Origin of the sequence: Micromonospora sp. NPDC002389 (genome assembly GCF_040296095.1) — a bacterium.
GTDB lineage: Bacteria > Actinomycetota > Actinomycetes > Mycobacteriales > Micromonosporaceae > Micromonospora.
This window is the reverse complement of the sequence record NZ_JBEOWP010000002.1, coordinates 401,719-459,389: the sequence shown is the minus strand read 5'-3', so window position 1 is coordinate 459,389 and position 57,671 is coordinate 401,719. Positions and strand designations below refer to the sequence as shown.

Here is a 57,671-nt window from a genome sequence, read left to right as displayed (position 1 = left end):
TCGGTGCGGCCGATCACGGTCCCGGCCAGCAGGCCGAGCCGCTCGGGCACCTTGTTGATCGGCGTCGCGGTCACCACCAGCAACCCGAACACCAGCAGCAGAAGCAGCAGCGGCACGGCCACCCAGGCGGTGACCGCGCGCTCCAGCAGACTGCCCACGCCCGCGCCGATCAGGCCACCGGCGAAGTCCCGCTCGGTCGGGTCGGCCGGCTGCTGGCCGATGTGCAGCATCGCGGCGGTGGCGACCACCATGGAGCCCCAGCCGATCAGGCCGCGGCCCCGGTGCTCGGGGTCGCCGGGTTGCCGCATCAGCCGCCACGCGCCGATGCCGAGCAGGACCGGCACCACGATGGAGATGGCGCCGAGGAACAGCCGGATCGTGTCGGCGAGCTGGGCGCCCAGCGGACCGGCCCCGGAGAACCACAGTGCACCGGCGGTGAGCAGGGCGAAACCGATCACCAGCAGCCCGGCGCCGTCGCGGCGGTGCTCCGGGTCGATGTCGGCGGCGGAGGCGGCCTGCCGGCCGGTGGCGCGTACCGCCCACCCGACGCTGTGCGCCAGGCCCATCCACACCGCACGGACCGCACGGCCGACGTACGCCGCTGGGCCCGGTCCCCGGGCCGTGGTGCGACGCCGGACCGGCGCCCGGGTCTTCTTCGCCGGTTGGCGGGCACGACTGTTGTTCGTGCCACCGCGCGGCGACGCGCCGCGTCGGCGGCTCGCCTGAGAGGTACGGCCCGCCATAGCATCACCGTAACGGCGGGCCCCGGGATACGCCGGTCTTACTGGTCGCGTCCGCGTGTCGCAGCGCGGCCACCGCCGCATGCCGTGATATTCGCCCCACAGAAGGGTGCCCGATGGGGTCGCCGGAGTTCGAGGACGGACCGTTGGCCGGCCATCCGTCGGCGCTGCGGCCGTTGACGCACGACCTCGTCTCGGCCGTGCTGGCGCGCCGAGGGCACCCCGTCAGCGCCGACGGGGCCGCGCTGGTCGGCCGGTGGGCCGAGGGCCACATCTGGTTCCTGCGCGCCGGGGACGACGGCGAGATCCTCCAGGTACGCACCGTCGCCACGCCCGCGTTCGGCGTCGACCAGGTGCCCCGGCTGCACGAGTTCTGCAACACCTGGAACCACGACCTGTTCTGGCCCAAGGCGTTCGTGCACGTCGACGACGCCGGCCGGGCCCGGGTCTGCGGCGAGGTGATCACCGACCTGGAACGCGGCGTCACCCCGCACCAGCTCGACCGGCTGCTCGACCGGGGCATCTCCACCGGTCGCCGGCTGGCCGCCGAGGTCGGCCGGCTCGTCGGGTCGGAGCGGTCGTGACCGGCTGGCCGACCGGTCCCGGACGTGGCCGCCAGCGCAGCCGGACCACCACCGGGCCGTTCACCGGCGAACGGCCCGCCGACGCGCTGCACGACGCCCGGGACAGGCCGGACGGCGAGGCGCGGATCGCCGAACTGGAACGCGTCGCCGCCCTGGCCGAGGCCGCCGGTGACACCGCCACCGCCCGGGCCGCCTGGTCCGAACTGGTCGAGACGCACCTGCGCGGCGGCGAGCGGTGGCGGCTCTTCGAGCCCGTCCGGCGCTGCCTCGACGCCGCCGCCCGCGCCCGGCCGATCCCCGGCGACCCCGACGACGAGACGCTGCGCCGCTACCGCCGGTACGCCGCCGAAGCCCTGCTCGGCACCCCCCGCATCGGCCTGGACCAGGCCGCCCACCTGCTCGACACCAGCACGGACCCCGGGATGCTGGCGGCGGGCGGGGACGACGTGGACGCGGTGGTGGCGCAGGTGCGCTGCCGGATCGCCGACCACCTCGGCGACGAGCCCGCCGCCCGGCACTGGCTGCGCCGGTGGCAGGCCGCGCCCGCCGACCCGGCCGCCGGATGTCCCGACTGCCTGCCGGTACGCCGGGCCGAACTGCTCGCCGGCTGGGGCGACTGGACCGAGGCACTCGCCGCCGTCGCGTCCGTCCTGGACGGTCCGGGCGGCTGCACCGCCCAGCCGGAAGCGGCCCTGACCGGGGCACTGCTGCCCTGGCTGCGGGCCGGTGAGACGCACCGGGCCGCCCGCGCCCACGTGCGCGCGTACCGGCGGCACCGGGTCGAGCCCGACGGGTTCGGCCACCTCGCCACCCACCTGCGCTTCTGTGCCCTCGGCGGGCACCTCGGGCGCGGGCTGGCGATCCTGGTCGAGCAGTTGCCCCGGCTGGACCAGCCGCACGACGACCGGTCGGTGATGGAGTTCACCGCCGCCGGTGCGCTGGTCTGCGTCCGCGCCGCCGACGACGGCGACCGCCCGGTGCACCGACCGGGCTACCGGGGACGGCCGGCGGCGCAGGTCACGGTGAGCGCGCTCGGCGCCGAACTGCTCGCCGTCGCCACCGCCCTGGCCGGCAGCTTCGACGCCCGCAACGGCACCGGGCACCAGTCCGGCCGGATCGCCGCCTGGCTGTCCGAACGCCCGCTGGCCGAGCCGGTGCCGCTGCCCGGCGAGGACGGGATCGAGCCGGACGACGAGCCGTGGCCCGGCGATCCGGCTCCGACCGGATCCACCGACGGCGGGACCGGGGCCGAGGCCAGAACGGTCGACGGGACCGGGACCGAGGTCAGAACGGTCGACGGGACCGGGACCGAGATCACGTCGGGCGGCGCAGCCGGTCGGGCGGTGGACGAGATCGGCGCGCTGACGGTACGGATGATCACCGAGGCGCTGGACCGGCGGGGTGACGGGTACGCCCTGGATCCGACCGGCACCGTGCTCGGGCGTTGGGGCGACGCGGTGATCCAGTTCCGGCGGGCCGGGGAACGCGGGGAGATCCTGCACGCCCGGGTGGTCGCCGGTCGGCGGTTGCCGGCCGCCCGGCGCGCCGAGGCGTACGCGTTCTGCAACGGGTGGAACCGCGACCGGCTGCTGCCCAGCGCGTACGTGCACGATCCGGGCGAGGGCGAACTGGTGCTGGCCGGCGAGGTGACCACCGACCTGGCGTACGGGGTCGCCCCGGCACAGGTCACGGTGCTGGTCGACGCGGCGGTCCGCACCGGGGTCGCGTACGCGGAGGCGGTCGCCGCCCTGCCCTGAGCGGACATGCGACGGCCCGGCCGGACGTGGCGCGTCCGACCGGGCCGAAGGAGGAGATCAGCGTCGAGCGCCCAACGTGGCGAAGTTCTGCGTGGTGAGCAGCGTCAGGTTGTTGCGTTGCAGGATCTCGTTGACCGGCTGGTAGAACGTCGTGCCACCGCGTACGCAGTCGCCCGAGCCACCGGAGGTGACGCCCTGCGCCTGGTTGCCCGAGATCCACGAACCGCCCGAGTCACCGGGCTCGGCGCAGACGTTCGTCCGGACCAGACCGCTGACCAGACCCTCCGGGTAGCGGACGGTGGCGTTGCGCGCCTGCACGGTGCCGCAGCGCACGCCGGTGGTGGAGCCGGACCGGCAGATCGACGATCCGGCCGGCACCTCCTGCGAACCGGCGACCCGGGCGATGCCGCCCCGGAAGTCGGTCACCTCGGGCAGCACTCGGGTGTTCTGGTTGACCTGCACGAAGGCCCAGTCGTCGCCGGGGAAGGACGAGGCCCGGAACACGCCCTGCAACTCGCCGTCGGCGCCGGAGGTCCGGGCACCGACCCGGCCGCAGTGTCCGGCGGTCACGTAGCCGCCGACCACCGCGAAACCGACCGAGCAGCGGCCGGCGCCGACGAAGAACGGTTCCCCGCCACGGACGTCGGCGAAGAGGCGCGGCTGCTCCTCGGTGGCCATCCGGACCGCCTGGCGGGGTACGCCGGCACGGGCCACGAACTGCCAGCCGGCCGCTTCGGCACCCGGAGCGGCGAGCACCACCACGCTGTTGGTGGCGACGTCGACGTACCAGCCGGAGACGTTCTCGGCCCGCGCGGCGGTCCGGTCCATCCGGGTCTTGATCGCGTCGAGCTGCCCGACGCCGCGCTCCACGACCTTCGGCACCGCGCCGGTGGCGCGTACCCGCTGCGCCTGTGCCGCGTCGGCGACCGCGACGTTGAGCTGGCCGCCGTCGGCGCTCAGCCAGCTACCGGCGTAGTCCCCGCCGAGGTCCGACCGGAGCTGGTCGACGACCCCGCTCGCCCAGCGTTCGGTCTTCAGCCGCGCCGCGACCTGAGCCTGGTCCAGCCCCAGGTCGCGTCGCATGGCCTCGACCACCTCGGCGTCGGCGCCCGCCACGGCCTGGCCGGTCGGCGCGGCGCTCGGCGCGCTGCCGTCACCGGCGAAGGACGGCAGGGCCACCGCCGCCGCCGCGCCCACCGCCGCCACCACGACACCGATGGCTGTCAATCGTCTGCGGTCCATCCGCCATGCTCCTCCCGGCCGGCGCGGGGCACGCCTGCCGGATCGGAGTACGGGCGGATGGACCGAACGGTTCAGACTTCGACGACAGTGGGCACGATCATCGGCCGACGCCGGTAGGCGTCGTTGACCCACCGACCCACGGTGCGACGAACGATCTGCTGGAGCTGGTGCGGGTCGGTGATGCCGTCCGCGGCGGCCCTGTTCAGGGCCTCGGTCACCAGCGGGATCACCGCGTTGAACGCCTGCTGGTCCTCGGAGAAACCCTTGGCGGACACGGTCGGCCCGGCGACCACCTTGCCGGTCACCGAGTCCACCACCACCGTCGCGGCGATGAACCCACCGTCACCGAGGATGCGACGCTCGGTGAGCAGCGACTCGCTGACGTCACCGACGGCCAGGCCGTCGACGTAGACGTACCGGCTCTTGACCCGACCGACCAGACTGGCCCGGCCCTCCACCAGGTCGACCACGTCGCCGTCCTCGCAGAGCACCACCCGGTCGGCCGCCACGCCGGACTCGATGCCGAGCCGGGCGTGCGCCCGCAGGTGCCGCCACTCCCCGTGCACCGGCATCAGGTTGCTGGGCCGGACCACGTTGAGCAGATAGAGCAGCTCACCGGCGGGCGCGTGACCGGAGACGTGCACCTTGGCGACGTCCTTGTGCACCACCACGGCACCCGCCCGGGCCAGCCGGTTGATCACCCGGTAGACCGAGGTCTCGTTGCCCGGCACCAGCGACGAGGCCAGCACCACGGTGTCGCCCGGGGCGATGGTGATGTGCCGGTGGTCGCCGCTGGCCATCCGGCCCAGGGCGCTCATCGGCTCGCCCTGCGACCCGGTGGACATCAGCACGATCTGCTCGGGCGGCATCGACGTGGCCTCGTCCAGACCGACCACCAGGCCGGCCGGGATGTTGAGCAGCCCCAGGTCGCGGGCGATGCCCATGTTGCGGACCATGGACCGGCCGATCAGCGCGACCTTGCGGCCGTGCTCCAGCGCCGAGTCGAAGACCTGCTGCACCCGATGCACGTGCGAGGCGAACGAGGCGACGATGATCCGGCCGCGCGCCTTGGCGAAGATCGAGTCGAGGACCGGGCCGATCTCCCGCTCCGGGGTGACGAAGCCGGGGATCTCCGCGTTGGTGGAGTCCGACAGCAGCAGGTCCACGCCCTCGGCGCCGAGCCGGGCGAACCCGGCCAGGTCGGTGATCCGGCCGTCCAGCGGAAGCTGGTCCATCTTGAAGTCGCCGGTGTGCAGCACCAGGCCCGCCGGCGTACGGATGGCCACCGCCAGCGCGTCCGGGATCGAGTGGTTGACGGCGAAGAACTCGCACTCGAACGGGCCGAGCCGCTCCCGGCCGCCCTCGCGCACCGTCAACGTGTACGGCTGGATCCGCCGCTCCGCCAGCTTCGCCTCGACCAGCGCGAGGGTGAACTGGGAACCCACCAGCGGGATGTCCGGCTTGTGGGCGAGCAGGTACGGCACCGCGCCGATGTGGTCCTCGTGCCCGTGGGTCAGCACGATCGCCTGGATGTCGTCGAGCCGGTCGAGGATCGGACCGAAGTCCGGCAGGATCAGGTCGACACCGGGCTGCTCCACGTCGGGGAAGAGCACGCCGCAGTCGACGACCAGCAGCTTGCCGTCGTACTCGAAGACGGTCATGTTCCGGCCGATGGCGCCGAGCCCGCCGAGCGGGGTTATCCGCAGTCCGCCCTCCGGCAGCGGCGGGGGAAGTTGGGCCTCCTCGTTGTGCGCCTCGGTCACGCGTTCACCTCATTCTGCGACGCCGTCACCCGGCGTCCGTCGTGTCGTTTGATCATTCGGGCAGCGGTAGCCCCGCCGCCGCGCAGTCGGCGCGGAGCTGGGCGAGCTGGTCTTCGGTGGCGTCCACCAGCGGCGACCGGACCGGACCGGCCGGCAGCTTCGACGCGTTCAGGCCCGCCTTGACCAGGATCGTGCCCTGGGTGCGGAAGATCCCGGTGAACAGCGGCAGCAGCCGGCGGTGCAGGGCGAGCGCGGTCGCGTGGTCCCCCGCGTCGTACGCCTCGATCATGCGCTGGGTGTCGGCCCCGGTGAAGTGCGTCGAGGTGCCGACCACGCCGACGCATCCGACCGCGAGCGCGGGCAGCGTGAAGGCGTCGTCGCCGCTGTAGAACGCCAGGTCCGTACGGCTGGTCACCCAGCTCGTCGCGGTCAGGTCGTTCTTGGCGTCCTTGACCGCGACGATGCGGCCGTGCTCGGCGAGCCGGACCAGCGTCTCGGTCTCGATCGGCACCCCGGCGCGGTGCGGGATGTCGTAGACCATCACCGGCAGGCCACTGGCGTCGGCGACCTCGGTGAAGTGACGCAGCAACCCGGCCTGCGGCGGCTTGTTGTAGTACGGGGTCACCACCAGCAGCCCGTGCGCACCGGCCTTCTCCGCCGCGGCGGCCAGCTCGATGGTGTGCCGGGTGTCGTTGGTGCCGACTCCCGCCACCACTCGGGCCCGCTCACCGACGGTCTCCACCACGGTCCGGATCAGTCGTTCCTTCTCCGCGTCCGTGGTGGTCGGCGACTCGCCGGTGGTGCCGTTGACCACCAGCGCGTCGTTCCCCTGCTCGGTGACGAGGTGCTCCGCGAGCCGCGCGGCGCCGTCGAGGTCGAGCGCACCGTCGGCGGTGAACGGGGTCACCATCGCGGTGAGCACTCGTCCGAAGGGGCGGGAGGCCGCCCGGACCGGTGTGTCAAGGTGGTCGTGCGTCATGGTGACAACCTAGCGGACGGCCGGCGGTCGGCCGCCGGGGAAGGCCTCAGGACCCCTCGGTGTGCGGAGGGCTCTCCCGCTCAGGATGCCGCGATGTGCGGGCTCGCCGCCACCTCGGTGCCATCGGCGAGAGTCGAGACGACGAAATCGGCGAAGACGTTCGGCGCCACCCGCTGCAACTGCCGCAGGCACTCCACCGCCAGCTCACGGATCTCCACGTCGGCGTGCTCGGTGGCCCGCATCCCGATGAAGTGCCGCCAGGCGCGGTAGTTGCCGGTCACCACGATCCGCGTCTCGGTGGCGTTCGGCAGCACCGCCCGCGCCGCCTGCCGGGCCTGCTTGCGCCGCAACGTCGGGTTGGGCTCGTCGGCGAAGTGCCGCTCCAACCCCTCCAACAACTCGGTGTACGCCCGCACGCTCGCCTCGGCCGCCTCGACGAACCGCTTGTGCAGCTCCGGGTCCTCGGCGATCACCCTCGGCTCCACCATCGCCGCGTCCCGCTCCGGCACGTACCGCTGGGACAACTGCGAGTACGAGAAGTGTCGGTGCCGGATCAGCTCGTGCGTGAACGACCGGGAGACCCCGCTGAAGTAGAAGCTCACCGACCCGTGCTCCAGTACCGAGAGGTGCCCGACCTCCAGGATGTGCGCGAGGTAGCCAGCGTTGGTGGCGGTCGCCGGATTCGGCTTCTTCCAGCTCTGGTAGCAGGCCCGCCCGGCGAACTCCGCGAGCGCCTGCCCCCCGTCCGCGTCAGTCGACCACGGCACGTCCTCCGGCGGGTCGAAGTGGGTCCACGCGATCAGCTTGACCTGGGGCTGCACCATCTCCGGCATTCCTGCGACTGTAGCGGCCCCACCCACCAACCCCCACCCCACCCCCACCCAACCGCTACCCCACCCCGCCGCCCCCGCCGCCGCCCCCGCCGCCGCGTTGATCAAGAGGTTTTGGTCACGAACGAGGTGGCCGGAAGACGCAAAGCTCTTGATCAACCACTTCAGGGGGGCGGCCTGGGGCGGCGGGGGGTGGCGGGGGTGGGGTGGGGGTTAGACGTAGAGGGCGGTGAAGGGGGCCCAGGGGAGGTTGCGGATCACCGTGAAGGCCAGCCAGGCGGCGAGGAAGCCGCCGACCAGCTTCGGGCCGACGCGCAACTCGGGCAGTCGCCAGCCGAACGCCTGCTTGCCGGCCCAGGCGACGAAGAAGTACGCCAGGAAGGGCAACGCGAAGACGAAGAGGAAGTGGTGCCGCGCGGCGGCCGGCAGGTCGGCGTGCAGGACGTACCAGAGTGCGCGGGTGCCGCCGCAGCCGGGACAGTCCAGCCCGGTGGTGAGTTTGAGCAGGCAACTGGGGATCGCGTCCGGCGCGGAGCGGGTGGGATCGCTGAGCAGCGCGTAGCCCATGCCGGCGGCGACGCACCCGACGGCGGCCAGCGGCACCACCCAGCGTGGGGTGCGCGCGTGCAGGCGCGTCACGAAGCGGGTGAGCCGGTCGGGCTCGGCGATCGGCGGGTAGTAGCCCGCCGGATAGCCGCCGGGATAGCCCTCCGGGTAGCCGGACGCCGGATAACCAGCCGGGTGGGTGCCCGGGTGTCCAGCGGGCGCGGGCGAGGTGGCGACCGATCCCGGTTCGCCCGCGACGGCGGCCGGATCGGGGTGGGCCGGGGTGGCGGGCGCGTGGGGATCGGGGGCGGGCAGAGGTGGCTGGGCGCCCGGTCGGTCAACGCTCGTCACGTTGCTCACCGTACACCCGCCACGCTCAGCAATGCGGCGGCCAGCGGTGCGGCCAGGTCACCGGCGGACGGCGGGGCGACCGCGTCCAGGCCGAGCCAGCCGGCGAGCCGGTACAGCTCGGCGGCGAGAGCGACGGCGGTCTCCCCCGGGTCGGCGCCCGGCTCGATCCAGGCCGCCGGCACCAGCAGCACCCCGGCCTTACGGTCGGCCTTGAGGTCGACGCGGGCGGTGAACCGCTCCCCCTGGCGGAACGGCAGCACGTAGTAGCCGTACACCCGCTGGGGTGCCGGCACATAGATCTCGATGCGGTAGGTGAAGCCGAACAGCCGCTCGGTGCGGGCGCGTTCCCAGATCAGCGGGTCGAAGGGGCTGACCAGGGTGTTGCCGCGCACCCAGCGGGGCAGCCGGGCCTGCGCGTGCAGCCAGGCCGGCTGCCGCCAGCCCGGCACCGTCACCGGACGCAGCTCCCCGGCCTCGACCAGCTCGGCGACGGCCTGCCGGGCGCCGGCCACCGGCAGGCGGAAGTAGTCGCGCAGCTCGACCTCCGCGGCCACGCCGAGCGCGCGGGCGGCGATGCCGACGAGCGTGCGGTACGCCTCGGCGTCGGTCGGCGTGGGCGCGTTGAGCACCTCGGCGGGGAGCACCCGTTCGGGCAGGTCGTAGCGGCGGGCGAAGGAGGTGGTGCGGTCCGCCGCGCACACCTCGCCGGCCCAGAAGAGGTATTCCAACGCCTGTTTGACCGCCGACCAGTTCCACCCCCAGTTGCCGGTCTCCCGGGGCGCGTCGTGCTCGATCTCGGCCACGGTCAACGGGCCGCGTGCGGCCACCTCGTCGCGTACCCAGGCCACCAGGGCGGGCTGCTCCTGGGCGATGCGGCGCATCCCGCCCCAGGCGTCGGTGTGTGCCCGCGCCATCCGCCAGCGCAGCGCCGGGTGCAGGCCGACCGGCACCAGGGACGCCTCGTGCCCCCAGTACTCGAAGAGGTCACGTGGGCGGCGGTAGGCGGCGGTGTCCAGCAACGTGGTCGGGTACGGCCCGAGCCGGCTGTAGAGCGGCAGGTAGTGCGCGCGTTGCAGCACGTTCACCGAGTCCATCTGGATCAGCCCGACCCGGTCGAGCACCCGACGCAGGTGGCGGCGGGTGGGCGCCCCGGTGGGCGACGGGTCGGCGAAGCCCTGTGCGGCCAGCGCCACGCGGCGGGCCTGGGCGAGCGAGAGCGATTCCGGTGCGACCATCGCAGCGCAGGCTACGTCACCCGTACGACACCGGTGCGGACACTGGACCTGACGCCCCGGGCCGCCTAGAACTGGAGTCATGCCCACCATCCGTCGGGAGGAACCCGAGGACGCCGAGGCGATCGCCCGGGTGCACGTGAGCGGCTGGCAGGCCGGGTACGCCGGGATCATGCCGGAGGAGGTGCTGGGGCGGCTCAACCCGGTGGCCTGGGCGCAGCGCCGCCGGGCTGTCGGCACGGCCGACCCGGAGCACCCGTTCACCACGCTGCTCGCCGAGGTCGACGGGGCGTTGGCGGGGTTCACCACGTTCGGGCCGTACCGCAACAACCAGGACCGGGGCGACCTCGACCCGACGTACGGCGAGGTGCTGGCGCTCTACGTGGCGCCCGCCCACTGGGGCGACGGCACGGCTCCGGCGCTGTTCGCCGCCGCGCACGACGGCTTGCGGGAACGCGGCTGGTCGGAGTACCGGGTGTGGGTGCTGGCGGACAACCACCGGGCCCGCCGGTTCTATCAGCGGGCCGGGTTGTCACCGGATGGTGAGGAGTCGACCTATCCGGTGCCGCTGTCCGGCGGGCGTCCGCCGATCGGGCTGGTCGAGTTGCGGTACACCGGCCGCCTCGACGGCTGACCGCGCGGCCGGCGCCGGCGGTTCGTCCCGGCCCAGCGGTTCGCCCCGGCGGCCCAGCGGCAGGAAGGCCAGCAGCGCCAGGCTGATCCAGACGTACGTGTTGCCGAACAGGAAGCCGTCGATCCCGCTGAAGTCCTGCTCCCACGCCCAGACGATCCGGCTGGTCAGGAAGCCGTACCCGACGGTGGCGGCGGCCAGCAGCAGCCGACGGCGACGGCTGCGCGGTGGCGCGGCCATGCCGTGGTCCACCAGCAGCAACAGCCCCGGCAGCAGCCAGACCAGGTGGTGCACCCAGGTGACCGGGCTGACCAGGCACATCACCGCGCCGGTCAGCGCCAGACCGGCGGCCTCGTCGCCGGCCGCCACGGCGGCCCGCGACCGTCGGATCCACAGCGCGACCGTCGCGGCCACCAGCGCCAGCCAGGCCAGCGTGCTGGGGCTCTGCGGGTCGAGCCGGGCCACCACGCCACGCAGCGACTGGTTGGAGATGAAGGCCAGCTCACCGACCCGGCCGGTGTTCCACAACGCCGAGGTCCAGAACTCGCGGGCCGCGTCCGGGAACAGCGCGGCGGCCAGCACGGTCGCCCCGGCGGCGGTGCCGGTGGCGGTGAGCGCCGCCCGCCAGCGACCGGTGGCCAGCAGATAGATCAGGAAGATGCCGGGCGTGAGCTTGATCGCGGTGGCCAGGCCGATGCCGACGCCGGCCCACTTGCTGTCGCGTGGCAGCAACCGCAGCAGGTCCACCGCGACCAGGAACAGCAGCAGCGTGTTGACCTGGCCGAAGTTGATGGTCTCGCGCATCGGCTCGAACGCGGCGGCCAGGCAGAGCGCCACCGCGAACGCGAACCAGCGGGTCCAACCGGCGCGCCGGGACACCGGGTCCAGCAGCCACCAGATCAGCACCGCGGCGGCGGCCACCCCGGCGGCCACGCTCACCACGATCGCCCCGTGCCAGGACAGGTACGCCATCGGCAGCATCACCAGCGCGGCGAACGGCGGGTAGGTGAAGCCGTACTGGGTGCCCGGCTTGAGGTAGTCGTAGATCTCGCCGCCGTCGTGCACCCACCAGACCAGCGCGCCGCGATAGACGTGCAGGTCGAAGAAGCCGTGCCGGACCGCCGCCACGGACAGGAACGCGGTCACCGCGACGGCGAGTACGACCACTGCGACGACCTGTCCGACCGTCCGCCTGGCACCCTGCGCCACCGTCGCCTCCCTCACCCTGCGTAGGCTGTCGTCCCATGGCTCTGGGGTTTGTCCGCCCGGCGCGTCCGGAGGACGTCGCCGAGATCGCCCGCATCCAGCTCGCGACCTGGCGGGTCGCCTACCGGCGGCTGCTGCCCCGGCACGTGCTGGAGAACCTCGACGAGGCGTGGCTCGCGCGGCGGTGGGACGCCGCGGTGCGCCAGCCGCCCGGCGACACCCACCGGGTGCTGGTCGCCGTCGAACAGGCCGAACAATCGTATCTGGTGGGCTTCGCCGCCTCCGGGCCGGCCGACGCGGAGGCGCTGGCCCCGAACGAGCCGACCGACGCGCTCGGCGCCGACGTGGTGGCCGTGACCGACCTGTTGGTGGAGCCGCGCTGGGGCCGACGCGGGCACGGCAGCCGGCTGCTGGCCGCCAGTGTGGACCTGTGGCGGGAGTCCGGTTTCACCCGGGCGGTCTCCTGGGTCTTCGAGGGCGACGAGGCGTCCCGGAAGTTCCTCGGCGCGGCCGGCTGGGAGCCCGACGGCGCGGGCCGGGCGCTGGACGTGGACGACATGCTGGTGCCGCAGCTCCGGCTGCACGTGGCGGTGCCCACCGAGGCGGGCGAACCCGGCGAACCGGCTGATCCGTCCGCCGCCCCGCCCGCCGAGGCGGACTGAGCGGCCGTCGGACGGCCGGGCCGGTGACAACCGTCGCTCGACGCACCGCCACCCCGGCCACCGTCACTTCGACCTACCGTCACTTCGACCTACCGTCGCTTCGACCTACCGTCGCCGGCCCTGTTCCGACCGGCCACCATGCGCCAGTGCTGTGGCAGCACCATGACGGAGCAGTACTGCCACCCCGGCGCCTGTCGAGCTGAGAGCAGAGACGGATCACCGATAGCCCACTCCCCACCCGCCCCGACACGGACCGCTCGACGCTCGGCGACATCGGCAGCGAGCAGCCAGCGGCGGCTCGACCGACAGCGACGGCTCGACCGACAGCGACGGCTCGACCGACAGCGACGGCTCGACCGACAGCGACGGCTCGACCGACAGCGACGGCTCGACCGGCAGCGACGGCCGACCGACAGCGACGGCCGACCGGGAAGTGATAGCGAAGACGGTTCAGCTCGACAGTGCCCGAAGCAGGGGTAGGTCACGGCCTCGGTCGGTCGCGGCGACCTCCGCCCGGAAGGGGCCCGCATCGCGCGTCCCGGCCGCCCGGGCCGGGCTCAGTCGAGCAGCGGGTCCAGGCCGAGCGTCAGACCGGGTCGGCCGGGCACCGCGCGGACGGCCAGCAGCACGCCGGGCATGAACGACACCCGGTCGTACGAGTCGTGCCGGATGGTCAGCGTCTCGCCGGTGGTGCCGAAGAGCACCTCCTGGTGGGCGAGCAGGCCGGTGGCCCGGACCGCGTGCACGCGTACCCCGTCGACGTCGGCGCCCCGGGCACCGGGCACCTCGTCGGCGGTGGCGTCCGGCATCGGGCCCAGCCCGGCCTCGGCGCGGGCCGCCGCGACCAGCCGGGCGGTGTGCGTGGCGGTGCCGCTGGGCGCGTCGAGCTTGCGCGGGTGGTGCTGTTCGATGATCTCGACGGACTCGAAGTGCCGGGCCGCGCGGGTGGCGAACTGCATCATCAGCACCGCGCCGATGCCGAAGTTCGGGGCGATCACCATGCCCAGCTCCGGCGTGCCGCCCAGCCATTGGCGCACCTGGTCCAGCCGCTGCCCGGTGAAGCCGGTGGTGCCGACGACCGCGTGCACCCCCTGGTCGACGCACCAGCGCAGGTTGTCCATCACCACGTCCGGGGTGGTGAAGTCGACGACCACCTGCGCCCCGGCGTCCGCGACGGCGGACAGCGGGTCGCCCTGGTCGACGCTGGCGACCAGCTCCATGTCGGCGGCGCCGTCGACGGCCTTGCACACCTCGAGGCCCATCCGGCCCCGGGCACCCAGCACACCGACCCGGATCGGCCCGGTCGCGCCCTTCTCCTGCTCGTCAGTCACGCGGCACAACCTATCCCAATCGGGACGCCGGCATCCCGGGGGTACGACGACCCCACCCGGGCGGCCGGATCAGGCGATGAAGTCCGACTCGCCGAACGGGCCGACCACGGCCAACGACATGGGTCGGCTGAGCAGGTCGGCAGCGAGCGCGTTGACCTCGTCGAGGGTGACCGCGTCGACCCGGTGCAGCAGCTCGTCGACCGGGACCAGGTCACCGTAGAGCAGCTCGCCCTTGGCCAGCCGGCTCATCCGCGAGCCGGTGTCCTCCAGGCCGAGCACGAACGAGCCCTTGCTCATCCCCTTGCCCCGGGCCAGCTCGGCCTCGGTGACGCCCTGCGCGGCGGTACGCGCCAACTCGGCCCGGGTCAGCTCCAGCACCTCCTGCACCCGGCCCGGTGCGCAGCCGGCGTACACGCCGAACAGGCCGGTGTCGGCGTACTGGCTGGCGTAGGAGTAGACCGAGTACGCGAGGCCGCGCCGCTCGCGGATCTCCTGAAACAGGCGGCTGGACATGCCGCCGCCGAGCACGTTGTTGAGCACGCCGAGGGCGAAGCGCCGCTCGTCGAGCCGGTCGATGCCGGGGCAACCGAGCACCACGTGCGCCTGCTCGGTCTCCTTCGCGTGGACGACCACGGTGGCGGTCTGGGTGCGTACCTCCGGGGTGGTCGGCCGGTGCGACGCGGGCGTCGCCGGGTCGGTGTCCAGCGGGCTGCCCTTGAGCGCCGACCGGACCAGCCGGACCACGGTCGCGTGGTCGAGATTCCCGGCGGCGGCGATGACGATCTGCGGCGCGACGTAGCGGCGGCGGTAGAAGCTCTGGATCTGCCGGCGGGTCATCGGGGTGACCGTCTCCGCGGTGCCGGAGATCAGCCGGCCCAGCGGGTGGTCGCCGTAGACGGCCCGGGTGAGCAGGTCGTGCACCTCGTCGCCGGGCTCGTCGTCGTGCATGGCGATCTCTTCAAGGATGACGCCCCGCTCGGTCTCCACGTCGGCCGGTTCCAGCACCGAGTCGGCGACCAGGTCACACATCACGTCGATGGCCAGGGGCAGGTCCTCGTCCAGCACCCGGGCGTAGTAGCAGGTGTACTCCTTCGTGGTGAAGGCGTTGGTCTCGCCACCGACCGCCTCGATCGACGAGGAGATCTCCAGGGCGTCCCGCTTGTGGGTGCCCTTGAAGAGCAGGTGCTCCAGGAAGTGGGCGGCGCCGGCCTGCGGCCCGGTCTCGTCCCGGGAGCCGACCGCCACCCAGATGCCGAACGAGACGCTGCGCATCGCCGGGATCGCCTCGGTGAGTACCCGCAGCCCGCTGGGGAGCACCGTGCGGCGCACCGTACCGCCCAGCGGGTCGTCACTCAGCGTCCTGGTCACCGCCCGGGTGGCCGCTCCGGCGGACCGGGTCGTCGCGGCGGCGTGCCGGCCGCCGAACGATGTCCCTCCCGGTCGCGCCGTGGGCAAGGACGAACGGCGGGTCCGACTCACGGCAACCTGCTTCCCAGTACGACGAGGGGTGGTGGATCACGAACCGGCCGGGCGACGGTGTCGCCCGGCCGGTCAGCGGTGCGGTACTACTAGACGGCGATCAGCTGTGCCGGGTGCGGCGCCGCGGACGGGAGTCCCCGCCGCCCTCGCCACCCTCCGGGCCACGCCCGCCCCGGTCGCCACCGCGCTCGCGGTCGCCCCGGTCACGCGGGCCCCGGTCGCCCCGGTCGCGGCTGGCCGGCCGCTCGTCACCGGCCTCGGCGGCCGGCGCCTCGGCGCCCTCCGGCCGGACCTTGTCCAGGTAGATCTTGCCGCGCTGGTCGATGTCGGCGATCTCGACCTCGACCTTGTCGCCGACGTTGAGGAAGTCCTCGACCTTCTCGACCCGCTTGCCGTCGCCCACCTTGGAGATGTGCAGCAGGCCGTCGCGGCCCGGCAGCAGCGAGACGAACGCGCCGAACGGCGCGGTCTTGACCACCGTGCCCAGGAAGCGGTCGCCCATCTTGGGCAGGGTCGGGTTGGCGATCCCGTTGATCCGCTCGACCGCGGCCTGCGCCGACGGGCCGTTGGTGGCGCCGACGTAGATGGTGCCATCGTCCTCGATGGAGATCTCGGCGCCGGTCTCGTCCTGGATGGCGTTGATGGTCTGGCCCTTCGGGCCGATCACCATGCCGATCTTGTCGACCGGGATCTTCACCGTGGTGACCCGCGGCGCGTAGTCGGACATCTCGGCCGGGGCCTCGATCGCCCGCTGCATCACGTCGAGGATGGTCTGCCGGGCCTCGTACGCCTGCTGGAGCGCGGCGGCCAGCACGTCCGACGGGATGCCGTCGAGCTTGGTGTCGAGCTGCAGGGCGGTGACGAAGTCCCGGGTGCCGGCGACCTTGAAGTCCATGTCACCGAAGGCGTCCTCGGCACCGAGGATGTCGGTCAGCGTCACGTACTGGGTCTTGCCGTCGACCTCGTCGGAGATGAGGCCCATGGCGATGCCGGCCACCGGCGCCTTCAGCGGCACACCGGCGGAGAGCAGGCCCAGCGACGAGGCGCAGACCGAACCCATCGAGGTGGAGCCGTTGGAGCCGAGCGCCTCGGAGACCTGCCGGATCGCGTACGGGAACTCCTCGCGCGACGGCAGCACCGGGATCAGCGCCCGCTCGGCCAGCGCGCCGTGCCCGATCTCGCGGCGCTTCGGCGAGCCGACCCGGCCGGTCTCACCGGTCGAGTACGGCGGGAAGTTGTAGTTGTGCATGTAGCGCTTGGACTTCTCCGGGGAGAGGGTGTCCAGCGCCTGCTCCATGCGGAGCATGTTCAGCGTGGTGACGCCCAGGATCTGGGTCTCGCCGCGCTCGAACAGCGCCGAGCCGTGCACCCGGGGCAGCACGCCGACCTCGGCGCTCAGCGGACGGATCTCGCGCGGGCCACGGCCGTCGATCCGGACCTGCTCCCGCAGCACGCGACCGCGCACCTCGGACTTGGTCAGCGAGCGGAAGGAGGCCGACAGCTCCTTCTCCCGACCCTCGAAGCGCGGGCCGAGCTCCTCCAGCAGGCGGGCCTTGACCGCGTCCAGGGCCTCCTCGCGGTCCGCCTTGCCGGCGATCTGCAGGGCCTCGGCGACGTCGGCGCGAGCGAACTCGGCGACCGCGTCGTACGCGTCGTCCTGGTACTCCAGGAAGACCGGGAACTCGGCGACCGGCTTGGCGGACACCTCGGCCAGCTCGCTCTGCGCGCGGCACAGCTCACGGATGGCCGGCTTGGCGGCCTCCAGACCGCTGGCCACGACCTCTTCGGTGGGTGCCGGGGCACCGTCGGCGACCAGCTTGACGGTGTGCTCGGTGGCCTCGGCCTCGACCATCATGATCGCGACGTCGCCGTCGGCCAGGGCGCGACCGGCCACCACCATGTCGAAGGTGGCGCGGCTCAGCTCCTCGTGGGTCGGGAAGGCGACCCACTGGCCGTCGACGTGGGCCATCCGGGTGGCCCCGATCGGGCCGGAGAACGGCAGGCCGGAGAGCTTCGTCGACATCGAGGCGGCGTTGATCGCCACCACGTCGTACGGGTGCTGCGGGTCGAGCGCGAGGATGGTCTCGACGACCTGCACCTCGTTGCGCAGGCCCTTGACGAACGAGGGGCGCAGCGGCCGGTCGATCAGGCGGCAGGTGAGGATGGCGTCCTCGCTGGGGCGACCCTCCCGGCGGAAGAACGAGCCGGGGATCCGGCCCGCGGCGTACATCCGCTCCTCGACGTCGACGGTCAGCGGGAAGAAGTCGAACTGCTCCTTCGGGTGCTTTCCGGCGGTGGTGGCGGAGAGGACGACCGTCTCGCCGAGCTGGGCGATGACGGAGCCGGCGGCCTGACGGGCCAGCCGACCGGTGGAGAAGGTGATCTCACGGGTGCCGAACGACCCGTTGTCGATCACGGCGGTGCGGGTTTCGGTGCCGAGTTTGGTCTCGGTCATGGTGCTGTAGTGCTCCTTCGCATCGGGGGCCACGACGCGGGAGCTGTACGGACGGCCGGTCTTCGATCGAAGCGCCCGGTACCACCGGCGAAGTGCCGGGGCCTCCGGAGGCCACTACCGGAGACCGGTACGCCGACGGCTCCCCTTGTCTCAGGTGCGCGCGGCCCGTGTCTCGGGTGGGACGCGGACGGGGGGAGCGGCCCGCTGGGCCACTCCCCCCGTCACGTCACCGACGCAGACCGAGTCGCTCGATGAGCGACCGGTAGCGGTTGATGTCCTTCTTCTGCACGTAGTTGAGCAGCCGGCGGCGACGGCCGACCAGCAGCAGCAGCCCACGGCGGCTGTGGTGGTCGTGCTTGTGCACCTTCAGGTGCTCGGTGAGCTCGGCGATCCGCTTGGTGAGGACCGCGACCTGCACCTCGGGCGACCCGGTGTCACCCTCGACGGTCGCGTACTCCTCGCGGATCTTGGCCTTGGCCTGCTGGTCGAGCGCCATGTTCTCCCTGTTCTGATGGGTTGTCGATACGGTCCGTCGGGCCGGGCTAGGGCACCGGCGACGAACGGTCCTCGCGCCCGCGGCGTCGAGCAGGCAGCGAGGCCCCACGTCGGTCAGCCGACGTCCACGCCAGCCTACCAGCACCTGGTCGGGATCGCCCTGACGAGCCCTCAGCCCAACGCCCGGCGCGTCTGCGCGACGTCCTCGGTGATCTGGGCGACCAGCGGCTCGATCGCGTCGTACCGGACCTGCCCGCGCAGGCGGGACACGAAGTCCAGGGCGAGCCGCTCGCCGTACAGGTCGCCGTCGAAGTCCAGCGCGTACGCCTCGACCCGCCGCTCCCGGCCGGAGAAGGTCGGGTTGGTGCCGATCGAGACGGCGGCGGCCAGCGGGTGCGGCTGCCCCCGACGGATCATCCGAGCCGCGTAGATGCCGTCCGCCGGGACCGCCGCGTACCGGTGGCAGAGCAGGTTCGCGGTGGGGAAGCCCAGTTCCCGGCCGCGCTGGTCACCCCGGACCACGACCCCCTCCAGCCGGTGCGGGCGCCCGAGCGCAACGGCCGCGGCGGCCACGTCCCCCGCGTCGACGCAGGAGCGGATGTACGTGGACGAGAAGACCGTGCCCGCCTCGGAGACCAGCGGGGCGTCCTCGACGGCGAAGCCGAACGTACGGCCGAGCCGGTCGAGCAGTGCGACGTCCCCGGCGGCCCGGTGCCCGAACCGGAAGTTGTCCCCCACCACCACCAGCGCGGCGTGCAGGTGTGCCACCAGCACGTCGTGCACGAACGCCTCGGCGGGCAGCCGGGAGAACTCGGCGGTGAACGGCACCACGCAGAGCACGTCCACGCCGAGCGACTCGATCAGCTCGGCCTTGCGGGCCGGTTCGGTGAGCACCGCCGGGTGGGAGCCGGGCCGGACCACCTCGGCCGGGTGCGGGTCGAAGGTGACCACCACCGACTGCACGCCCAGTTCGCGGGCCCGGGCGACGGTGTGGCCGATGGTCGCCTGGTGCCCCTTGTGCACGCCGTCGAAGACGCCGATGGTGACGACGGACCGCCCCCACCCGCCGGGCACCGCGTCGAAGCCCCGCCACCGCTGCATGCTGTTCCTCCGCTAGTCCGCCCGCCCGCACCGACCGGGCCGGCATCCGCCGTCAGGCCGGGGCGAGCACGATCTCCGCGCGGGCCCGGCCACCCCGCTCGCTGACGATAGCGATCAACCCACCGGCCGGATCGAAGACCGCGTACGGTCCAGCCAGCCCGACCGGCTCCAGCGGCCCACCGTGGGAGAGCACCTTCGCCTCGTCGGGTCCGGCGTCCCGGCGGGGGAAGAACCGGTCGGCGGCGGCCGCCAGCGGCACCCCGACCACGTCGGGCGCGCGCTGCTCCAACTCGTCGAGGGTGGCGGCCTCGGCCAGGGTGAAGCCGCCCACCGCAGTCCGCCGCAGCGCGGTCAGGTGCCCACCGACCCCGAGCGCCAGGCCCGCGTCGCGCGCGATCGCCCGGATGTACGTACCGGTGGAGCAGGACACGTCGACGTCGACGTCGACGACGTCCGGCTGGTCGCGACGGATCGCCAGCACGTCGAGGCGGGACACGGTGACCCGCCGGGCCGGCAGGTCGACGCTCTCCCCCGAGCGCACCCGCTTGTACGCCCGCTGTCCGTCGATCTTGATGGCGCTCACCGCGCTCGGCACCTGGTCGATCTCGCCGGTCAGATCCGCCAGTGCGGCGTGGATCGCCGCGTCGCTGAGGGTGCCGGCGGGCGTGGTGGCGATCACGTCGCCCTCCGCGTCGTCGGTGACCGTGGACTGGCCGAGGCGGACGGTGGCGGTGTAGCTCTTGTCCGCCCCGATCACATACGTCAGCAGCCGGGTGGCCCGGTTCACGCCGATCACCAGGACCCCGGTGGCCATCGGGTCGAGTGTGCCGCCGTGGCCGACCCGCCGGGTCCGCGCGAACCGGCGGATCCTCGCCACCACGTCGTGCGACGTCATGCCGCCGGGCTTGTCCACCACGATCAGACCGTCAGTGCTCACGACGTGCAAGCCTGCCAGACCGCCCGCGCCCGCCCGACACCGGACGACCGGCCGGAAATCGGATGTACGCGCCGGTGGCGGCCCTGCCAGGATGGTGCGCCGGTGGCGCCGAGGCGCCGCCCGGCACATCGCGAGGAGACCAGACAGCCATGAACGACGGCACCACCCGCACCTCGGGTCCCGAGCGCCCGGTCGGCCTGCGGCCCCCCGAACAGCCGAGCACGTTGCCCGACTGGATGCGCGACCCACCCCCGCCCCGGCGCACCCTGGGGACCCGGATCGGCGACCGCCTCGCCGCCCTGCCCGGGGCGCGGTGGCTGCGCGGTCGGTGGTGGGCCTGGCAACGGCGGCAACGGCTGCACCAGCGTTTTCCGATCACCAGCAAGATCGTCATGATGGTCGTCGCCTGGGTGCTGGCGCTGGCCCTGGTGCTGGCGGCCTACGGGATCTTCAGTCTGATCTGACGCACCCACCGCACCGTCGGCGTCACGCGACGGCGTCGGCGGTCCGCGTCTCGTCCCGGACCGCGCCGGTCACCGCCCAGGCACCGCTGCGCAGCCGCAGCACCAGACCGACCAGCCGGACGACGACGAACAGCATCAGGCCCGCCCAGATCCCGCCGAGGCCGAGCTCGAAGGCGTAGGCGAGCCAGATCGCCGGCAGGAACCCGCCCAGCGCACCGGCCACGGTCAGATTGCGCAGATAGCGGATGTCACCGGCACCGATCAGCACGCCGTCCAGGGCGAACACCACCCCGGCCAGCGGCAGCATCGCGACGAACCACGGCCAGGCCACCATCGCCTGCGCGTGCACGGCGGTGTCCGGGGTGAACAGGGCCGGCACCACTCCGGCACCGGCCGCCACCAGCACTGCGAAAGCGGTGCCGCAGACCGCGCCCAGCCAGGCGACCCGGCGGGCCAGCGCCCGCGCCACCGCCGCGTCGCCGCCGCCGAGGGCCGCACCGACCAGCGCCTGCGCGGCGATGGCCAACGCGTCGAGCACCAGCGCGGCGAAGAACCAGAGCTGCACGGCGATCTGGTGGGCGCCGACCACGGCGGCACCGAACCGGGCCGCCACGGCGGTCGCCGACAGGAAGCTGACCTGGAACGCCACGCCCCGGATCAGCAGGTCCCGGCTGAGCACGAGTTGCTGGCGGATGACCCGGAGATGCGGGCGCAGCGGGGCCCGCTCGGAGATCAGCGCGCCGACGAAGAGCACGCCGCCGAGGGTCTGTGCGACCGCGTTGGCCACCGCCGAGCCGATCATGCCCATTCCCACCGGATAGACCAGCACCGGACAGAGCACCGCGGAGAGCAGGTTCGGGCCGACCACGAAGAACAGCGGCCGGCGGGTGTCCTGCACGCCCCGCATCCAGCCGTTGCCGGCCGCGGCGAGCAGCAGACCGGGCGCACCGAAGGCGGCGACCCGCAGCCATTGCCCGGCGGCCTCGCCCACCTCGCCGCCGCCCGCAAGGGCGCCGGCCAGCGCGCCGCCACCGAACTGCATGGCGACCACGACCAGCAGCCCCACCCCGAACGCCAGCCAGGAGGACTGCACGCCCTCGGCCACGGCGGCGGCCCGGTCACCGGCGCCGAAGCGGCGGGCGGCCCGGCCGGTGGTGCCGTAGGCGACCACGGTGCCCAGCCAGGCGGTCAGGGTCATCACGGTGCCGCCGACGGCCACCGCGGCCAGCGGCACGCGGCCCAGGTGGCCGACGACGGCGGTGTCGACGAGGACGTAGATCGGCTCGGCGGCCAGCACCACGAGGGCCGGCAGGGCGAGCGCGGCGAACCGGCGCGGTGAGGCGACACGGCTGGCAACGGTGGTCTGGCTCATCGCCGCCGATCCTGGCACGCGATGTGTAAGGAGAGCAAGCTCCTGCGCCACTTACCCGTCGTGGGCGTCCGCCAGGGCGGCGGGAGGACGGGTGATGGTCGGTACGCGGCCGGTGGCGCGGGCCGCGCCGGGATCGTCAGGCGATCCGAGGCGGTGACGCCGTACGCGCGGTGCGGCTCGGCGTCACCGCCGGTCGCGTACGGTCACTGACGGGTGTCCATCGAGGTCTGCAGGGCACGGCGGGCCTGCTCGCGGGCCTCGTCGGTGGTCTCGGGCTTGGGCTTGGCGGGCATGGCGAACCCCTTCCAGGGCGCGCGCCGGCTGGCGCGACGGCATCACGGGCGGTGTACGACAGGCACCCGGAACCGGCCCCAGGATCACCGGAGCTATGGACGGGTGGTGTGGTGGTTGGCCCGGGTCGGTCGACCCTGGAGGGGAAGCGACGCCGGGTAGGGCTCCGCTCCCGTGACCCGTGCCACAGCAGCACCGGTCTATTCCCAAGCTATCGTTCAGGTCCACATGGTGCGTGCTGTTCCCGCCATCTGGACCGGTGGAATCCCGGTCACCTGGCCAGGAAGTGCCAGCCCACCCACCACCAGAAGCCGAACATCCCGATCCGGCCCACCGGAACCGGACCGACCTCGTAGCGCATCACGTAGGCGCACATCTCGCCGAGCGTCGGGATGCGCGAGCCCTCCCGCCGCGCCATCCACTCGACCACCGCGAACAGCGCCAGGCCGACCAGGAACCCACCGATCGCCAGATGCCGCATCATCGGCGCACCAACCCCCAGAACGCCGACAGCCAGACCAGCCAGGCGGCGGAACGGACCAGCCGGTCCTCCAACAACGGGTCGGCCAGCAGCGAGAAGGTGGGGAAGTCGTCACCGGCCGCCGCGAAGAACGTGGCCCCCTCGAACACCCCGAACACCACCACCGGCAGCGTCCACCAGACCGCGCCGGAACCCAGGCGCTGCGGGGCCGGACGGGCCTGCACCCGCTTGGTCAGGCCCAGCCAGATCAGCAGCCCGCCGGTGCCGAACACGTAGAGGTTGGCCTCCGTGGAGAACGACGGGAATCGCCCGCCGACCAGCGAGAGGGCCACCAGCACCGGTACGCAGACGACCGGTCTCTCCCACGTACGGGGGGCGTCGATCGTGAGGTCGTGGGGCTGCTCCATCACTCGATTCTCCCCGTCATCTCCCGGCGGCGGTATGGCAACACTCCCCCGAGCCGCCCCCGAAAATCACCCCTCGGGGTCGACACCGCTTCCCGGCCCGGGCGCCACCAACTCGGCGCGTACCCGGTCGACCACCTCGTCCACACTGCCCCGGCCGGTGAACCCGGCGGCGAGTCGATGCCCACCACCGCCCAGCCCGACCGCCACCCGGCTCACGTCCACCGCACCCTTGCTGCGCAGCGACACCGCCCACTCCTGGGGCCCGGTCTGCTTCACCACGCAGCTCACGTCAGCCTCGGCGGTGCACCGCACCGGATCGATCAGCGCCTCCAGAACGTACGGTCGCTGGTCGTGCCGGGCCAGGTCGTCCAGGGTCGCGTACGTCCAGACCAGGCCGTGCCCGGACGCCGCCTCGGGCTCCAGTCGGGCGCGGCCGAGCACCTCGCCGAAGAGGCGCACCGCGCCGAACGGGCGGCTGTCGAACACCCGCCGGGAGATCTCCCCCGGCCGGATGCCGGTGGCCAGCAGACGGGCCGCCATCTCGTGCACGGCCGGAGTGGTCGCGTCGAACCGGAACGAGCCGGTGTCGGTGCTCAACGCCACGTACAGGCACTCGGCGATGCCGGCGTCCAGCGGAACGCCGAGCCGGGCCAGCAGCTCCTCCGCGACCACCGAGGTCGCCGCCGCCGCCGGGTCGACCAGGTTGACGTCACCGAAGCCGGAGTTGGAGGCGTGGTGGTCGAGCACCAGCGCGGTGCCCGGCCCGGCCAGCCGGTCGGCCAGGTCGCCGAGGCGCGAGTCGCTGGCCGCGTCGAAGCAGATCACCAGGTCCGGCTCCGGGTCGGCCTCGGTCGCCGGGACCAGCAGCTCCAGCCCGGGCAGGCCGCGGAACGGCTCGGGCACCTCCGGCGGCCCGGGAAAGGTCGCCTGCAACTGGCGTACGCCGAGCTGCCGCAGCCCGAGCCCGAACCCGAGCATGCTGCCCAGCGCGTCGCCGTCCGGGTTGACGTGGCAGATCAGCAGCACCCGCCCGGCGGGCACCACCTGGCGTACCGCCGCCACCGCCGCGGCCCAGTCGGCCTCGCTCGGCGCGGACCCGCCCGGGGACGACGACGTCGCCGCGTCCGTCGAGACTCCGGTGGTCGCCGCGTCCGGGTCGGCGGAGACCGCCGGCCCCTCGGCCGCGCCGGGGCGGGCCGGACTCGGCAGCGCCGCGCCCGGGCCCGACTCGGTCAGCGCACCGCCGGAGGGGGCGGTCACCGCCGCTCCCCGCTCCGGGTGTCGTCCGTGTCACCGGTGCCGGGCTGGTTCTCGGCCTCGTCGGCCTCGTCTTCCTCGTCGTCGAGGCGGTAGGGCTGGGCCTCACCGGCGTACTCGGCCTTGGCGGCGAGGCGCTGTACCTCCGCGTCGGCGGTCCGGGCCGCCGCGAGCAGGTCGTCGATGTGCTTCACCTGGTCCTGCACGTCGTCCAGGATGAAGGTGAGGGTCGGCGAGTGGCGCAGCCCGAGCGCCTTGCCGACGGTGCTGCGCAGCATGCCCTTGGCGCTGTCCAGCGCGGCGGCGGTGCCTGCCTGCGCCGCCGCGTCACCGAGCACGGTGTAGAAGACCGTGGCGTCGCGCAGGTCGGCGGTTATCCGGGCGTCGGTGATAGTGATCATGCCGAGCCGCGGGTCCTTGATCTGGCTTCGCACCACCGACGCGACCAGTTCACGCACCCGCTCCGCATGCCGGCGTACCTTGGCCGGATCCGTCATCTCCGCCACCTCCACGGCGTCCCGCTGCCGGACGGAACCGGCGACGCCGTCACCGGAGCCCGCACCGACCCCAACACTGGAAACCCTACCCGCGCCACGTGCTCCGGCGCGCGGGGCGGCAGGTGGCCGCGACCGCCACCGGTCAGTCCTCCGCGCCGTGCAGTCGGCGGCGCACCGACAGCAACTCGACCTCCGGTCGACCGGCCACCAGGCGCTCGCACGAGTCGAGCACCTCACGGGCGTGCGCCGCCTCTGCGGCCACGACCGCCACTCCTATCTCGGCTCGACCGTGCAGGTCGAGCGCACCCACCTCGGCGGCCGACACCTCGAAGCGGCGCAGTGCCGCCACGATCGGCCGTACGTACGATCTCTTCGCCTTCAGCGACCGGGAGTCGCCCGGCAGCAGCAGGTCGAACACTGCGGTTGCGGTGAACATCGCTGCGGACACTACCCGCACCCCACCCCACATGATCAAGGGGTTTACGCCATTCGGCGTAAACCCCTCGATCAGTGCGTCACTACCGGATCAGGCGCGAACCTTCTCCCGCATCTCGAAGGTCTCGATGATGTCGCCCGGCTGCACGTTGTTGTAACCGGACAGCGTCAGACCACACTCGAAGCCCTCGCGGACCTCGGTCGCGTCGTCCTTGAACCGCTTGAGCGAGCTGATCGTGATGTTGTCCGCCACGACCGTGCCGTCGCGCAGCAGGCGCGCCTTCGCGTTGCGCCGGATGATGCCCGACCGGACGATGCAACCGGAGATGTTGCCGATCTTGGACGAGCGGAAGACCTCGCGGATCTCCGCGCTGCCCAGCTCGACCTCCTCGTACTCCGGCTTGAGCAGGCCCTTGAGCGCCGCCTCGATCTCCTCGATGGCCTGGTAGATGACGGTGTAGTACCGGATCTCCACGCCCTCGCGGTCGGCCATCTCGCGGACCTTGTTGGAGGCCCGCACGTTGAAGCCGATGATCGTGACCGGCTCGGACGAGGCGCTCGCGAGCATGACGTTGCTCTCGGTGATCGCGCCGACGCCCCGGTCGAGGACCTTGAGCTGGACCTCCTCGGGAATGTCGAGGTTGAACAGCGCGTCCTCCAGGGCCTCCACCGAACCGGAGACATCGCCCTTGAGGATGAGGTTGAGCGACGTCTTCTCGCCCTCCTTGAGCTGCTCCATGAGCGTCTCGAGGGTGGCCCGGCCACGGGAGTTGGCGAAGGCCGCCGCCCGCCGCCGCGCCTGGCGCTGCTCGGCGATCTGCCGCACCGTGCGGTCGTCCGCCGCGGCGAGGAAGGTGTCACCGGCACCGGGCACCGCGGTCAGGCCGAGGACCATGACCGGACGCGCCGGGCCGGCCTCGGTGACCTGGTTGCCGTTCTCGTCGAGCATCGCCCGGACCCGGCCGTGCGCCCCACCGGCGACGATCGAGTCGCCCGCCCGCAGGGTGCCCTTCTGCACCAGCACCGTCGCCACCGCACCACGGCCCTTGTCCAGGTGCGCCTCGATGGCCACACCCTGCGCCGGCCCGTCGGTCGGAGCGGTCAGCTCCAGCGACGCGTCGGCGGTGAGCAGCACGGCCTCGAGGAGTTCCTCGATGCCGATGCCGGGCTTCGCGGCCACGTTGACGAACATGGTCTCGCCGCCGTACTCCTCGGCGACCAGGCCGTACTCGGTCAGCTGCTGGCGGACCTTGTCCGGGTTGGCCTCCGGCTTGTCGACCTTGTTGACCGCAACCACGATCGGCACGTCCGCCGCCTTGGCGTGGTTGAGCGCCTCGATGGTCTGCGGCATCACGCCGTCGTCGGCCGCCACCACCAGGATCACGATGTCGGTGACCTGGGCACCACGGGCACGCATGGCGGTGAACGCCTCGTGACCCGGGGTGTCGATGAAGGTGACCGCCCGGTCCTCGCCCTCGTGCGGGACGTGGACCTGGTAGGCGCCGATGTGCTGGGTGATGCCACCGGCCTCGCCGGCCACCACGTTCGCCTTGCGGATCGCGTCGAGCAGCTTGGTCTTACCGTGGTCGACGTGACCCATGACGGTCACCACCGGCGCACGGCTGACCAGGCGGTCCTCCGCGACCTCGGCGTCGAGGTCGATGTTGAACTGCGCGAGCAGTTCGCGGTCCTCGTCCTCCGGGCTGACGATCTGCACGTTGAAGCCGAGGTGCTCACCCAGCAGCAGCAGGGTGTCGTCGGAGCACGACTGGGTCGCGGTGACCATCTCGCCCAGGTTGAACATCTCCTGGACCAGCGAACCCGGGTTGGCGTTGATCTTGTCGGCGAAGTCCGACAGCGAGGCGCCACGGGAGAGCCGGACCGTCTGCCCCTGACCCCGGGGAGCACCCGAGCTCATGGTCGGGGCCGACAGGTTGTCGAACTCCTGTCTGCGCTGCTTCTTGGACTTGCGACCACGGGTCGGCTTGCCACCCGGACGCCCGAAGGCACCGGCGGCACCGCCGCCACGGCCACGACCGCCGCCACCCGGACGACCGCCGCCACCGGCCGGACCGCCCGGCCGGAAGCCGCCACCAGCACCGGCACCGCCGCCGCCACCGGGGCCGCCACGGTAGCCACCGCCACCGCCGCCACCACCGGGGCCGCCACGGTAGCCACCGCCACCGCCGCCGCCACCGGGGCCGCCACGGTAACCGCCGCCACCGCCGCCACCCGGACGACCGGCACCGCCGCCACCGGGGCGACCGGCACCCGGGCCACCCGGACGACCGGGACGCTGACTCGGCATGGAGGCCGGGCTGGGCCGCGGCGGCATCGAGGCGGGACTCGGCCGCGGCGGCATCGAGGCCGGGCTGGGCCGGGGACCACCGGCACCGGCGGCCGGCGGCCGCTGCTGCTGGCTGCCCTGGATACCGAAGGGGTTGTTACCGGCGCCACGCGCCGGCGGGCGACCCTGCCGGCCACCCGGGCCGGGGTTCGGGCCACCGGGACGACCCGCAGCCGGGGAACCCGGGCGGGGCGGCATGGTGCCGGGACCGGGCCGCGGACCCGGACGGGCGCCACCGTCGGCCGGAGGCTCCCGGCGGACGTTCTCGCGCTGCTGCTGGCGGGCGGCCTGCGCGGCCTTGACCGCGGCCTCCTGCTCGGCCTTCAGCGCGGCGGCGCGCGCCTCGGCGGCGGCCACCTCGATGTCGTGGGCACTCGCCGGCTTGGCGACCGGGGTCGCCGACGGCGGAGGGCCGGGAACCGGCGCCTTCGGCTTCGGCCCGGGCATCGCCGGACGCCGCGGCGGCGTCGGCTTGGCGGTGACCCGGGGCTCGCCGGGGGTCGACGGCGGGGCGGGTGCTGCCGCCGGAGCCGGTGCGGCCGACGGCGCAGCCGCCGGGGCACCAGAGCCGCCGGAGGCGACGAACGCGTTACGAAGTCGCCGGGCGACGGGCGCCTCGACGGTGCTCGACGCGGACTTGACGAACTCGCCCATTTCCTTCAGCTTGGCGAGAACGGTCTTGCTTTCGACCCCGAGCTCTTTCGCAAGCTCGTGTACGCGGGCCTTGCCTGCCACTGCACTCCTCACTCCGAGGTCGTGCGGGCAGCACCCGCAGCGACCTCACTCGTGCACTTGAAGCCTGGTCATTTCTGGGACTTCATCGTGTGCTCATGTCGGTCGTCCTACCTTGCTAGCGGCCACACCCGGTCGGATGACCGGACGTGGTGGTTAACGCGTCAGGTACTCCGCGAGGGTGCCGTCATCTGGAACCCCGGCGAGGCGCAGCGCGCGCCCGAAGGCGCGACGCCGCACTGCCTGCGCGAAGCAGGCCGGATCTGGGTGCATGTTCGCTCCCCGACCCGGCAGTCTGCGGGCCGGATCGGGTCGAAGGCTGAATCCAGCCTCGTCACCGACCGCGACGATCCGCAGTAGTTCACTGGCCGGCGCCCGCCGTCGGCAACCCACACAGGTGCGCTCCGGCAGCGCGCGTCGTGCCACTGGAAAGAGTCTACCCCTAGCTACCCGAGACCGCTCCGCCTGGCTCCCGGACGTGATCGGCCCCCGGGCGGCCGCTGGAGCCGGCCTGTTCGGCGTCGGACCGGATGTCGATCCGCCAACCGGTCAACCGGGCAGCAAGCCGGGCGTTCTGCCCTTCCCGCCCGATCGCCAGGGAGAGCTGGAAGTCCGGCACGGTCACCCGGGCCGCCCGGGCACCGAGGTCCACCACCTCGACCCGCAGCGCCTTGGCCGGCGACAACGCGTTGCCGACGAAGGTCGCCGGGTCGTCGGACCAGTCGATGATGTCGATCTTCTCGCCGTGCAGCTCGCTCATCACCGCCCGGACCCGCTGCCCCATCGGGCCGATGCAGGCGCCCTTGGCGTTGACTCCGGGAGCGGTGGACCGGACCGCGATCTTCGTACGGTGACCGGCCTCACGCGCGATCGCGCTGATCTCGACCGTACCGTCGGCGATCTCCGGCACCTCGAGGGCGAAGAGCTTCTTCACCAGGTTCGGGTGGGTACGCGACAGCGTGATCTGCGGGCCGCGCATCCCCTTGGCCACGTGCACCACCACGCAGCGGATCCGCTCGCCGTGGGTGTACCGCTCCCCGGGCACCTGCTCGGACTGGGGCAGCACCCCCTCCAGCTTGCCCAGGTCGACCGTGACGATGCCCTTCTCGGCGCGGGCCTCGTGCGCCTGCACCACACCGGTCACCAGGTCACCGTCGCGGCCGGCGTACTCGCCGAAGTGCACCTCGTCGGTGGCCTCCCGCAACCGCTGGAGGATGACCTGTTTGGCGGTCATGGCGGCGATCCGCCCGAAGTCGTGCGGAGTGTCGTCCCACTCCCGATCCACGGTGCCCTCGTCGCCCAGTTCCTGGGCGTAGACCAGGGCCACGCCGGTCTTGCGGTCGATCTCCACCCGGGCGTGCGCCTGCGCACCCTCGGTGTGCCGGTACGCGGTCAGCAGCGCGGTCTCGATCGCCGCGAGGATCGTGTCGAACGGGATCTCCCGCTCGCGCTCGAGTGCGCGCAGCGCCGCGAGGTCTATGTTCACCTCTCCTCGTCCTCCACATCATCGTCATCGTCATCGTCGTCGAGGTCTTCTGATTCGGCCAGTTCGTCGAGGCGGCTGAACTCGACCTGCACCCGGCCCGGCCCCAGCTCGGCGTACGCCCACTCGGCGCGCTCGGTGTCGGTCTCCAGCACCACGCGCTCGTCGTCGGCCTCCACCACCCGCCCGGTGACCTGCCGGTCGCCGGCCGTCCCGCCACCACGCACGGTCACCCGGACCAGCCGGCCCACGTTGCGCCGCCAGTGCCGGGGCAGGGTCAGCGGCCGGTCCACGCCCGGCGAGCTGACCTCCAGTTGGTACTCCCCGGCGACGATGTCGCCGCCGGCTTCCTCGGCCGCGTCCAGCGCCGCCGAGACCGCCCGCGACACGTCGGCGACCGCGTCCAGGTTGATGCCGCCGTCGGCATCGACGATCACGCGTACCACGTGTCGCCGGCCGGCCCGGGAGACGGCCAGGTCCTCCAGGTCGTAGCCGGCCTCGGCCACGACCGGCGCGATCACCGCGCGCAGCCGCTCGCGGCGGGCGGACAGGTCGCCCCGGCCACCCTGCGCACTGCGCGGCGCGGGACCACCTCGCGGAGCCTGGCCGCCACGGGGTCGCCCCGTCGTTCTGGTGGCACGGCCACGCTGCGTCATCTGTTGGACCTTCCACTACTCGTCGGCCGCCACGCCGGTACGCCACCGGTGCGGGCGCGCCGGTGGTTGCGCAGAGCGTAACGCGCCCGGCGGAGGAGAGCCCGGGCGGCGCACCGGCGCCACCGCGCCACACGGCCCACGCCGATGGTGTTGACTTGTCCGGTGGTGATGGGCATGACGAGTCAATCGGACGGGTCCGCCGAGCTGTCCCGGCGCACGGTCCTGCGGGCCGGTGCGCTGCTGGCGCTGGGTGGGGCCGCCGTGCCGCTGAGCGGTTGCGGTCTCTTCGGCGGGGACGAGCGGCCACCGGAGCCGGATCCGCTGGCCCCGCTGGTGGACGAGTCGCTGAGTCTCGCCGCGGGGCTGCGCGCCGCCGCCACCGCCCACCCCGACCTGGCCGCCCGGCTCGTCCCGCTCGCCGAGTCACACGAGGCACACGCGGCCGAACTGGCCCGGTTGACCGGTGCCGCGACGCCGTCCGCCTCGGCCGCACCGACCGGGCCGTCCTGGTCCGCACCCGCCGTCGGGCCGGGCGAGCCGACCGCCGCGCTGGCCGCGCTGCGCCAGGCCGAGCGGTCCGGCCGGGAGTCGGCCAAGGCCGCCTGCGCCGCCGCGCCCGCCGAGCGGGCCGCGGTGCTGGGCTCCGTCGCCGCCGCCCGTGCCAGCCACCTGGAGGCGCTGCGATGAGCGGATGGACCACCGGGCGCGGTGCGCCCGCCGGGCCCGGTGAGGCGCTCGCCGGGGCGTTGACCGCCGAGTACGCGGCCATCTGGGCCTACGGCCCGATCGGAGTACGCCTGCCCCGTGACGAACGAGCGGCCGCCGCCGAGGCGGAAGCGGCCCACCGGAGCCGGCGGGACGCACTGGTGATGCAGCTCAGCACCGGTGGCGGGACCGTGCCGCCGGACCGGGCCGGCTACGCCCTGCCCTTCCCGGTGACCGACCGGGCCAGCGCGCTGCGGCTCGCGATCGTGGTGGAGGAGCGTACGGCGGCGTTCTGGCGGGCGGCGCTGCCGGTCAGCACCGGCGCCGAGCGGGAACGCGCCCTGGCCGCTCTGGTCGAGTACGCGGTCCGGGCGACGCGGTGGCGGCGGAGCGCCGGCACCACCCCGCTGACCGTGCCGTTCCCGGGTCGCCCCGCCTGAGGGACACGCCCGTCGATGGGTAGGCAGCATCACGGTCCGCACCGGTTGCGGATGGCATACCAGGTATGCATACTCCGGTTCCATGTCCATCCGTCACGGCCTGCTCGCCCTGCTCGAACGCGGCCAGATGTACGGCTACCAGCTCCGGGCCGCCTTCGAGGAGTCGACCGGCTCCACCTGGCCGCTCAACATCGGGCAGGTCTACACCACCCTGTCCCGGCTGGAGCGGGACGGGCTGGTGCGGTCGTTGCCGGAGAGCGAGGCCGGGCAGCGGCCGTACGAGATCACCGAAGCCGGACGGGCGGACCTGACGCTGTGGTTCGCCACCCCGATCAGCCGCAACGACCGTCCCCGGGACGAACTGGCGATCAAGCTGGCGTTGGCGCTGACCACACCGGGGGTGGACGTTCGCACCGTGGTGCAGACCCAGCGCACCGCGACGATGCGGACACTCCAGGAACTGACCCGGCTGAAGTACTCCAGCGACCGGCCCGAGGACCTGCCGTGGCGACTGGTGCTGGACGCGATGGTCTTCCAGGCCGAGGCGGAGGTGCGCTGGCTCGACCACTGTGAGAGCAGCCTGGTGCGGCACCGCCCCCCAGCCTCCGGCCCGACGCCACTGCCCGAGGCGGCGGGCCGCAGTGGTGAGGAGGCGTGGCGGTGAGCGCGGACGACCGGCCCGCGTCGGCCACCCGCGACACCCCCACGGCACCTGACTCCCGCCGACCCGACGGCGCCGGACCCGACCCGGAGGCGGTGCTGGAGCTGCGGGGCGTGCACCGGACGCACGGCAGCGGCCCGGCCGCGGTGCACGCGCTGCGCGGGGTGAGTCTGGTCGTCCGCCCCGGCGAACTGGTCGCCGTGATGGGTCCCTCCGGCTCCGGCAAGTCCACTCTGCTGACCCTGGCCGGCGGGCTGGACAGCCCGACCGACGGTCACGTGCTCGTCGAGGGACAGCCACTGCACGCCCTGGACCGGCGTGGTCTGGCCCGGCTGCGCCGTCGCCGGATCGGCTACATCTTCCAGAACCTCAACCTCATCGGCAGCCTGACCGCCGCCGAGAACGTCTCCCTCCCCCTCGAACTCGACGGCGCGGGCGTACGCCGGGCCCGCCGGCTGGCGCTCGACGCGCTGACCGAGGTGGGTCTCGCCGAACTCGGCGACCGTTTCCCCGACCAGCTCTCCGGCGGCCAGCAGCAGCGTGTGGCAATCGCCCGGGCACTGGTCGGCGAACGGCGTCTGGTGCTGGCCGACGAGCCGACCGGGGCGCTGGACTCGCAGACCGGTGAGGCCGTCCTGCGGCTGCTGCGCCGCCGGGTCGACGCCGGAGCGGCCGGCGTGCTGGTCACCCACGAGGCGCGGCACGCTGCCTGGGCGGACCGGGTGGTGTTCCTGCGCGACGGCGTGGAGGTCGACTCGACCGCCCCGCTGGTCGGCGTCGACGCACTGCTCTCCGGCAGTCCTCGGTGAGCCTGCGCTCCCAGTCGCGGCCGGTGCACGACCTCCCACCCGAGCGGCCCCGCCGGAGTCGGTCGGCCGAGACTCTCGGTTCCTGGCGGGCCGCGCTGCGGATCGCCCGGCGCGAGGCGACGCGGGCCCGTGGGCGTACCGCCCTGGTGCTGGCGATGATCGTCCTGCCCGTACTGGCCCTGTCGTTCATCGCGGTCAGCGCGGACATGGCCCAGCTCGATCCCGCCGAGAAGATGGACCAGCGGCTCGGCAACGCCGACGCGGAACTGCGGGTGGTCAGTGCGGGACAGGTCACCCAGAACGCCGACGGCAGCGGTTGGAACGCGCCGGCGGACCGGATCCCCGAGACGGTCACCGTGGACGACATCCTCCGGTTGCTCCCGGCGGGCAGCCGGGTCCTCCCGGTACGCCGCTGGGTGCCGCTGCCGGTACGGGACGGCACCCGGATCCGCGACGACGTACCCGCCACCGAGGTCGACCTCACCGATCCGCTCGCCGCCGGCCTCGTTCGGGTCCACGAGGGTCGGGTGCCGGCCACGGCCGACGAGGTCGCGCTGAACCGGGCCGCTCGGCGCGCCCTCGGCGTCGACGTCGGAGGCGTGCTCAGCGCCGGGGACGGCACCAGGAACTGGACCGTCGTCGGTGTGGCCGAACTCCCGGAGTCGCTGGAGCCGATGGCGTTCCTGCGTCCCGCCGGTGAACCGTCGGGCTCGCTGCAGCACGACACCGTGTTCCTGGTCGACCTGCCCGGGCCGGTGACCGAGGACCTGTTCCGCCACCTCAACCGCAACGGGGTGGTGGTCGGTGCCCGCGTCTCCGCTCCGTCGAGCCCGGTGGAGGCGGTCCGTCCGCTCGGCAACAGCCTGGGCGCGGAGGCGATCGGCACCGGGATGCTGATCGGCGGACTGGGCCTGCTGGAGGTGGTCCTGCTGGTCGGCCCGGCCTTCGCGGTGGGGGTCCGGCGACGGCGGCGGGAACTGGCACTTGTCGCCGTGGCGGGCGGCGACGCGGCCCAGCTCCGCCGCGTGGTGCTCGCCGACGGCGTGCTGCTGGGGTGCCTCGGTGCCGGCGTCGGGGTGGCGCTCGGCGTGCTCTCCGCGTTCGCCGCCCGGCCGCTGGTCGAGGAGTTCGTCTTCCAGCACCGCTTCGCCGGGTACCGCGTCTGGCCGGCGGCGCTGGGCGTGATCGCACTTGTCGCCGTACTCGCCGGGGTACTGGCCGCGCTCGCGCCGGCCTGGACCGCCGCCCGGCAGGACGTGGTCGCCGGGCTCGCCGGTCGACGCGGCGCACCCACCCACCGGCGGCTCTGGCTGGCGCTCGGTGTGCTGCTGGCCGTCACCGGGCTGGTCATCGCCGGGATCGGCGCGGCGATGGTCCGGTCGTCGGTCATCCTCGCCGGGTTGGTGCTCGGCGAACTCGGGCTGGTCTTCGCCACGCCGACGCTGGTCGGGCTGCTGGCCCGGCTCGGCCGGTTCCTCCCGCTGGCGCCCCGGATCGCCGTCCGTGACGCCAGTCGCAACCGTTCCTCGACCGCGCCGGCCATCTCGGCGGTGATGGCGGCGGTCGCCGGCAGCGTCGCCCTGGGGGCCTTCCTGGCCAGTGACGACATCCGATCCGACGGGCAGTACCGTCCGCTGCTGCCGGACCGGACGGTGCTGGTCACCGCCGACGACCCGGCGGCCGACGGTCCACTCGGCCGGGACGCCGTCACCGCTGCGGCCCGGGACCATCTCGGTGCCGCGACGGTCGCCCCGCTGATCGAGGCCGGCTGCCGGCCGGTCTTCGACGCCTGCCTGGTGAGCGCGGTGCCGCCGCCGGACCAGGTCTGCCCGTGGCGCCCCTACGACACGATGAGCGAGGCAGACCAGCGGCGGGCCCGGGCCGACCAGCGCTGTCAGGGGCCGGCCGAGGACCACCTCGACGGCTACTTCCAGGTGGCGGTCGACGACGGCGCGGCGCTGCCGATGCTCACCGGCGCGACGCCGGCCGAGGTCGCCGACGCCACGGCCGTCCTGCGCGCGGGTGGCGCGGTGGTCACCGACCCGCGCTACCTCGCCGACGGCCGCCTGCACCTCCGGGTCGAACCGGACGACGACCGCGCGGTGGACGCGGCCACCACGACCGTGCCCGGGTACGCGACGCGGAGCGACCTGCGACCACCCTGGCTGCTGCTCTCGCCCGCCACGGCCGACCGCCTCGGCCTCACCGTCCGGCAGACCGGTTGGGCGGTCGCCGCCGACGAGCCGCCGGGGCAGCGGCAACGCGACCGGTTCGTCGACGCGTTGAAGTCCCTCGGTCCGGTCGGCGCACAGTTCGAGGTCGGCAGGGGCTTCGGCCTCACCGAGCCGCTCCTGCTCCTGCTCGCCGGAGTCTCGGCGCTGGTGACCGTGGGGGCCGCCGGGATCGCCACCGGACTCGCCGCCGCCGAGGGGCGGGCCGACCTGTCCACCCTCGCGTCGGTCGGTGCCGGTCCGGGAGTGCGAAGACTGCTGTCGCTCTGCCAGGCCGGGGTGATCGCCGTGCTCGGCTCGTTGCTGGGCATCGTCGCCGGGCTCGGCTCGGCGGCGATCATCCTGACCTTCACCAACCGACGGTTGACCGAGGGGTGGCCGGTGGAGTCGCCGTACCCGCTGGTGGTGCCCTGGCTCACCCTCGGTGTGCTGGTCGTGGTGCCGCTGGTGGCGATGGCCGGGGCGGCGCTGCTGACCCGGTCCCGGCTGCCGGTGGAACGCCGGCTGGACTGAAGGGCGGAGCGGCGGCGGGCCCCGGCACGTCGGGCGGCGGCGTTGTCGTACCGACGCCGGTGGATGCAGAATGTCCCGATGTCCATAGTGCGAGACGTGACCCGCCGGATCGGCCACCACCCCTGGTTCGGCGCCACGGCCCGGCTGCTGGTGCCGCTGGACCGGGCGGTCGGCCGGCTGACCAAGGGTCGAGTGGTCGCGCTCGGGCTGGTGCCCTCCCTGGTCATCACCACCACCGGCCGCCGCTCCGGCAAGCCGCGCAGCAACCCGCTGCTCTATGTGCCGGACGGCGACGGGTACGTGGTGGTCGGCTCCAACTGGGGGCAGACCCAGCAGCCCGCCTGGTCGCTGAACCTGCTCGCCGAGCCGCGCGCCGAGGTGGACGTGTCCGGGCGTCGCATCGCGGTCCGCGGCGAGCCGGCGACAGGCGCCGAACGCGAGCGGCTGTGGCGACTGCTGGTCGACGCCTGGCCCGCGTACGAGGCGTACGTGCGGCGGGCCGGCGACCGGGAGATCCGGGTCTTCCGGTTGGTGCCGACGGCCTCCGGCACGCCCGACGGCACGGACGCGCCGGACGGGCCGCCCCCGCCGCACTAGGGTGTGCGGTGACCGGGCCGTCGCTGCCGGCGACGGTCCGCACGGTGGCGCGATCGTGGGGTGGTCGGTGTGGACGGTGCCCAGGAGCACCGGGACGATCCCCGGTGGCACGTGGCCGAACGCGTCGCCGAGGCGGTCCGCCGACGCTTCCCCGCCGACGTGCTCGCCGTCGCGGTGCACGGGCCGCTCGCGCACGGCGACGACGACGGCGGAGGGGACAGCGAGGTCGGGCTGCTGGTGGTCACGTACCGACCCGGCACCGGGCCGCCCTCGGCCACCCGGCGGGTCGACGGGGTGCTCATCGACCTGACCGTGGCCGCCGCCGAGGAGCGCCTGCGTCAGGCCCGGCAGCTCACCTCGCGCTGGCCGCTGACCGCCGACCGGTACGTGACGACCCGGCCGCTGCACGATCCGACCGGGTGGCTGCGCACCCTGCGGGACGAGCACCTCGGGCGGCTGGCGAGGGCGCGTCCGGCCGAGTTCAGCGGCGCCGCCCGGCGGGCGTGGTATCGGGGCAGCGCCGCGCACGCGCGGGCGGCCCGGCTGGCCGAGTGGTACGAGACGGACCAGGCCCTGCTGATGCTCGGCGAGGCGCGGCTGGCCGCCGCGACCGTCAACGGGCTGCTCAGCCGCACCTACTTCCGCGACTCCGGCGACGCCGTCCGGCGGACCGGGCTGGCCGGGGCGGACATGACCGAGGTGGGTGCGGTGCTGGCCCGCCAGTCGGCGGAGCTGACCGCCCGGGGTCGGCCGGTCGACGGGACCGTCGACGACCTGCTCGCCGGCTGACCGCGCGTCGGCTCAGCCCAGGCCGCCCTGCACGCCGATCAACGCACCGACCAGGTAGGTGGCCGCCGCGGCGGCGGCGCCGAGGAGCAACTGCCGCATCCCGCCGGTCCACCAGCGCCGGTTGGTGAACCGGGAGACGACCGCGCCGGCCACGAAGAGCCCGAGCCCGCCCACCGCCAGGGCCAGCGTCAGGCTGGTCGCGCCGAGAAGGTACGGCAGCAGCGGCACCAGCGCGCCGACCGAGAAGCAGAGGAACGACGACAGCGCCGCCGCCCACGGGTTGGGCTGCTCGTCCGGGTTGACACCCAACTCCTCCTGGACGTGCATCCGCAACGCCTGCTCCGGATGCTGGCGGACCGCCTCGGCCACCTGGACGGCAAGATCCTCGGGCAACCCCCGCGCCATCCACATCTCGGCGAGTTCCCGGGCCTCCTCCTCGGGGTGGCGTTCCAGCTCGCGCCGCTCCTTGGCCACCTCGGCGGCGATCTGCTCGTTGGCCGAGCGGACACTCGTGTATTCCCCGAGCGCCATCGAGATCGCACCGGCGACCAGACCGGCGGTGCCGGTCAGCACGATGGCCTGCGGCGAGACGCCGCCACCGCCGACGCCCGCGATCAGGGCGATGTTGGTCACCAGCCCGTCCATGGCACCGAAGACGGCGGGTCGCAGCCACCCGCCCGAGACGTCCGCGTGGTGGTGCTCCCGCAGTGCCGCAGGGGTGTCGGTCACGGCAGCGTCAGGATCTCGTACCCGTCCTCGGTCACCAGCACCGTGTGCTCGAACTGGGCGGTCCACTTGCGGTCCTTGGTGACCACCGTCCAGCCGTCCTCCCACATGTCGTACTGGTGGGTGCCGAGGGTGATCATGGGCTCGATGGTGAACGTCATGCCCGGCTCCATCACGTCGGTGGGCCGTGGGCTGTCGTAGTGCGGCACGTAGAGGCCGCTGTGGAACGCCTCGCCGATGCCGTGGCCGGTGAAGTCGCGCACCACGCCGTAGCCGAACCGCTTCGCGTACGACTCGATGACCCGGCCGATGACGTTGATCTGCCGGCCGGGCGCGACGGCCTTGATGCCCCGCGTCATCGCCTCGTGGGTCCGCTCGACCAGCAGCCGGACCTCCTCGTCGACCTCGCCGACGCAGAAGGTGGCGTCGGTGTCGCCGTGCACCCCGCCGATGTACGCGGTCACGTCCACGTTGATGATGTCGCCGTCGGCCAGCACCGTGGAGTCCGGGATGCCGTGGCAGATCACCTCGTTCAGGCTGGTGCAGCAGGACTTCGGGAAGCCCTTGTAGCCCAGCGTCGACGGGTAGGCGCCGTGGTCGATCAGGAACTCGTGCACCACCCGGTCGATCTCGTCGGTGGTCACACCGGGCTTGCAGTGCTCACCGGCGAGCTGGGTGGCCTGCGCGGCGAGCCGCCCGGCGACCCGCATCTTCTCGATCGTCTCCGGCGTCTGCACGTGCGACCCCTGCCACGGCCGGGGGGACTTCTTGCCGACGTACTCGGGTCGGACGATGTGGGCGGGCACCGGCCGCCACGGGGAGAGCGTGCCTGGGGTCAACGGCGCACGGACGGTCATGCGGCAAGCCTATCGCCGTGCCCCGGGTGGCCCCCACCACCATCGGTGGCCCACGGTTGTTGCCCTACCACAACCGCTGTGTCAAGGTGTCAGCGTGGATCAAGGGGGAGCACCGCCCGTCTTCTCCGCCAGCGCGGAGATCGACGGTGATCACCTCCGTGTGGTGGTCACCGGCGAGGTGGACATGGCGACCGCGGACACCATGATGCAGACCGCGCTGCGCGAGCCGGCCACCCGGCTGACCCTCGACCTGCGCGCGGTGACCTTCTTCGACTCGGCGGCGATCCACGCGGTGGTGCGGCTCGCCGGTCACTATCCGGACACCCTGGCGGTGCTGCCGTCCCGGCAGGTCAGTCGCGTGCTGCACATCGCGGGTCTGGGCGAGCAGCGCTGGCTGCGGCCGGTCTGACCCGCCGGCCCACCGGCTCAGGCGCCGAGTTCCCGACGCAGGGTCACCTGCGTGCCCTCTGCGGTACGCGTGACCGACAGCTCCCCGAGTGCCTGGATCAGCGACAGTCCCCGCCCCCGGAAGCCCGACCCGGTCGACTCCCGCCACCGTCCGCTGTCGCGTACGGTCGCGGTCACCGTCCGGCCCTCCACGGTCACCTCGATGGCGATCGTCGGCTCCGCCGGGTCGACCGGGTGCTCGATGGCGTTCGCCGCCGCCTCGGAGACCGCCACCGTGAGGTCGAACAGGTCGGTCTCGTTCACCCCGTGCGCGACCAGGAAGTCCTCCAGCCGCTTGCGCAGCACGCTGAGCCGGGTCGGGTCGGCGGGCAGCCGCAGCGCGAACCGGTCGAGTTCGGCGGCCTCCAGCGCGAGCACCGCCACGTCGTCGCGGCGGGGCCGGTCGACGACCCGCTGCACCACCGCGTCGACCAAATCCACCACGTGCCCCCCGGGCCGGGTCGCGTCGGCGCGGAGCTGGGCCAGCGCGTCGTCGATGTCGACGTTCCGGTCCTCGATCAGGCCGTCGGTGTAGAGCAGCAGCCGCTCGCCGGCACACAGCTCGCCGGTGACCGTCTCGTACTCCGCTCCCGGGATCGCGCCGACCGGCGGACCCAGCGCCCGGTCGTGCAGGAACGACACGTCGCCTCCTCGGATCAGCAGCGGGGACGGATGCCCGGCGTTGGCGTACCGCAGCCGCCCGGTGCGGGGGCTGAACCACAGGCAGAAGACCGTGGCGAAGGACCGGGACTCGGTCGAGCCGACCAACCGGTTGAGCCGGGTCAGCGACTCCCCCGGGTCGAACCCCTCCAACACGTACGCCCGCAGCGCGTTGCGGAGCTGGCCCATCGCCGCTGCGGCCGGCACCCCCTTGCCGACCACGTCCCCGATGACCAGGACCATCTCGTCGTCCTCGCGGGTCACCACGTCGTACCAGTCGCCGCCGACCTCGACGTCGTCGCTGCCGGGCAGGTAACGGCTGGCCACCACGGCACCGGGCAACTGGGGCAGGGTGCGCGGCAGCAGGCTGTGTTGCAGGGTGGTGGCGATGCGGTGCTCCACCTCGTAGAGCTGGGCGTTCTCCAGTCGTACGCCGACCAGCCGGGCGAGTTGGGTCAACGCGGCCTCGTCCGTGCCGGCCGGCTCGGCGACCGCTCGCCACACCCGCAGTTCGCCGAGGCGCTTGCCGCCCACCCCGGTCAGCGGCAGGACGAAGGCGGGGTCGGCGGCGCTGGTGCCGCCGCCGTCGGCCTCGAACCGGGCGTCACCGGCGGTGACGGACACCCGGACCGCCTCGGCGAGACTCAACGCGTGCCGCGCCGCGACCTGGAGCACCTCGTCCGTGGAGCGCGCCGTGTTCACCGCCACCGCCGCGTCCGCGAGCGCCGCCAACCGCCGGATGAGCTGACCGCGCAGTTGGCCGAGTTCGACGTTGGCCCGTACCCGGGCGACCAGTTCCTGCCCGGAGAAGGGCTTGGTCAGATAGTCGTCGGCACCCACCGCGAGGCCGGCCACCTCCTCGGCCGAGCCGGCGCGGGCGGAGAGCAGCACGATCGGCACGTACCGGGTGCGCGGGTCGGCGCGCAGCGCGGCGACCAGGCCGAAGCCGTCCAGCCGCGGCATCATCACATCGGTCAGCACCAGGTCGAAGTCGGTGTCGGTGGCCAGCCGCAGGGCGTCCACGCCGTCGGTGGCGGTGAACACCTCCCAGGTCGACGCGAGTAGCCGGGTGACGTGTTCGCGCAGGTCCGGGTTGTCGTCGACGACCAGGATCCGGCCCGCCGACCCCGGGTGGCGCGTCTCTCCCGCCCCGGACCGGCCGTCGCTCCACCGCTCGGTCTCGGCGACGAACAGGGCGTTCTGCTGGGGCTCGCGGTCGGTGCCGGTCTCGGCCACCCGGTCGGCCGGGAGGTGCCCGGAGCCGAACGGGACGGTGACGACGAAGCGGCTGCCCTCGTCGACCCGGCTGGTCGCGCTGACCTCGCCGCCGTGCATCTCGACCAGTTCCCGGACCAGCGCCAGGCCGATCCCGGTCCCCTCGTGGCTGCGCGAGGGCACCCCGGGTGCCCGGTGGAACCGCTCGAAGACGTGCGGCAGCTCGTCCGCGACGATGCCCACACCGGTGTCGACGACCTCCAGGCGAGCCACCCCGTCGACCGCCCGGACCTCGACCCGGATCTCCCCGTCGAAGGTGAACTTCACCGCGTTGGCGACCAGGTTGAGGACGATCTTCTCCCACATCTCCTGGTCGACGTAGACCGGCTCGGGCAGCGGCGGACAGTCCACCGTCAGCCGCAACCCGGCGCGCTCGGTGGCCGAGCGGAACGTGCTGGCCAGCCGAGCGGTGTAGTCGGCCAGGTCGATCGGCTCGTAGTGCGCGGCCATCCGGCCGGACTCCAGCCGGGAGAAGTCGAGCACCGTGTTGACCAGCTTGAGCAGCCGCAGCGCGTTGCGGTGCATCATCGTCAGCCGCTGGGTGTACGGCTCCGGCAGGCCAGGGTCGGCGAGCAGGTCCTCCAGCGGGCCGAGCACCAGGGTCAGCGGGGTGCGGAACTCGTGGCTGACGTTGGCGAAGAAGTTGGTCTTCGCCAGGTCCAGGGCGGCCAGCTCGGCGGCGCGGGCCTGCTCCTGCTCGTACGCCCGCTGCTTGCCGACGGCCCGCGAGACCTGCGCGGCGACCAGTTCGAGGAAGGTGCGGTAGTCGTCGGAGAGCGGCAGCCGGCGGGCCACCCCCAGCACCAGCACGCCGGCCTGCTCCGCGGTGGCGGTGATCGGCAGCAGCAGCGCCTCGTCGGCGGCGTCGGCCGGCACCTCACCGAGCAGGTCGGCGGTGGGCACCCTGCCGCCCCCGGCGGCGGCCAGCTCGGCCAGCCCGACGGCGGGCTCCTCGGCACCGGTCACCGGGCCGCTCGCCCCGGCCAGACGCAGACCGCCGTCGGGGCCGCCCAGATAGAGCAGCCCGAACGGGACGTCCTGCCGGTGCCGGTCGAGCACGGTCGCGGCCACCCGGCCGAGTTCCGTGCTGCTGGCCACGTCCGCCAGCTCGGAGCCGAGTTCGGCGAGCGTACGCAGTCGCCGCTCGCCGAGCACCCGACCGGTGGTCTCGCTGCAGACGCAGAGCACCCCGCTGATCGAGCCGTCGGTGTCCCGGATCGGGTCGTACGAGACGTCGAAGTAGACGTCCTCGACGAAGCCGTACCGGTCGAGCAGGAAGTGGTGGTCCCGCGCCTGGTACGCCTCACCGGTACGCACGACGTCGGTGAGCAGCGGCCCGAGCACGTCCCAGGTCTCGACCCAGTGGTCGCGGGCCGGCTGCCCGACGACGGCGGGATGCTTGTCTCCTATGGTCGGCCGGTAGGCGTCGTTGTAGAAGGCGCGCTGGTCCTCGCCCCAGAACAGGGCGATCTGCGCCTTGGAGGCGAGCATGGTGCTGACGGCGTTGCCGAGTGTGGTGGGCCAGTGCGCCGGAGCGCCGAGCGGACTGGTCGACCAGTCGTGGTCGCGCAGTACCGCGCCCATCTCGCCGCCGCCCGCGAACGCCGCCGCGAGCAGTGGCGAAAGCCCGCTGCGCGCCATCGACGGATCGCTCCCGTCCACGCCCCCCTGAGCCGAGTTCATGCAGCCTCCCCGGCCTGTCCGCGACGTGCCCTGATCATCGCTGCCGTGACCGGACTTCTACCCCGCCGAACCAGGAACGTAACGCATCTGTCGATCGCAGCGCTGATTAGCCCACGACACTTGTCGATCAACCGATACGATTCGCCCTATCGATCACCGGAAGTGTCGGGAACATCACAGCGGTGTGACATACGCGCCGGTGATCCCGCCGTCGACCACGAACTGCGCCGCCGTCATGAACGAGGAGTCGTCACTGGCCAGGAAGGCCACCGCCGCGGCGATCTCGGTCGGTTCGCCGAACCGCCCCATCGGCACGTGCACCAGCCGGCGCGCGGCCCGCTCCGGGTCGGCCGCGAACAGCTCCCGCAGCAGCGGCGTGGCCACCGGGCCGGGGCACAGGGCGTTGACCCGGATGCCCTCCCGGGCGAACTGCACGCCCAGCTCCCGACTCAACGCCAGCACCCCACCCTTGCTCGCCGTGTACGCGATCTGCGACGTCGCCGCACCCATCAGCGCCACGAACGAGGCGGTGTTGATGATCGATCCCCGGCCCTGCCGGCGCATGTGCGGGATGACGTACTTGCAGCACAGGTAGACGCTGGTGGTGTTCACCCGCAGCACCCGCTCCCAGGCGTCCAGCCCGGTCTCCAGGATGGAGTCGTCGTCCGGCGGCGAGATGCCGGCGTTGTGGAACGAGACGTCCACCCGCCCGTACCGCTCGACCACCCCGTCGAAGAGGTCACGGACGGCACTCTCGTCGGTCACGTCGACGGCGACGAAGGTCCCGTCGACCTCCTCGGCGGCCCGGGCACCTCCCTCGGTGTCGACGTCGACGCACACCACCCTGGCCCCCTCGGCGGCCAGCCTGCGTACGGTGGCCAGCCCGATCCCGCTGGCCGCGCCGGTCACCACGGCCACCCGGTCCTGCAACCGCTGCATCGCTCACTCCTCCGTGCTGATGAAGACGTTCTTGACGTCGGTGAACGCGTGCAGGGCGTCCGGTCCCAGCTCGCGGCCGAGACCGGAGCGCTTCATCCCGCCGAACGGCGTCCAGTAGCGCACCGAGGAGTGCGAGTTGACGCTCAGGTTGCCGGCCTCCACCGCCCGCGCCACCCGCAACGCCCGACCCACGTCACGGGTCCAGACCGAGCCGGAGAGGCCGTACTCGGTGTCGTTGGCCAGCCGGATCGCGTCCGCCTCGTCGTCGAACGGCAGCACCGAGACGACCGGGCCGAAGACCTCCTCGCGCCAGTGCCGGTCGGCCGGCGAGTCGGCGAGCAGCACGGTCGGCGGGTACCAGTAGCCGGGGCCGTCCGGGCAGGAGCCGGTGAAGGCGACCCGCGCGCCGTCGACGTACCCGGCGACCCGGTCCCGGTGCCCGGCGGAGATCAGCGGGCCCATCTCGGCGGCCTCGTCGGCCGGGTGGCGTACCCGGAACGCCCGCACCGCCGGCTCCAGCAACTCCAGGAAGCGGTCGTAGACCGGGCGCTGCACCAGGAGCCGGGAGCGGGCGCAGCAGTCCTGGCCGGCGTTGTCGAAGACCCCGGCCGGGGCGGCTGCCGCCGCCTGCTCCAGGTCGGCGTCGGCGAAGACCAGGTTCGCCGACTTGCCGCCCAACTCCAGGGTCAGCCGCTTCACCTGGGCGGCGCAGCCGGCCATGATCCGGGTGCCGACCTCGGTGGACCCGGTGAAGCAGATCTTGCGTACCGCCGGGTGGCTGACGAAGCGTTCACCCACCACGTCGCCCCGCCCCGGCAACACCGTGAACACGTCCTCGGGCAGCCCCGCCTCCCGGGCCAGCTCGCCGAGGCGCAGCGCGGTCAACGGGGTCAGCTCGGCGGGTTTCAGCACCACCGTGTTCCCAGCGGCGAGCGCGGGAGCCAGCCCCCAGGCGGCGATCGGCATCGGGAAGTTCCACGGCACGATCACCCCGACCACGCCGAGCGGCTCGTGGAACGTCACATCCCACCCGCCCGCGACCGGGATCTGCCGTCCGGTCAGCCGCTCCGGCGCCCCCGCGTAGTAGTCCAGCACGTCGCGTACGTTGCCCGCCTCCCAGCGGGCGTTGCCGATGGTGTGCCCGGCGTTCTCGACCTCCAGCCGGGCCAACTCCTCCACGTGCGCGTCCACCACCATCGCGAACCGCCGCAACAGCCGGGCCCGCTCCCCCGGCGCCATCCACCGCCACCGCTCGTACGCCACCGCCGCCCGCGCCACCGCCGCGTCGACCTCGTCCGCCGACGCTCCCACGACCTCGCGCAGCACCGCCCCGCTGGCCGGATCCCGCACCTCACCCACGCCCACCCGTACTCCCCTCGCCCTCGTCACCGTCCACGCCGCCGCCCGTCCTCCCCACACCGCCCGCCTTCTCCACGCCGCCCGCCCTCTCCACGCGGTCCGCCCTCCCCACGCCGCCCGGCCTCTCCGCGCCGCCCGTGCTCTCCGCGACGCCCGTGCTCTCCGCGCCGATCATGGAGTTGTGGCCCCCCGCAAAAGCCGAGAAAGCGGACAGGTCAGGCGCCACGACTCCATGATCGGCGCACTCCGGCGTGCAGCCGAGCGGAACAGTCGCGTGGGTCGCCCTGCCGGACGACAGGCGGCCGGTCAGAGGCGCTCGAAACCACGGGCGAGTTCCCAGTCGGTGACGGCCGCGTCGAAGGCGGCCAGCTCGACCCGGGCCATGTTGGTGTAGTGGGCCACCACGTCGTCACCGAAGGCCGTCCGGGCCACGGTGGAGGACTCCCAGAGCGTCAGCGCGTCCCGGAGGGTGCCGGGGACGCGTTCGGCCGCCGCGTCGTCGTACGCGTTGCCGGTGCACTCCTCGCCCAGCTCCAACTCCTGCTCGATACCGTGCACCGCGCCCGCCACCAGCGCCGCGATCGCCAGGTACGGGTTGACGTCGGCCCCCGGCACCCGGTTCTCCACCCGCATCCCCTGACCGTGGCCCACCACCCGCAGCGCGCAGGTGCGGTTGTCGGTGCCCCAGCGCAACGCGGTCGGGGCGAAGGAATCCGGCTGGTAGCGCTTGTAGGAGTTGATGTTCGGCGCGAAGAAGAGGCTGAACTCGCGCATCGTGGCGAGCAGTCCGGCCAGCACCCGCTGCCCCGTGACGCTCAGGTGGCCCGGCCCGTCGCCCAGCATCGCCGACCCGCCGGAGGCGTCCCGCAGCGAGAAGTGGATGTGGCAGGAGTTGCCCTCCCGGGCGTTCGGCTTGGCCATGAACGTGATCGACATGCCCTCCTGGGCGGCGATCTCCTTTGCCCCGTTCTTGTAGATCACGTGGTGGTCGGCGCAGCGCACCGCCTCGTCGTACCGGAAGGCGATCTCGTGCTGGCCGAGGTTGCACTCGCCCTTGGCGCTCTCCGGGGTGAGTCCCGCGCCGGCCATCTCGTTGCGGATGCGCCGCAGCAGCGGCTCCACCCGGGCGGTGCCGAGCAACGAGTAGTCCACGTTGTACTGGTTGGCCGGGGTCAGCTCCCGGTAGCCGCGCTGCCACGCCTGCTCGTACGAGTCGCGGAACAGCACGAACTCCAGCTCCGTGCCCGCGTACGCGGTCAGGCCGTGCGCGGCCAGACGGTCCAGTTGCCGACGCAGGATCTGCCGGGGCGAGACGGTCACCGGGCCGCTGTCGCCGGGCCAGTGCAGGTCGGCCAGGAGCAGGGCTGTGCCGGGCTGCCACGGCACCCGGCGCAGCGTGTCGAAGTCCGGCGTCATCGCCAGGTCACCGTAGCCGCGCGACCAGCTCGACATCTCGTATCCGTCGACGGTGTTCATGTCGACGTCCACCGCAAGCAGGTAGTCGCAGCCCTCGCTGCCGTGCCCGACGACCTGGTCGAGGAAGTACGGCGCGTGGAACCGTTTGCCCTGTAGTCGGCCCTGCATGTCGACCAGGGCCAGGACCACCGTGTCGATCTCGCCCTCGGCGACCGCGACCCGCAACTGTTCCAGCGTCAGCGGGGCTCTCTTCATGAGCATCACCGAACCACCGCCCCGCCCTTGGTGCAAGGAAGGGACCCTTATTAACGCCTGGAGTATTAAAGGGGTCCCTTCCTAACATGCGCCGGCGGGCGGGTGGGTAAATGCGTTGCCCGACGGGTCCGGCCGGACGCATCCTGAGGCGGTGACCTGGTCCGGAACGGGACCACCGCCGGGCCCTCGGCCGGCCCGGCAGCCGCGGTGGCGCGGGGCGAGTCACCTCTCTCTCACCGGTACGCCCATCCGCCGTGCCCATCGACTCGTCCCCGCCACCCGGCACCCACCGCCGGCCCGCCACGAACCCACCACGACCGCGCCGCCGCCCGGCGCTGGGCGGACGACTCAGGTGAGCACGGCGCTGGGTAAACGGCCCAGCCGAGCACCACGCAGGGCCGACGGGTCGGGTGAGCCGGCGCCGGGCGGACGGCTCAGGTGAGGACCAGGCCGGTCACCCAGAGCGCGCCGATCACCATGCCGGAGAGGAACTCGATCAGCATCGACAAACCGGCCGCGCCGACCGCCTGCTTCGTCGCCGGCCAGGCCAGCCGGGTGTCGCCCAACCGCAGCCGTTCCATCGCGAAGATGCCGCCGACGAAACCGATCACCAGTCCGACGACCGGGATCACGAAGAAGCCGATCAGCCCGAGTACGGCACCGGCGAGCAGTGAGGTGGTGGGTACCCCGGCGCGTTTGAGGTTGCGGCCCGGCCAGGCGTACTTGACCACGGTGCCGCCGAGCGCGACCAGGGTGGCGGCGGCGAGCACCAACCACCGGCCGGCACCGGCCCCGCCGAACAGTGCCCACACCAGCACGCCGCCCCAGCACAGCGGAAGCGCCGGCAGGCCGGGCACCACCACCCCGGCCAGCCCGGCGAGGATGGCCAGGGCGGCGACCACCGACACCACGCCGCTGGTGTCCGTCAGATCCACGTCGACTCCCCATCAGCTCGTCTCGCCCACGTCGCCTGAGATCGTGCCCCAGCACCGCCACCGGGCCGCCGCGCCGGGCCGCGCCACCGCGAGTGGCACGTTCTCCGTTCATGACGGCTCGGCGCGCAGTCGGGCGACGATCGCCTCCGCCGGGCCGGGTGCGCCGAAGAGCCGGCCCTGCGCGGAGTCACAGCGCAGCGACCGCAGCCGCTCGGCCTGTGCCTCGGTCTCCACCGCCTCGGCGGTCACCCAGAGCTCCAGCGCGTGGGCCAACCGGACCAACGCGTCCACGATCCGCACGTCGCGGTGGTCGGCGGCGGACGGCTCGTCGCCCCGCAAACCCTCCACGAACGGCCCGGCCAGCTTCAGGCAGGTGATCGGCAACCGGCGCAGGTACGCCAGGTTCGAGTACCCGGTGCCGAAGTCGTCCACGGCCAGCCGTAGGCCGAGCGCGGCGAGCCGGTACAGCGTCCGCAGCGGTTCGCCTGCGGAACCCATCACCGCGCTCTCGGTCAGCTCCAGTTGCAGCAGCTCGGCGGGGAGCCCGCTCTCGGCCAGGGCGTCGGCCACGGTGTCCACGATCGCCGGGGCGTCGGCCTGGCGGGCGGCCAGGTTGACGCTGACCACCAGCCGGGCCTCCGGGAAGTCGGCGTGCCACCGCTGGGCGTCCCGGCAGGACTGCCGCAGCACCCACTCACCGAGCCGGACGATCAGGCCGGTCTCCTCGGCCAGCCCGATGAACCGGTCCGGCCCGACCAGGCCCAGCTCCGGGTGCTGCCAGCGGACCAGCGCCTCGACGGCCAGCATCCGGCCGTCCAGCAGGGACACGATCGGCTGGTAGTGCAGCACGAACTCGCCCCGGTCCAGGGCGGTGGGCAGTTCGGCGGCGAGCGCCGACCGGGCGATGTCCCGGGCGCTGCGCTCCGGGTCGTACACCGCCCACCGGCCCCGGCCCTCCCCCTTGGCCCAGTAGAGCGTGGTGTCGGCGGCCTTCATCAACTCGGTGGCGCTGGTGCCGGCGAGGTCCGAGTCGACAATGCCGATGCTCGCCGACACGGCGAGTTGCTGGTCACCGATGTGCACCGGGGCGGCGACGGCGGCCAGCACCGTCTCGGCCACCGCGGTCACGTCCTCGATCCGGGCGATGCCGTCGACCAGGATGACGAACTCGTCGCCGCCCATCCGGGCGACCAGGTAGCCGCGATCGGCCACGCAGTCGGCCAGCCGACGGGCGATCAGCACGAGCAGCCGGTCACCGAGGTCGTGACCCAGGCTGTCGTTGATCGCCTTGAAGCCGTCCAGGTCCAGGAAGCAGACGCCGACCCGGCCGGGCGGGTGCGTACGGTTCACCAGCCGACCGAGCGACTCGAAGAACAGCGTCCGGTTGGGCAGGCCGGTGAGCGGGTCGTGCAGCGCCTGGAACCGCAGCCGCTGCTGGAGTTCGTACCGCTCGGTGATGTCCTCGACCACGGCGACGGTGAACCGTGGACGGCCGTCGTCGTGGCGGATCAGCGAGACCGCCAGGTCCGTCCAGACGGCGGTGCCGTCCTTGCGGTAGTAACGCTTCTCGACCCGGACCGCCTCGTGCTTGCCATCGATCAACTCCTGGTACAGCTCCCACATCCCGGCGGCGTCGTCGGCGTGGAAGAGCGAGGACACGTTGGTCTGCCGCAGTTCCTCGATGGTGTAGCCGAGCATCTCGGCGAAGCTCTGGTTGACGTCGATGATCGTGCCGTCGATCCCGGCGATGCCGATGCCGATGGCCGCCCCGCTGAAGACCGCCCGGAACCGCGCCTCGCTGTCGCGCAGCGCCCGCTCCACGTCGTCCCGGGCCTGCCACGCCGAGCGTGCGATCCCCTCCTGCTGGGCAAAGGTGCGGTCGCGCAGCGCACCGGCGAACCCAGCGGCCAGGCCCGCCTGCGCCGCCGAGACCCGGTCGGCGAGGTCGGGCCGGTCTGCCCGGCCGCCCAGCACCTCGGCGGGGAACCGGACCGCGAGGGTACGCACCGCCCAGCCGATCACCCCCGGCGCGATCAGGTGGGCCGCCACCAGGGCCCGCCCGACCTCCTCGGCGGCCGGGGTCACCGGTTCGCCGTGCAGCAGCGCACGGGCCAGCCGCACAGTGTGCCCGAGCAGCAGCCGCTCGGTCTCGGCCGGGCTCAACGGCACGAACCCGAACCCGCGTACGGCACGGGCCCAGTCGGCCGCGTACCGCTGGGCACCGGTCTGGTCCACGGCGTTCCCGCCGGAGTCGCCGACGGCGGACATCAGGTCAGCCGGCGGACCGGTCGTTCCGGGCGACGCCGCCGAACGCGCCGAACCGTTGCGGGTTCGCGGCCACCTCGGACGGTGCGTCGGGACGCCACAGCTCCATGTGCACCACGCCGGGCGGGAGCAGCGTCCAGTCACCGAAGAAGCCGGTGATCTCGGCCCGCGAGCGCAGCGTGATCTCGGTGGCGGTCCGCGCCGACAGTCGTTGCGCGTCCAACATCTCCGGCGGCTGGTCCTCGAAGGTGGAGTGCGAGAGGACAAGGTGACTGCCGGGCGCGGCGGCGGCCCGCAGGGTGGCCAGGACCTCGGCGGGACGGTCGGCGTCCGGCACGAAGTGCACCACGCCGGCGAGCAGCACGCCCAGCGGGCGGTCGAAGTCGAGCAGCCGCAACGCCCGGGCGTCGGCCAGGAGCCGCTCCGGGTCGCGCAGGTCGCCGTGCAGCACGCCGGTCAACTCGTCGCCGGCCAGCAGTTCCCGGCTGTGCGCCACCGCCACCGGGTCGATGTCGACGTAGACCACCCGGGCCTTCGGGTTCGCGGCCCGGGCCACCTCGTGCACGTTGCCGACGGTGGGGATGCCGGAGCCGATGTCGAGGAACTGGTCGATGCCGGCGTCGAGCAGCACGCGTACGGCCCGGCGCAGGAACTCCCGACCGGCCCGCATGGTCGCCGGCAGGTGGGGTGTGGTGGCGGCGATCTGCTCGGCCAGCCGACGGTCGATCTCGAAGTTGTGAGCGCCGCCCAGGAAGTAGTCGTACACCCGGGCCGCGCTGGGCCGCGAGAGGTCGATCTCGGAGGGGAGTCCGTCGGGGGTCTGCACTGGCACCTCAGCTCGTCGCGTGATGCTGACCACTCTAGGCCGGTCGGTCACGCCCGAGGGAGATCCACGAACACCTTTCCCGTACGCGCCGCACCGCGCCTGCCGACGCCGCCGGTCAGGCCGCTTCCAGCAGCAGCGAGATGCCCTGCCCGACGCCGACGCACATGGTGGCCAGGGCCCGCCGACCACCCCGACGGCGCAGTTCCAGCGCGGCGGTGAGCGCCAGCCGGGCGCCGCTGGCGCCGAGCGGGTGCCCCAGCGCGATGGCCCCGCCGTTCGGGTTGACGTGCTCGGCGTCCTCGGGCAGGCCCAGCTCGCGCAGCACCGCGACGGCCTGCGCGGCGAACGCCTCGTTCAGCTCGATCACGTCGAGGTCGGCCAGCGCCAACCCGCGCCGGTCCAGCAGCCGCCGGGTCGCCGGGACCGGGCCGACGCCCATGGTCCGGGGCGGCACACCGGCCGCCGCCGCACCGGAGACCCGGGCCAGCGGGGTCAGGCCATACGCGGCGACCGCCGCCTCCGAGGCGACCAGCAGCGCCACCGCGCCGTCGTTGACGCCGGACGAGTTGCCCGCGGTCACCGTGCCGCCCTCGCGGAACGGGGTGGGCAGGGCGGCCAGCTTCTCCAGCGAGGTCTGCCGGGGGTGCTCGTCGACCTCCACCAGCCGCGTCTCGCGCCGCCCGGCCGGCACGGTCACCGGCACGATCTCCTCGGCCAGCCGCCCGTCGGCCTGCGCCTTTGCGGCCCGCGCCTGCGACCGGTACGCGAACTCGTCCTGCGCGGACCGGTCCACGCCGTATTCTTCGGCCACGTTCTCCGCGGTCTCCGGCATCGAGTCGACGCCCCAGCCCTGCCGCATCAGCGGGTTGACCAGTCGCCAACCGATGGTGGTGTCGTGGACCTCGGCGGCCCGGGAGTAGGCGGTGGTCGCCTTCGGCATCACGAACGGGGCCCGGCTCATGCTCTCGACGCCGCCCGCGACCACCAGGTCGGCCTCACCGGCGATGACCGCGCGGGCGGCGGTGGCCAGCGCGTCGAGGCCGGAGCCGCAGAGTCGGTTGATCGTGGTGCCGGACACCTGCTCGGGCAGCCCGCCGAGCAGGGCGGCCATCCGGGCCACGTTGCGGTTGTCCTCGCCGGCCTGGTTGGCGCAGCCCAGGATCACGTCGTCGGTACGCGCCCAGTCCACCGCCGGGTGGCGGGCCACCAGCTCACGGATCACGTGCGCGGCCAGGTCGTCGGGGCGTACGCCGGCCAGGGCACCGGCGTAGCGGCCGATCGGGGTACGTACACCGGCCACCAGGTAAGCCACGGTCATCGCGAGTCCTTCGGGGGTGGGAAGGGCGGGCACCGGCCGCCCGTCGGGTCCCGCCGGACGTCCGGCGGCCAGGATATCCCCGGCGTATCCCGATAGGTTGTCGGCATGGCCCGACCCCAGTTCCGCGCGGAGACCAGTGACGCGGGCGCGTTCGTCCGGCAGCCCAACCGGTTCACCGGGCGGGTCACCCCGCACTCCACCTCGCCGCCCGGCGCTGGGCCGGACGCGCAGGACCGTTGGCCGTTGGAGGCGGGCCGCTACCGGCTGATCTGGTGCCGCGCCTGCCCGTGGGCGCACCGGGCGTTGATCGTGCGGAACCTGCTCGGGCTCGGCGACGCCATCTCGCTGGGCACCGTCGACCCGATCCGGGACGACCGGGGCTGGCGGTTCACGCTCGACCAGGACGGCTTCGACCCGGTGCTGGGCATCGGTCACCTGTCCGAGGCGTACCTGGCGACCGACGCCGACTACTCCGGCCGGGTCACCGTGCCCGCGCTGGTGGACACGCTCACCGGCCGGGTGGTCACCAACGACTATCCGCAGCTCACCCTGGACCTGTCCACCGAGTGGCGACGGTTGCACGCACCGGACGCACCGGACCTGTACCCGGTGACGCTGCGCCCGGAGCTGGACGCGGTGATGGCGGAGATCCACCGGGACGTCAACAACGGCGTCTACCGGTGCGGCTTCGCCACCTCCCAGGAGGCGTACGACGAGGCGTACCGGGCGCTGTTCGACCGGCTGGACGCGTTGTCGCAGCGGCTGACCGACCGGCGGTACCTGATGGGCGACACGATCACCGAGGCGGACGTACGCCTGTTCACCACACTGGTCCGCTTCGACGTGGCGTACCACGGGCACTTCAAGTGCAACCGGCAGAAGCTGACCGAGATGCCGGTGCTGTGGGCGTACGCGCGGGACCTGTTCCAGACCCCGGGTTTCGGCGAGACCGTGGACTTCGACCACATCAAGCGGCACTACTACGCGACCCACCACCAGATCAACCCGACCGGGGTGGTGCCGCTCGGTCCGGACCTGCACGGCTGGACGACTCCGCACGGACGTGACTGAGCCGTCGACGGCGTACCGCCGGGCGTCGGGACGGGGCGGGGTCGCGGCGGCGGGTGCCGCGCTGGGCGTGGTCACCGGGACGGCCCTGGTGGTCCTCGCCGTGGTCGCCGGTCCGGGACCGGGCCTGACCGGTTACGTCAGCGAGGCCGGTGTGGCCGAGAGCGGGTACGCGTGGACGTACCGGATCGGGGTGTTCTCCCTGGCCACGGCGCTGCTGCTGCTCGCGGTGTCGCTGCACGACGAGGACCGGCGGCCCGATCCGGCGCGGATGGCGCGCCCGGACCCGGCGCGGCTCGTGCACCCGGACCCGGCGCGGGCGGAGCACCCGGGCGTGGCCGTGGTGCGGCGGCTCGCGGGACACCGGGGCGCGGCAGTGCTGCGGCAGGTGGCGACGCTGCCCGGCGCGGTGGCGCTGCTCGTCGCGGGTGCCCTGTGCACGCTGCTGTCCGGGGCGGTGACCTGTAGCGCCGGCTGCCCGCTGCCGCCGTTCGAACCAGCCACCGTGGCGGATCTGGTGCACGGTGGGGCGAGCGTCGCCGCGACCGCAGCGGTGGTGTTCGCGATGATCGCCATCGCCCTCGCCCCGCAGGCCGACCGGCGGCTGCGTCGGCCAGCCGTGATCGCGGCGGTGGTCGCGTTGCCGCTCGCCGGGGCCGTGGCCGCCGCCATGCTGTTCGTCGGGCGGGGCTCGCTGGTCGGCGTGCTGGAGCGGCTGCTGCTGGCGGTCGCCGTCCTCTGGGGTCTGACCACCGCCCTCACCCTGGCCTCCGGCAGACGGCCCGACCGGAGCTGACCGGCGCGGGAGTGCCCGACCCCACAGCCCGCGCCCGGGTCGCGCGCCCGACGGCCGGGAGAGGATGGCGCGATGAGTTCGTTGTTCACGCCCCTTGCGCTGCGCACCGTGACCCTGCCGAACCGCATCGCGATGGCGCCGATGTGCCAGTACAGTGCCGGGCCCGACGGCCTGCCCACCGACTGGCACCTGGTGCACCTCGGCACCCGTGCCGTGGGCGGTGCCGGACTGGTGATGACCGAGGCGACCGCCGTGGTGCCGGAAGGGCGGATCAGCCCGCAGGACACCGGGCTCTGGTCCGGTCGGCACGTCGACGCCTGGCGTCCGGTGACCCGCTTCCTGACCGCGCACGGCGCGGTGCCGGTCGTGCAGCTCGCGCACGCCGGGATCAAGGCGTCGACGTACCGGCCGTGGGCGCCGCAGCGCGGTGGCGTGCCCGACGCGGAGGGCGGCTGGACGCCGGTCGGGCCGACCGCCGAGCCCTTCGTGCCCGAGTATCGGGAGCCGACCGCGCTGGACCCGACCGGGATCGCCGGGGTCGTCGAGGCGTTCGCGACCGCCGCCGCCCGCGCGCTGGAGGCGGGCTTCGCCGCCGTCGAGGTGCACGCGGCGCACGGCTACCTGCTGCACGAGTTCCTCTCCCCGCTGACCAACCGGCGCACCGACGACTGGGGCGGGGACCGGGCCGGGCGGATGCGGCTGACCCTGGAGGTCGTCCGCGCGGTGCGGGCCGCCGTCGGTCCGGACGTGCCGGTGCTGGCCCGCATCTCGGCCACCGACTGGGTCGACGGCGGCTGGACCGTCGACGACAGCGTGGTGCTCGCCACCGAATTGGCCGCGGCCGGGGTGGACCTGGTCGACTGCTCCTCCGGCGGCGCCGCACCGAACGCCGCCATCCCGGTGGGCCCCGGCTACCAGGTGCCGGCCGCCGCCCGGATCCGCCGCGAGGCGCGGGTACCCACCGGCGCGGTCGGCCTGATCGTCGACCCCGCGCAGGCCGAGGCGATCGTCGCCGACGGTGCGGCCGACCTGGTGCTGCTCGGCCGGGAACTGCTGCGCGACCCGTACTGGCCGCGCCGGGCCGCCACCGAACTGGGCGCCGACGCGGACTGGCCGCCCCAGTACCGCCGGGCACTCTGACCCGGCCGCCGCCCCCTCGGGCCGGTTGATCCGGCGCGGCCGTGCCGGATCAACCGGCCAGGTGGCCCCAGCGCGGCGCCAGGTCGCGCCACGACCCCTGCGCCCGCACCGCACCGTCGACGAGCACCACCACGTGGTCGGCCCGCACCAGCGCGGCCCGCTTGGAGGTGGAACCGACCACGGTCACACCGCGTTCGCGCAACGCCTGCCAGAGCGCCAACTCGGTGGTGACGTCCAGGGCGGACGACACGTCGTCGGCGACCAGCAGTTCGGTACGCGGTGCCAGCGCCCGGGCCAACGCCAGGCGCTGCAACTGCCCGCCGGAGAGCCGGGTGCCCTTGTGCCCGATGAGCAGCCCGAGGCCGCCGCCGGTGGCGGCCAGGTCGTGTTCGAGCTGGGCGGTCGCCACCGCGTGCGCCGGATCCACCGGGTGACCCAGGGTGATGTTGTCGGCGACGGTGCCGGAGAGCACCCGGGGCAACTGGCCGACGTAGCCGACCTGGTTCGGGCGCAGGAACAGCTCCGGCTCGGTCACCGGCTCCCCGTTCCAGGTCATCGACCCGGTGTGCGGGGCGATTCCGGCCAGGGCGCGCAGCAGCGAGGACTTGCCCGCCCCGACCGGGCCCACCACCAGCACCAGCTGTCCGCGTGCCACGGTCAGGTCGACGTCGCGTACGGCGACCGTGCCGTCGGTGTGCCGTACGCCGAAGCCGACCAGTTCCAGCCGCCGCAACGGGGTACGCGGAGTCACCGCCGGGGCGGGTGCCGTACCGGCCACCAGGTCCATCCCGGGCACCCGCGCCGAGTACGCCTCGATGCCGGTCATCTCCGCCGTCCGCCGCGTCCAGACCCGCGCCGAGGGCACCTGGGAGATCAGCGAGGCGGTGGTCCAAGCGAACCAGCGCGCCGCGCCCAGCGTGGCGACCGAGACCAGTGCCGCCCCGGCGGAGATCGTGCCCGCCAGGAACAGCGCCCACACCGCGATCGGCAGCAGGCCGCTGGCCATCGACGGGGTGGAGCGGGCCCAGACCTGCACGGCGATCTCCCGGCGCTGCCGGTCACTGCGCACCGTGTCCAGGTCGGCGAGGTGGGTCAGCACCGGCCGGGTCGCCCCGGCGAGTTTCACGGTGCGGGCGGCGGACAGCGCAGAGACCAACGCGGTGGCGAACGCGGCCCGGGCGGTGACGGTCTCCCGCGCCGCGCGTTCCAGCCGGGGACCGAACGCCGTGGCGGCGAAGCCGGAGAGCACCATCGTGCCGAGGAAGAACAGCCCCGGCACCACGCTGCCGGTGATCAGGGTCATGCTGACCAGCAGGATCACGCCGACGGTCTGGTCCAGCACGTTGTCGGCGAGCTGCACCACCCGCTCGGTGTCGCCGCCCTGGGCCACCACCTCGGCCGGGGTGTGCCGGCTGACCCGGCGCGGGCCGGTCTGGCCGTACACCAGGCGGGCGCTGATCCGCAGCATCTGCCGGACCCACCAGGCCGGGAACCACAGGTGCGTCCAGTAGTGCGCGGGGATGGCGAGGACCAGTCCGGCCGCGATGCCCAGCGCGGGCAACCACGGGTCGCCGGTGCCGTCGACCACGTCCGCCCAGAGCCAGGCCAGGATCGGGCCGTCCAGGCTCAGGACGGCCAGCACGGCGAAGATGCCCACCGCGGCGGCGCCGTACCGGGGGTCGTTGAGACAGAGCCGGAAGATCTCCCGCAGGGTCCGCGCCCGGGACGCCGGCTTCCGGTCGCCGGCCCGGTCGGGTCCCTCGGTGGCGGCCGGGACGGGCTCGTCGGCGACGGTGGTGGTACGGGCCGGCTCGCGTCCACCGACCTCCCGGGCGGTGATCTCCCGGCCGTCGGTCGGCGCGACCGGCTCGGGTCCGACGACGGGCGCGGGATCCACCACGGCGGTCAGCCCGGACGACCCGGTGAAGCGATGGCCCTCCGTGACCGCACCGGTGACGCCGACCAGTGCCGGTTCGCCACGGAGGCGGTCGGCGCCCGGGTCGGCCAGCAGGTCGGCCGCGTCGGCGGTGTCGGCGGTGTCGGCGCCCGAGTCGGCGAGCAGGTCGGCGTCACCGGCGGCGAGGAGTTCGGCGAAGCGACGCGACCGGGCCAGCGGGGCGGCCTCGACCACCGCGCCGTCGGCAAGCACCACCACCTCGTCGCACTGCCGCACCGAGGAGAGCCGGTGCGCGATGACGATGCCGATCCGGTCCCGCAG

At 73.4% G+C, this 57,671-nt stretch carries 51 protein-coding genes (2 of these 51 only partly in view); 16 read left to right on the top strand and 35 right to left on the bottom strand.

The genetic code is table 11. The annotated features are described in order from the left end of the window. Window positions 1–743 carry the start of an FtsK/SpoIIIE family DNA translocase gene (locus ABT008_RS05305; protein WP_350693799.1) on the bottom strand. The gene continues 1,711 nt to the left of window position 1, outside the view, so 743 of the gene's 2,454 nt are visible here — the first part of the coding sequence; the start codon lies at window positions 741–743; its stop codon lies off the left edge, out of view. Between the two features lie 113 nt (window positions 744–856). Between ABT008_RS05305 and ABT008_RS05300 the strand changes: the two genes are divergently transcribed. Next, window positions 857–1,324 (top strand): type III secretion system chaperone family protein, encoded by a 468-nt coding sequence (locus ABT008_RS05300; RefSeq protein ID WP_350693798.1) that lies wholly within the window; start codon window positions 857–859, stop codon window positions 1,322–1,324. After that, complete coding sequence (locus tag ABT008_RS05295) at window positions 1,321–3,081, top strand: YbjN domain-containing protein (RefSeq protein ID WP_502890344.1); 1,761 nt, start codon at window positions 1,321–1,323, stop codon at window positions 3,079–3,081. Before ABT008_RS05300 ends, ABT008_RS05295 begins: the two co-directional genes overlap by 4 nt. A 57-nt stretch (window positions 3,082–3,138) precedes the next feature. Here the strand turns inward: ABT008_RS05295 and ABT008_RS05290 are convergent, their stop codons facing one another. From ABT008_RS05290 to ABT008_RS05265, 6 genes are all read right to left on the bottom strand, one after another. Further along, window positions 3,139–4,323: a S1 family peptidase gene (locus ABT008_RS05290; protein WP_350693797.1), complete on the bottom strand. Its 1,185-nt coding sequence runs from the start codon at window positions 4,321–4,323 to the stop codon at window positions 3,139–3,141. A 71-nt stretch (window positions 4,324–4,394) separates the two neighbouring features. After that, on the bottom strand, window positions 4,395–6,086 hold the full coding sequence (locus tag ABT008_RS05285; RefSeq protein WP_350693796.1) for a ribonuclease J: 1,692 nt from the start codon (window positions 6,084–6,086) through the stop codon (window positions 4,395–4,397). Between the two features lie 52 nt (window positions 6,087–6,138). Continuing rightward, window positions 6,139–7,065: a 4-hydroxy-tetrahydrodipicolinate synthase gene (gene dapA, locus ABT008_RS05280; protein WP_350693794.1), complete on the bottom strand. Its 927-nt coding sequence runs from the start codon at window positions 7,063–7,065 to the stop codon at window positions 6,139–6,141. Window positions 7,066–7,145: 80 nt separating this feature from the next. After that, window positions 7,146–7,889 (bottom strand): FAD-dependent thymidylate synthase, encoded by a 744-nt coding sequence (gene thyX, locus ABT008_RS05275; RefSeq protein WP_350694085.1) that lies wholly within the window; start codon window positions 7,887–7,889, stop codon window positions 7,146–7,148. A 219-nt stretch (window positions 7,890–8,108) separates the two neighbouring features. After that, on the bottom strand, window positions 8,109–8,801 hold the full coding sequence (locus ABT008_RS05270; RefSeq protein ID WP_502890343.1) for a DUF2752 domain-containing protein: 693 nt from the start codon (window positions 8,799–8,801) through the stop codon (window positions 8,109–8,111). Next, window positions 8,798–10,027 carry a winged helix-turn-helix domain-containing protein gene (locus ABT008_RS05265; RefSeq protein WP_350693791.1) on the bottom strand — a complete coding sequence of 410 codons (1,230 nt, stop codon included), beginning with the start codon at window positions 10,025–10,027 and terminating at the stop codon, window positions 8,798–8,800. The genes ABT008_RS05270 and ABT008_RS05265 overlap by 4 nt, the downstream gene beginning before the upstream one ends. Window positions 10,028–10,106: 79 nt before the next feature. Between ABT008_RS05265 and ABT008_RS05260 the strand changes: the two genes are divergently transcribed. Then, window positions 10,107–10,658, top strand: coding sequence for a GNAT family N-acetyltransferase (locus ABT008_RS05260; protein ID WP_350693789.1), 552 nt, complete (start codon window positions 10,107–10,109; stop codon window positions 10,656–10,658). Here the strand turns inward: ABT008_RS05260 and ABT008_RS05255 are convergent. Next, entirely contained in the window at window positions 10,557–11,864 is a 1,308-nt protein-coding gene (locus tag ABT008_RS05255; RefSeq protein WP_350694083.1) for a glycosyltransferase family 87 protein, read from the bottom strand. The two genes, ABT008_RS05260 and ABT008_RS05255, sit on opposite strands and share 102 nt — an antisense overlap. Window positions 11,865–11,899: 35 nt before the next feature. Between ABT008_RS05255 and ABT008_RS05250 the strand changes: the two genes are divergently transcribed. Beyond that, the gene (locus ABT008_RS05250; protein ID WP_350693787.1) at window positions 11,900–12,523 is read left to right on the top strand and encodes a GNAT family N-acetyltransferase; all 624 of its coding nucleotides are present in this window, start codon (window positions 11,900–11,902) and stop codon (window positions 12,521–12,523) included. A 557-nt stretch (window positions 12,524–13,080) separates the two neighbouring features. On the opposite strand, the gene dapB is transcribed toward ABT008_RS05250, so the two are convergent. The 6 genes from dapB to truB all read right to left on the bottom strand — a co-directional run bounded on the left by dapB (window position 13,081) and on the right by truB (window position 20,321). Then, a complete protein-coding gene (gene dapB, locus ABT008_RS05245; RefSeq protein WP_350693785.1) occupies window positions 13,081–13,854 on the bottom strand; it encodes a 4-hydroxy-tetrahydrodipicolinate reductase in 774 nt (257 codons plus the stop codon). Window positions 13,855–13,923: 69 nt separating this feature from the next. After that, window positions 13,924–15,333: a M16 family metallopeptidase gene (locus ABT008_RS05240; RefSeq protein ID WP_502890342.1), complete on the bottom strand. Its 1,410-nt coding sequence runs from the start codon at window positions 15,331–15,333 to the stop codon at window positions 13,924–13,926. A gap of 100 nt (window positions 15,334–15,433) precedes the next feature. Next, complete coding sequence (locus tag ABT008_RS05235; RefSeq protein WP_350693782.1) at window positions 15,434–17,788, bottom strand: polyribonucleotide nucleotidyltransferase; 2,355 nt, start codon at window positions 17,786–17,788, stop codon at window positions 15,434–15,436. Window positions 17,789–18,014: 226 nt separating this feature from the next. Further along, the gene (gene rpsO, locus ABT008_RS05230; RefSeq protein ID WP_111213887.1) at window positions 18,015–18,284 is read right to left on the bottom strand and encodes a 30S ribosomal protein S15; all 270 of its coding nucleotides are present in this window, start codon (window positions 18,282–18,284) and stop codon (window positions 18,015–18,017) included. Between the two features lie 170 nt (window positions 18,285–18,454). Next, window positions 18,455–19,384 (bottom strand): bifunctional riboflavin kinase/FAD synthetase, encoded by a 930-nt coding sequence (locus ABT008_RS05225; protein WP_350693779.1) that lies wholly within the window; start codon window positions 19,382–19,384, stop codon window positions 18,455–18,457. 52 nt (window positions 19,385–19,436) lie between these two features. Then, entirely contained in the window at window positions 19,437–20,321 is an 885-nt protein-coding gene (gene truB, locus ABT008_RS05220; protein ID WP_350693777.1) for a tRNA pseudouridine(55) synthase TruB, read from the bottom strand. Window positions 20,322–20,470: 149 nt separating this feature from the next. Here truB and ABT008_RS05215 point away from each other — a divergent pair, with 149 nt between their 5' ends. Next, entirely contained in the window at window positions 20,471–20,785 is a 315-nt protein-coding gene (locus ABT008_RS05215) for a hypothetical protein (protein ID WP_350693774.1), read from the top strand. 22 nt (window positions 20,786–20,807) lie between these two features. On the opposite strand, the gene ABT008_RS05210 is transcribed toward ABT008_RS05215, so the two are convergent. From ABT008_RS05210 to rimP, 10 genes are all read right to left on the bottom strand, one after another. Then, window positions 20,808–22,157, bottom strand: coding sequence for an MATE family efflux transporter (locus ABT008_RS05210; RefSeq protein ID WP_350693772.1), 1,350 nt, complete (start codon window positions 22,155–22,157; stop codon window positions 20,808–20,810). A 562-nt stretch (window positions 22,158–22,719) separates the two neighbouring features. After that, complete coding sequence (locus ABT008_RS05205) at window positions 22,720–22,929, bottom strand: DUF6186 family protein (protein ID WP_350694081.1); 210 nt, start codon at window positions 22,927–22,929, stop codon at window positions 22,720–22,722. Continuing rightward, complete coding sequence (locus ABT008_RS05200; protein WP_350693770.1) at window positions 22,929–23,336, bottom strand: hypothetical protein; 408 nt, start codon at window positions 23,334–23,336, stop codon at window positions 22,929–22,931. Before ABT008_RS05200 ends, ABT008_RS05205 begins: the two co-directional genes overlap by 1 nt. 66 nt (window positions 23,337–23,402) lie before the next feature. After that, window positions 23,403–24,398, bottom strand: a complete 996-nt coding sequence (locus ABT008_RS05195; RefSeq protein WP_350694079.1) for a DHH family phosphoesterase — start codon at window positions 24,396–24,398, stop codon at window positions 23,403–23,405. Window positions 24,399–24,592: 194 nt separating this feature from the next. Continuing rightward, the gene (rbfA, locus tag ABT008_RS05190; RefSeq protein WP_350693769.1) at window positions 24,593–25,090 is read right to left on the bottom strand and encodes a 30S ribosome-binding factor RbfA; all 498 of its coding nucleotides are present in this window, start codon (window positions 25,088–25,090) and stop codon (window positions 24,593–24,595) included. A gap of 142 nt (window positions 25,091–25,232) precedes the next feature. Further along, window positions 25,233–25,526 (bottom strand): DUF503 domain-containing protein, encoded by a 294-nt coding sequence (locus ABT008_RS05185; RefSeq protein ID WP_350693767.1) that lies wholly within the window; start codon window positions 25,524–25,526, stop codon window positions 25,233–25,235. 90 nt (window positions 25,527–25,616) lie between these two features. Continuing rightward, window positions 25,617–28,607: a translation initiation factor IF-2 gene (infB, locus tag ABT008_RS05180; protein WP_350693765.1), complete on the bottom strand. Its 2,991-nt coding sequence runs from the start codon at window positions 28,605–28,607 to the stop codon at window positions 25,617–25,619. A gap of 153 nt (window positions 28,608–28,760) precedes the next feature. Then, the gene (locus ABT008_RS05175; RefSeq protein ID WP_465796248.1) at window positions 28,761–28,997 is read right to left on the bottom strand and encodes a YlxR family protein; all 237 of its coding nucleotides are present in this window, start codon (window positions 28,995–28,997) and stop codon (window positions 28,761–28,763) included. 49 nt (window positions 28,998–29,046) lie between these two features. Continuing rightward, window positions 29,047–30,090 carry a transcription termination factor NusA gene (nusA, locus tag ABT008_RS05170; RefSeq protein ID WP_350693762.1) on the bottom strand — a complete coding sequence of 348 codons (1,044 nt, stop codon included), beginning with the start codon at window positions 30,088–30,090 and terminating at the stop codon, window positions 29,047–29,049. After that, window positions 30,087–30,743, bottom strand: a complete 657-nt coding sequence (gene rimP, locus ABT008_RS05165) for a ribosome maturation factor RimP (RefSeq protein ID WP_350693760.1) — start codon at window positions 30,741–30,743, stop codon at window positions 30,087–30,089. The genes nusA and rimP overlap by 4 nt, the downstream gene beginning before the upstream one ends. Window positions 30,744–30,917: 174 nt before the next feature. Between rimP and ABT008_RS05160 the strand changes: the two genes are divergently transcribed. The 7 genes from ABT008_RS05160 (at window position 30,918) to ABT008_RS05130 (ending at window position 37,488) form a co-directional block, all read left to right on the top strand. Next, complete coding sequence (locus tag ABT008_RS05160) at window positions 30,918–31,430, top strand: hypothetical protein (RefSeq protein ID WP_350693758.1); 513 nt, start codon at window positions 30,918–30,920, stop codon at window positions 31,428–31,430. After that, the gene (locus ABT008_RS05155; RefSeq protein WP_350693757.1) at window positions 31,427–31,888 is read left to right on the top strand and encodes a ferritin-like domain-containing protein; all 462 of its coding nucleotides are present in this window, start codon (window positions 31,427–31,429) and stop codon (window positions 31,886–31,888) included. The genes ABT008_RS05160 and ABT008_RS05155 overlap by 4 nt, the downstream gene beginning before the upstream one ends. A gap of 82 nt (window positions 31,889–31,970) precedes the next feature. After that, window positions 31,971–32,552, top strand: coding sequence for a PadR family transcriptional regulator (locus ABT008_RS05150; RefSeq protein ID WP_350693756.1), 582 nt, complete (start codon window positions 31,971–31,973; stop codon window positions 32,550–32,552). 92 nt (window positions 32,553–32,644) lie between these two features. After that, window positions 32,645–33,358, top strand: a complete 714-nt coding sequence (locus ABT008_RS05145; protein ID WP_350694078.1) for an ABC transporter ATP-binding protein — start codon at window positions 32,645–32,647, stop codon at window positions 33,356–33,358. Then, window positions 33,355–36,102 (top strand): FtsX-like permease family protein, encoded by a 2,748-nt coding sequence (locus ABT008_RS05140; protein ID WP_350693754.1) that lies wholly within the window; start codon window positions 33,355–33,357, stop codon window positions 36,100–36,102. Before ABT008_RS05145 ends, ABT008_RS05140 begins: the two co-directional genes overlap by 4 nt. Before the next feature lie 78 nt (window positions 36,103–36,180). Beyond that, complete coding sequence (locus ABT008_RS05135) at window positions 36,181–36,699, top strand: nitroreductase/quinone reductase family protein (RefSeq protein ID WP_350693753.1); 519 nt, start codon at window positions 36,181–36,183, stop codon at window positions 36,697–36,699. A 69-nt stretch (window positions 36,700–36,768) separates the two neighbouring features. Then, a complete protein-coding gene (locus tag ABT008_RS05130; protein WP_350693752.1) occupies window positions 36,769–37,488 on the top strand; it encodes a nucleotidyltransferase domain-containing protein in 720 nt (239 codons plus the stop codon). 12 nt (window positions 37,489–37,500) lie between these two features. On the opposite strand, the gene ABT008_RS05125 is transcribed toward ABT008_RS05130, so the two are convergent. Both ABT008_RS05125 and map read right to left on the bottom strand, forming a co-directional pair. Further along, window positions 37,501–38,217 (bottom strand): VIT1/CCC1 transporter family protein, encoded by a 717-nt coding sequence (locus tag ABT008_RS05125; protein WP_350693750.1) that lies wholly within the window; start codon window positions 38,215–38,217, stop codon window positions 37,501–37,503. After that, window positions 38,214–39,071 (bottom strand): type I methionyl aminopeptidase, encoded by an 858-nt coding sequence (gene map, locus ABT008_RS05120; RefSeq protein WP_350693749.1) that lies wholly within the window; start codon window positions 39,069–39,071, stop codon window positions 38,214–38,216. Before map ends, ABT008_RS05125 begins: the two co-directional genes overlap by 4 nt. A gap of 94 nt (window positions 39,072–39,165) precedes the next feature. Between map and ABT008_RS05115 the strand changes: the two genes are divergently transcribed. After that, the gene (locus tag ABT008_RS05115) at window positions 39,166–39,480 is read left to right on the top strand and encodes an STAS domain-containing protein (protein ID WP_350693747.1); all 315 of its coding nucleotides are present in this window, start codon (window positions 39,166–39,168) and stop codon (window positions 39,478–39,480) included. A gap of 17 nt (window positions 39,481–39,497) precedes the next feature. On the opposite strand, the gene ABT008_RS05110 is transcribed toward ABT008_RS05115, so the two are convergent. The 8 genes from ABT008_RS05110 to pcaF form a co-directional block, all read right to left on the bottom strand. Further along, a complete protein-coding gene (locus tag ABT008_RS05110; RefSeq protein WP_350693745.1) occupies window positions 39,498–43,136 on the bottom strand; it encodes a SpoIIE family protein phosphatase in 3,639 nt (1,212 codons plus the stop codon). Between the two features lie 174 nt (window positions 43,137–43,310). Further along, the gene (locus ABT008_RS05105) at window positions 43,311–44,075 is read right to left on the bottom strand and encodes a 3-oxoacyl-ACP reductase (protein ID WP_350693743.1); all 765 of its coding nucleotides are present in this window, start codon (window positions 44,073–44,075) and stop codon (window positions 43,311–43,313) included. A 3-nt stretch (window positions 44,076–44,078) separates the two neighbouring features. Next, window positions 44,079–45,434 (bottom strand): aldehyde dehydrogenase family protein, encoded by a 1,356-nt coding sequence (locus ABT008_RS05100; protein WP_502890355.1) that lies wholly within the window; start codon window positions 45,432–45,434, stop codon window positions 44,079–44,081. 306 nt (window positions 45,435–45,740) lie between these two features. Then, a complete protein-coding gene (locus tag ABT008_RS05095; protein ID WP_350694076.1) occupies window positions 45,741–47,105 on the bottom strand; it encodes a glutamine synthetase family protein in 1,365 nt (454 codons plus the stop codon). Window positions 47,106–47,539: 434 nt separating this feature from the next. Further along, entirely contained in the window at window positions 47,540–48,040 is a 501-nt protein-coding gene (locus ABT008_RS05090; RefSeq protein ID WP_350693740.1) for a DUF456 domain-containing protein, read from the bottom strand. Window positions 48,041–48,148: 108 nt separating this feature from the next. Continuing rightward, window positions 48,149–50,308: a putative bifunctional diguanylate cyclase/phosphodiesterase gene (locus ABT008_RS05085; RefSeq protein WP_350693739.1), complete on the bottom strand. Its 2,160-nt coding sequence runs from the start codon at window positions 50,306–50,308 to the stop codon at window positions 48,149–48,151. A 4-nt stretch (window positions 50,309–50,312) separates the two neighbouring features. Beyond that, window positions 50,313–51,131, bottom strand: a complete 819-nt coding sequence (locus tag ABT008_RS05080) for an SAM-dependent methyltransferase (RefSeq protein ID WP_350694074.1) — start codon at window positions 51,129–51,131, stop codon at window positions 50,313–50,315. A gap of 115 nt (window positions 51,132–51,246) precedes the next feature. Further along, window positions 51,247–52,449: a 3-oxoadipyl-CoA thiolase gene (pcaF, locus tag ABT008_RS05075; RefSeq protein WP_350693738.1), complete on the bottom strand. Its 1,203-nt coding sequence runs from the start codon at window positions 52,447–52,449 to the stop codon at window positions 51,247–51,249. Window positions 52,450–52,554: 105 nt separating this feature from the next. Here pcaF and ABT008_RS05070 point away from each other — a divergent pair, with 105 nt between their 5' ends. The 3 genes from ABT008_RS05070 to ABT008_RS05060 all read left to right on the top strand — a co-directional run bounded on the left by ABT008_RS05070 (window position 52,555) and on the right by ABT008_RS05060 (window position 55,453). Further along, entirely contained in the window at window positions 52,555–53,520 is a 966-nt protein-coding gene (locus tag ABT008_RS05070) for a glutathione S-transferase family protein (RefSeq protein WP_350693736.1), read from the top strand. Then, the gene (locus tag ABT008_RS05065; protein WP_350693734.1) at window positions 53,513–54,313 is read left to right on the top strand and encodes a DUF998 domain-containing protein; all 801 of its coding nucleotides are present in this window, start codon (window positions 53,513–53,515) and stop codon (window positions 54,311–54,313) included. Before ABT008_RS05070 ends, ABT008_RS05065 begins: the two co-directional genes overlap by 8 nt. A gap of 72 nt (window positions 54,314–54,385) precedes the next feature. After that, window positions 54,386–55,453, top strand: coding sequence for an NADH:flavin oxidoreductase/NADH oxidase (locus ABT008_RS05060; protein WP_350693732.1), 1,068 nt, complete (start codon window positions 54,386–54,388; stop codon window positions 55,451–55,453). A gap of 49 nt (window positions 55,454–55,502) precedes the next feature. Here ABT008_RS05060 and ABT008_RS05055 read toward each other — a convergent pair whose 3' ends face one another. Beyond that, a protein-coding gene (locus tag ABT008_RS05055; protein WP_350693731.1) for an ATP-binding cassette domain-containing protein crosses the window boundary here: on the bottom strand, window positions 55,503–57,671 show its 3' portion. The gene runs 1,512 nt beyond the window's last position; 2,169 of the gene's 3,681 nt are visible here — the last part of the coding sequence; its start codon lies beyond the right edge, outside the window; the stop codon is at window positions 55,503–55,505.

Coding starts and splice junctions, on each gene's coding strand:
- ABT008_RS05300 (WP_350693798.1), top strand. CDS start 857: ATGGGGTCGCCGGAGTTCGAGGACGGACCGTTGGCCGGCCATCCGTCG.
- ABT008_RS05290 (WP_350693797.1), bottom strand. CDS start 4,323: ATGGACCGCAGACGATTGACAGCCATCGGTGTCGTGGTGGCGGCGGTG.
- dapA (WP_350693794.1), bottom strand. CDS start 7,065: ATGACGCACGACCACCTTGACACACCGGTCCGGGCGGCCTCCCGCCCC.
- thyX (WP_350694085.1), bottom strand. CDS start 7,889: ATGGTGCAGCCCCAGGTCAAGCTGATCGCGTGGACCCACTTCGACCCG.
- ABT008_RS05265 (WP_350693791.1), bottom strand. CDS start 10,027: ATGGTCGCACCGGAATCGCTCTCGCTCGCCCAGGCCCGCCGCGTGGCG.
- ABT008_RS05260 (WP_350693789.1), top strand. CDS start 10,107: ATGCCCACCATCCGTCGGGAGGAACCCGAGGACGCCGAGGCGATCGCC.
- ABT008_RS05250 (WP_350693787.1), top strand. CDS start 11,900: ATGGCTCTGGGGTTTGTCCGCCCGGCGCGTCCGGAGGACGTCGCCGAG.
- ABT008_RS05235 (WP_350693782.1), bottom strand. CDS start 17,788: ATGACCGAGACCAAACTCGGCACCGAAACCCGCACCGCCGTGATCGAC.
- rpsO (WP_111213887.1), bottom strand. CDS start 18,284: ATGGCGCTCGACCAGCAGGCCAAGGCCAAGATCCGCGAGGAGTACGCG.
- ABT008_RS05225 (WP_350693779.1), bottom strand. CDS start 19,384: ATGCAGCGGTGGCGGGGCTTCGACGCGGTGCCCGGCGGGTGGGGGCGG.
- ABT008_RS05215 (WP_350693774.1), top strand. CDS start 20,471: ATGAACGACGGCACCACCCGCACCTCGGGTCCCGAGCGCCCGGTCGGC.
- ABT008_RS05210 (WP_350693772.1), bottom strand. CDS start 22,157: ATGAGCCAGACCACCGTTGCCAGCCGTGTCGCCTCACCGCGCCGGTTC.
- ABT008_RS05205 (WP_350694081.1), bottom strand. CDS start 22,929: ATGCGGCATCTGGCGATCGGTGGGTTCCTGGTCGGCCTGGCGCTGTTC.
- ABT008_RS05200 (WP_350693770.1), bottom strand. CDS start 23,336: ATGGAGCAGCCCCACGACCTCACGATCGACGCCCCCCGTACGTGGGAG.
- rbfA (WP_350693769.1), bottom strand. CDS start 25,090: ATGACGGATCCGGCCAAGGTACGCCGGCATGCGGAGCGGGTGCGTGAA.
- ABT008_RS05185 (WP_350693767.1), bottom strand. CDS start 25,526: ATGTTCACCGCAACCGCAGTGTTCGACCTGCTGCTGCCGGGCGACTCC.
- rimP (WP_350693760.1), bottom strand. CDS start 30,743: ATGACGCAGCGTGGCCGTGCCACCAGAACGACGGGGCGACCCCGTGGC.
- ABT008_RS05160 (WP_350693758.1), top strand. CDS start 30,918: ATGACGAGTCAATCGGACGGGTCCGCCGAGCTGTCCCGGCGCACGGTC.
- ABT008_RS05155 (WP_350693757.1), top strand. CDS start 31,427: ATGAGCGGATGGACCACCGGGCGCGGTGCGCCCGCCGGGCCCGGTGAG.
- ABT008_RS05150 (WP_350693756.1), top strand. CDS start 31,971: ATGTCCATCCGTCACGGCCTGCTCGCCCTGCTCGAACGCGGCCAGATG.
- ABT008_RS05135 (WP_350693753.1), top strand. CDS start 36,181: ATGTCCATAGTGCGAGACGTGACCCGCCGGATCGGCCACCACCCCTGG.
- map (WP_350693749.1), bottom strand. CDS start 39,071: ATGACCGTCCGTGCGCCGTTGACCCCAGGCACGCTCTCCCCGTGGCGG.
- ABT008_RS05110 (WP_350693745.1), bottom strand. CDS start 43,136: ATGAACTCGGCTCAGGGGGGCGTGGACGGGAGCGATCCGTCGATGGCG.
- ABT008_RS05105 (WP_350693743.1), bottom strand. CDS start 44,075: ATGCAGCGGTTGCAGGACCGGGTGGCCGTGGTGACCGGCGCGGCCAGC.
- ABT008_RS05095 (WP_350694076.1), bottom strand. CDS start 47,105: ATGAAGAGAGCCCCGCTGACGCTGGAACAGTTGCGGGTCGCGGTCGCC.
- ABT008_RS05085 (WP_350693739.1), bottom strand. CDS start 50,308: ATGTCCGCCGTCGGCGACTCCGGCGGGAACGCCGTGGACCAGACCGGT.
- pcaF (WP_350693738.1), bottom strand. CDS start 52,449: ATGACCGTGGCTTACCTGGTGGCCGGTGTACGTACCCCGATCGGCCGC.
- ABT008_RS05070 (WP_350693736.1), top strand. CDS start 52,555: ATGGCCCGACCCCAGTTCCGCGCGGAGACCAGTGACGCGGGCGCGTTC.
- ABT008_RS05060 (WP_350693732.1), top strand. CDS start 54,386: ATGAGTTCGTTGTTCACGCCCCTTGCGCTGCGCACCGTGACCCTGCCG.